Source organism: Photobacterium sp. NCIMB 13483 (assembly GCF_003025475.1).
Taxonomy (GTDB): Bacteria; Pseudomonadota; Gammaproteobacteria; order Enterobacterales; family Vibrionaceae; genus Photobacterium; species Photobacterium piscicola.
In genome coordinates this window covers 1-57,671 of record NZ_PYLV01000024.1, presented here as the reverse complement: position 1 = coordinate 57,671, position 57,671 = coordinate 1, and the positions used below count along the sequence as shown (strand labels likewise).

Below are 57,671 nucleotides of genomic sequence, written 5' to 3'. Positions count from 1 at the left end.
GGCCGCATTAGAGCGCAGTGTACCCGACGTATTAGTGTCTGATATTAAAATGCCTGGCACTGATGGATTTACATTACTAAAACAACTTCAGCAAGATTACGTCACTCTCCCAGTGATTATTATGACGGCACATTCTGATCTTGATGCCGCAGTTAATGCTTATCAACGCGGTGCGTTTGAGTACCTGCCCAAACCATTTGATATTGATGAAGCCGTCACCTTAGTTGAGCGCGCCCTCAGCCATAGCCAAGAGCAAAAACGTCAGCAACAACCAACGATAGAACCAAAACAGGTTCCCGAAATCATTGGTGAAGCACCAGCGATGCAAGAGGTGTTTCGTGCGATAGGACGCTTATCTCGCTCATCCATTTCAGTGCTCATTAATGGCGAATCTGGCACAGGTAAAGAATTAGTTGCCCATGCATTGCATCGTCACAGCCCACGCAGTAATAACGCATTTATTGCGCTCAATATGGCTGCGATACCTAAAGACTTAATCGAATCAGAACTGTTTGGTCACGAAAAAGGGGCTTTTACCGGCGCCAATAGTGTTCGCCAAGGTCGGTTTGAACAAGCCAATGACGGCACTTTGTTTCTCGATGAAATTGGTGATATGCCATTGGACATTCAAACACGATTACTCCGTGTATTAGCTGATGGGCAATTTTATCGCGTTGGTGGACATGCACCAGTTAAGGTCAATGTACGTATTATTGCGGCCACACACCAACATCTAGAACAACTGGTTGCCGCTGGTGATTTTCGTGAAGACCTCTTTCACCGTCTAAATGTGATTCGAGTTCATTTGCCATCACTCAAAGATCGTCGCCAAGATATTCCTCAACTGGCACACCACTTTTTACAACGTGCCGCTGATGAACTCAGCGTCGAAGTAAAATCACTGCACCCACAAACCGCAGAAAAGCTAACCCAACTACCGTGGCCGGGTAATGTGCGTCAATTAGAAAATATCTGTCGTTGGCTCACTGTCATGGCCAGTGGTAATGAAATATTGCCATCAGATTTACCGCTAGAAATCACCGAGACAACAGTTACCACCAGTGCCGATACAGAACCTCAACACTGGCATCAAGGCTTAGAACGATGGGCGCAACATGCTTTGCAGCAAGGCGAAACTGACTTATTAGCAGAAGCACTGCCACAGTTTGAAAAAATTCTGCTGGAAACAGCTTTACAGCACACTCATGGTCATAAACAAGAAGCGGCAAAATTACTCGGTTGGGGCCGAAATACCCTCACCCGCAAACTGAAAGAATTACACATTCATGATTAAAATTTATGATAACAGTACGATCTGACGGTGGTATCAATTTGCACCAATGCACATTTATCTGCAACAGTGGTGAATGTCATTTAGTGATTGCGTATACTTAGGTCACCATTATCTTTGGAAAGTATAATAATCATGATAAACAAAGATCTTCCACTAACGGATATTCACCGCCACCTTGATGGCAATATTCGTCCCCAAACTATCTTAGAACTTGGTCAGCAATTTAATATTGCCCTGCCAGCAACAGAAATTGAAGCCTTGCGCCCACACGTGCAAATTGTTGAAGCGGAACCAAGTTTAGTTGCCTTCTTAAGTAAATTAGATTGGGGTGTAGCGGTATTAGGTGATTTAGAGGCATGTCGTCGTGTTGCTTACGAGAACGTTGAAGACGCACTTAATGCTCAAATTGATTACGCTGAATTACGTTTCTCACCGTACTATATGGCGATGAAACACAACCTGCCGATTGCTGGTGTTGTAGCAGCTGTTGCGGATGGTGTTGCCGCAGGTTGCCGTGACTTTGGTATTAAAGCGAACCTGATTGGTATCATGAGCCGTACTTTTGGTACTCAAGCTTGCCAACAAGAACTTGATGCTCTGCTTAGCCACAAAGACCAATTAGTTGCGATTGACCTTGCAGGTGATGAACTTGGCCAACCCGGCACTCAGTTTATCTCGCACTTTAAACAAGTACGTGATGCAGGATTACAAATCACGGTGCATGCGGGTGAAGCAGCTGGGCCTGAAAGTATGTGGCAAGCAATCAATGAGCTTGGCGCTGTCCGTATTGGTCACGGTGTCAAAGCGGTTAACGATCCTAAATTAATGGATTACCTTGCTGAACATCGCATTGGTATTGAATCTTGCATTACTTCTAATATTCAAACCAGTACTGTAGCAGACATTACTCAACACCCTGTTAAAGCTTTCCTTGAGCACGGCATTTTAGCTTGCTTAAATACCGATGATCCTGCGGTTGAAGGCATTGAATTACCATATGAATATGAAGTTGCTGCGCCAAAAGTTGGCTTAAGCGGCGCTCAAATTCGTCAAGCGCAAATCAATGGACTAGAACTAGCATTCTTATCTGCGACAGAAAAGCAGGCGCTACGTGATATTGCCAGTAAACGTGGCTAATCATAACAAGTGATAATAATACTGCGCTAACGACCAATGATACACATAACAAAACGCCTCGGTTTCACGTGAAACCGAGGCGTTTTTTATAGCACATGAGTAAGGCTTAAATCACACGTGAGAATTGCTGTTGACGAGCGCGAACACGTAAATATTTATCAAAACACATACAAATGTTACGAATCAATAAACGGCCTTTTAACTCAACATAAATAATATTGTCACCCACAGTCACTAATTCATCATTAATGAATGTCTGCAATAATTGTAAGTCTTCGCTAAAGTAGCTATCAAAATCAATATTGAATTCAGTTTCAATCGCTCGTTTATCTAACTGGAAATTACAAATGAGTGCTTTGATGACTTCACGACGTAACAAGTCATCCGCGTCTAAGGTTACCCCTTTCCACAATGCCGTTTGCTGCTCTGCCATTTGACTATAATACAACTTCAACTCTTTTTGGTTCTGCGCATAACAATCACCAATCATTGAAATAGCAGAAACCCCCATACCCAACAAGTCACAATCACCTTGAGTGGTGTAGCCTTGGAAGTTACGGTGCAAAATACCATCACGCTGCGCAACAGCTAACTCATCATTTGGTAGTGCAAAGTGATCCATGCCAATGAACTGATACCCGGCCCCCGTTAACGTTGCAATCGTATCTTGTAAAATCGCTAATTTTTCTGTCGCTGACGGTAACTGATCTTCATGAATTTTACGTTGGGCTGCAAACAAAGTCGGCATATGGGCATAGTTAAACACCGATAATCGCCCAGGCTTCATGGTTAATACTTGCTGCAATGTCTCAGCAAATAATGCTTGAGTTTGTAATGGTAAGCCATAAATTAAATCGAGGTTAGTTGAGCGATAACCTAATTCACGTGCACGCTCTACCATCGCAAAAATAAAATCTTCATCCTGCTCACGGTTAACTAACTTCTGTACATCTTTGTTAAAATCTTGCACTCCGATACTTAAACGGTTGAAGCCTTCACTGCGAAGGTGATCAAGAATACTCAATTCAATTTCACGAGGGTCAACTTCAATACTGATTTCAGCATCAGCATCAAAATTAAATGCACTGCGTAGTGCTGTCATTAACCGAGTAATTTGAGTTGCTGTTAAAAATGTGGGCGTACCACCACCAAAATGTAACTGGCTAACATGACGATCGCCAAGCAAAGTCGCACGTTGCTTAATTTCTTGCTCAAGCACATCTAAATATTGATCGGCTTTGTGCTGATGGCGAGTAATGATTTTATTACAGCCACAGTAATAACAAAGCTTATGACAAAAGGGAATATGGATATAAAGCGATAGTTTACGATCAGGATATTGCTGACATGCCATCTCAAATTCAGTAGAAGTAAATGCTTGATTAAATTCTAGTGCGGTCGGGTAAGAAGTATAACGCGGGCCTGAATAATTATATTTTTCAATCAGGGCCTGATCCCAAATAATCTGCTCATTTGACATGACATTGTTCCAATGTGTGAATGTAGAATAACTAGAGTGTGTCACCATTTGGTGAAAAGTAAAACCCATCCCTTCCCTGCTGCTCAATTTACACTCTGAACAAAAACAAACACCGCCAATAAATGGCGGTGTTAATAATAACGATGACGAGTTAAACCTTAGTTGACAGGATGGCATCCAATTCAAGTTTAATCTCAGCTTGTAGACGGGACTCCGCTTTCATGCGTTCAAGATCGAGTCGCATTCGGCTTTGTTTTTCTATTAGCTGGCGCGCATCGCCTCGCGGCATATCTTTAACCACTTGGTACAAGTCGGTTAAGGCCGGATACGTTGCGGCAAAATCAACTTGTTTATCTGCTTGCAACACTTCCATTAATTTATATAACCGAATCGCGGCTTCAGACATATCACATTGTTCTTGTTTACATGCCATTGCGATAATAAAGACGCTTTCTAATATATTGTCGTTTCTAGCTTTGATTGCTTCAGCTTGTTGCTCAGCAGCACGTGCCAAAAACAATTTATGCCGTTGTTGCTGTTTATAAAGCTTAGCTAATAACAATCCAGCGTAAAGTGCTAATCCAGCAACAATGACGCCACCAATAACAAATAGAAGTGTGATTCCCTGCAACGGTTACTCCTTATCGAAATTATCAAAATCCATATTTTCAAATTGCGCTAATAAATCATCATCTGAACGAGGTTTAGATTTAGCACTTTTTGCAACAGGCGCTGATGCTTCTTCTTCAACATCATCTAATAAACCAAGTTGCTTCATTAGACGTTCAATACGGTCTAACTTAAGATCAACTTGTTTTTGTAGGCCAGAACCTAATTTTTCACCAGCATCAATTCGATCGAGTAATACCATCAATTGTGCATCATTTTCTAGCATCGCAAGTTCTTGCTCAGCAGATAAACGACGTTGCTGTTTTGTTTGGGGCTTTTTAGGCTCAACAATTAGCGGAACTAATTTTTTACTACCTAAACGTGGATCTTTTTTCTGACCACCATGCTGTTTATTATCTTCAACAGCAGAATGACGACTTCCTGATTTTAAGCCTTTACGTTTTTTCGCTTTTTGGCGTTCACGTGTCTCAACATCAACTTTACTATTTGATTTCTCACGGTATACAGCAGGGCCTTCTGAACCTACGGTGCGCGCTCTTTTCTTACGGGTCATTACTGGGGTTTCCTCAGCAAAATCACATCATTTCCAACAAACTCAACTTCAAGACCATCTCGTTGCGCTAAAAAGCAAAACGTATCATGACTAAAAAAGCTAACATGGGTTGGGTCGTTCTTATAGTACCAATGCCCAAAGGCATCAGTGTCGGTTACTAGTTTGGTCATGATCCCAAGCCAACCGCCGGGTTTGACTAAACGTAGCAACAGCCCCCATTCCTTCGCAGGCTGATAAAAATGCTCGATTGCTTCTGTGCAAGTAACAAAATCATACTGACCGTCTAATGCCGCGGGTTGTGCCGCAAAATAGGGATCGTAGATTGTCATAGTATACCCCATTTCAGCCAACATCACTGACAAGGTCGGCCCTGGACCGCTACCAAAATCCAACCCCAATAACGGTGGTGATGGTAATCGAGTCACAAGTGGCGTTGCTAATCGCCCTAAAAATTGTCGATAACTTGCATCATCAGGGTTATTCCGATGTTGATCATAAACAGATTTTTCTTGGAACGACGTTAAATGAGTTGTTGGATCGGCATAAATTAATGCACAGTGTAAACAACGAAAATAATCACGTTTAGTGTCTGCCACCAACCAGCGATTATCTTTACTCTTACAAAGTGGACATCTATCCATTGTCTTCTCCACAACGACTGAATGTTGACGAACAGCAGCAGCGGTGCAAAATCGAGCGGGCTATTCTATACCCAATTGCGGTTAAGATGTAGTTCTGCTGACAAATTGTTCAATTTATTCGGCTATTTTATCGAAACTAAAAGTAAAATATCACATCCAAATCATAATAATAACCATCACTTACCACGAAATTTGGACGAAAAAAAAAGCGACAGGTCTGCACCTATCGCTCTATGGGGTAAGCTATGAGCTTATAATTCTGTCTAGTCTTTCCGTAACCAGCAAGCAACGTCCCGGTTTAACAAATATCCATTTATTATAATTGCTATCCATGCCAATATCGTTCGTCACTATCCTAGTGATTTTTCGCGTCCATTTATACCCATCCATGGCTTCACAACTCATCCTAAGTTGGCGATCCCTATCGCAATGTTACGCTCCAATAACTATACCACCATCCTTATGCGATACATCATCCTGATGTACCTGAGCTATATTATAATAGCTACGCTCTTTCCTTGAGTGTCTACCTTGACAATCCTTACGCATCCCGCGTCTACCCTGGTCTCCTGACCAGACTTCCTGTGATTCCTTTAAGCGTCACTGCTTAAGCTATCCTAGCGCTTCCTTCCTGTGTCACACTCCTTGTCGACAGGGAGTAATTTACCTGAAGCCATCATTAAAACAATGTATCAAGATCACACTTTTTAATCTGCAATTGTCGTCAGTAAACAAGTCTCTGTTCTATAAAACAAAAAAATAATCGACTACAAATCAAATCATTATAACCTCCCTTTGCAATGGTCGATCTCTTACAACCCTACAGGCGAATCCACCGTTACTAAAATATTAATAAACAGTAATATTAAGCAACGTTTGTCATCATAAGGATCATTTTACTTCTAATGTAAACCACCAACGTAAGCGGAGAGTGCTGAAATCTCATCATCACTGAGCTTAACAGCCACCAAGCGCATCATGGCATTGAGGTCGTTATTACGTGCACTGGAGCGAAATGCTTGTAACTGTAATTGAGTATATTGTGCATTTTGGCCCGAAATTTTGGGAAAACCCGATAAACTGGTGCCATTACCGCGTGGGCCATGACAACTGATACACGCGGCAATACCCCGCTCAGGATCACCAAAACGGTATAAAGGCTCAGCTATCGCAATGACATTTTTAGGGGTGGTATTGCCAGAAAGAGGTAGAGAGGAAAAATAAGCACTAAGATCAGCCATATCGGTAGCGGAGAGTGCAGCAGCCATACCCGCCATAACCGCATTACTACGACCTTGAGCGCCACTGCTGGTCACTGCTAATTTATAATCAGCAAGTTGCTTCGCTAAATAATCAGCATGTTGACCTGCTAACTTCGGGTATTGACCTATTGTTGCATTACCGTCACTACCATGGCATGCAACACAGGTGGTAGCTTTTAATTTACCCGCATCGACATCGCCTTGTGCCCAAGCAGAATAACTTGCCACAAGGGTAAATATTAAAACTAATTTTTTCATGACATTCCATTTATAATTATAGAGCTTCCGTACCACAAGTAATGCTCAGTGACATGGTATACAATACGACCATAAACCAAACACGGTTTAATATATCTTAGACAATTTCACAAAAAAGCGCTTTTTTTACAACATAAGCGCTTGACGGAGTTAACAGTGAATCAACCTCTCAACTATAGAAATACCAGTTTTATCACAAGTGCACCGGATATTCGTCACTTGCCACAAGATGCCGGCGTTGAGATCGCATTTGCTGGTCGCTCCAATGCGGGTAAATCAAGTGCACTAAATCGCCTAACCGATCAAAAAGGTTTGGCTCGTACTTCCAAAACCCCTGGCCGTACTCAATTAATCAACATGTTTGAAGTCATTGGCGGCTGTAACTTGATTGACTTACCTGGCTACGGTTTTGCTCAAGTACCACTTGAACTCAAACTGAAATGGCAAAAAGCATTAGGTGAATACCTACAACGCCGTGAATGTTTACAAGGTTTAGTGGTTCTGATGGATATTCGTCACCCAATGAAAGATCTTGATCAGCAAATGATTAATTGGGCGATTGAAAGCAGTTTGCCAGTCTTAGTATTGCTAACTAAAGCTGACAAATTAAAAAGCGGTGCGCGTAAAGCACAAGTATTAAAAATCCGTGAAATGTCGAAAGAATTTGGCGGTAACGTTCAGGTTGAAGCTTTCTCTTCATTGAAAGGGATTGGCGTTGATCAAGTTCGTCGTAAACTTGATGAATGGTATGCACCAGAACTAGAACGTCAACGTGTACTGGCCGCTGACGATAGTGATGTTTTTAATCTACCCTCTGCAGAATAAAACCATTACACAATGCAATAAATAACATCTAGCCCCATCATTTTTGGTGGGGTTAATGGTGAACATTTCACTCGATAAAACTCATGATCACCGCTTGCAGTACATCATCTTAAAAGACATCTATCGTCGTACTCCTAACACTCCCCCGATTAAATTCTGCTAATCCAATTGATGACAACACATTATTTTAGACAAAAAACAAGTTTGCTAATTGTTAATAATTTAATCTTTTTGTGGAATAAAATTACATCATTGGTTGTTTAAAAAAAAACCAAAAAAAAAGCCATTCTCAATGTCGAGAATGGCTATTCCATGTCTTTGTTTGTCGGCTAGTGATCATCACTAACCCACAAAACCAAATATGAACAAGAAGCTGTGACTATTATAGCCTGCCCATTTTAAATTTAAAGTATTTGCTCTAAAAAATGCGCTAACAAATACAAATCAGCCTCAAAGATAGATCAACCAACCAAAAATAAGTGAGGCTTATCATAAAAAACCAGCAATCTTGTCACTTTAGTGTAAAAAACAAACACAAATAAGCCGCGATAAACATCGAGATAGAAATAATAAAACAGGAAATTAATGCGAGAATATCGCTATAGCGCAGATAAATTTGATGTTGGCACCATAAAAAACGCCCCAGTCCAATAAATAGACTGGGGCAGCTGAATCAGCCAAATCCAATAACGTGAAACAAAAGGTCTGAAAGATAGAACATCTTACCTCTGTACCCTACGTCATCAACTGTATATCAATTGCTCAGTTTTTGGAAGTCTTTGTTGTAGTTTTTTTTCATAATATTGTAAGTAATTTTTACATAAGTGTTGTTAATTTTAACAAAAAAATAGCCAATCTTACGATCAGCTATAATTTTATAATCAAGATACAACCTGATTAATTAGTGAGCTTGATCCCAGTTATCGCCACAACCTGCATCGGCAATTAATGGTACGGCTAAGGTTGCCGCTTGCTCCATTAACTCGCGTACTTTAGCGGTAACGCTGTCTAATACTGAGGCTTCTACTTCAAACACCAATTCATCGTGTACTTGCATTAACAAACTAACTTGCTCTTGTGGTTGCTGTTGTACCCATTCATCAACCGCAATCATGGCTAATTTAATAATATCAGCCGCAGTACCTTGCATTGGGGCGTTAATCGCTGCGCGTTCAGCAGCTTTACGACGTAAGCCATTACGCGCTTTAATATCAGGAAGATACAAACGACGACCAAATAGAGTTTCAACATAACCTAACTCAGCCGCACTATTACGGGTACTTTCCATGTATTCTAAAACGCCAGGGTAGCGTTCAAAATACACATTCATATAATCTTGTGCTTCATTACGACCCATATCAAGTTGCTTGGCTAAACCAAATGCACTCATGCCGTAAATCAGTCCGAAGTTGATCGCTTTTGCACGTCGACGTTGTTCGGTACTCACATCATCAATCGCTAATCCTAAAATTTCCGCCGCCGTTGCTGCGTGAATATCTTTACCATGACGGAATGCATCCAATAATGCTGGATCACCAGAAAGATGCGCCATAATACGCAATTCAATTTGAGAGTAGTCGACAGCAAGAATTTTATAGCCCGGTTTGGCAACAAACGCTTGACGAATACGACGTCCTTCTTGATTACGAACCGGAATATTTTGCAGGTTCGGCTCACTTGAAGACAAGCGTCCCGTTACGGTTCCAGATTGGTGATAAGACGTGTGAACTCGACCTGTTGCTACATTCACCATTTTGGGCAATTTATCAGTATAAGTGGATTTTAGTTTTGCTAAGCCACGGTATTCTAATAATAATTTTGGTAATGGGTAATCTAAAGCAAGTTCTTGTAGCACTTCTTCATTGGTCGATGGTGTGCCTGATGGAGTTTTTTTAATAACTGGTAAAGCCATTTTCTCAAACAAGATTGCTTGTAATTGCTTAGGAGAACTTAAATTAAATTCTTCACCTGCTAATTCGTAAGCCAGTTTTTCAATTTCATCTAACCTTTGTGCCAACTCGATAGATTGCGCGCCTAACAAAGCACTATCAATATAAACACCAGTACGTTCCATACGAGATAAAACAGGGACTAACGGCATTTCAATCGTTTCAAACACTTTATTCAGCTTTTCATCAGCGGCAACTTTTGGATATAACGCATGGTGAAGGCGTAACGTAATATCAGCATCTTCAGCAGCATAAGGACCCGCCTGCTCAAGATCGATTTGGTTAAAGGTCAATTGCTTTTTACCTTTACCCGCAATCTCTTCAAAACTGATATTTTTATGCTCAAGATAACGCAGCGCAAGACTGTCCATATCATGGCGACCGACAACGCTGTTATAAACATAAGATTCAAGCATGGTATCAAATTTAATACCCTGCATATCAATGCCATATCGCGCAACAATGCTGGCATCAAATTTTAAATTCTGACCGACTTTAGCTAAAGTCTTATCTTCTAATAATGGTTTTAATTGTGCTAACACCCAATCACGATCAAGTTGCGCTGGCGCATCTAAATAATCGTGAGCCACAGGGACATAAGCCGCTTTACCTTCTTCTACCGCAAATGAAACCCCAATTAAATTGGCTGTCATGTAATCAAGACCATCGGTTTCAGTATCAAACGCAAATACGTCGGCATTTTTTAACTGGGCTACCCAGTTATTAAAACTTACTTCATCAAGTACGGTTTCATAACCACTACGATCAATGGTTGGTGCAACAACTTTTGGCTCAGTTGTGGTGGTTGCGGCACTTTCATCAGCAACAATACGACCATCACTGCCATCCAACATTTCAGTTAGCCAGCGACGGAACTGTAATTTACCAAATAATTCAGTCAGTGCGTCAGTGTCTGGTACGCCTTTGCATAATTGTTCAGGGGCAAGTTCTAATTCAACATCCAGCTTAATAGTCGCTAATTTATACGACATGTAAGCCGCTTCTTTATTATCAAGCAGCTTTTTAGCCATGGTTTTTGAGCCACGAAAGCCTAGCGGCGCAATATCATCAAGATTGGCATACAAAGTATCTAAGCCACCAAGACCTTGCAATAATGCTGTCGCCGTTTTTTCACCGACACCAGGAACGCCAGGAATATTATCAACCTTATCCCCCATTAACGCTAAGTAATCGATAATCAGCTCAGGGCCAATACCAAATTTGTCCTTAACGCCAGCGGCATCCATCACTACATCCGTCATGGTATTGATCAAAGTAACATGTTGATCAACCAGTTGCGCCATGTCTTTATCACCAGTACTGATCAATACCGGCATTCCTTGTTTAGAAGCCTGAGTTGCCAACGTACCGATCACATCATCCGCTTCAACGCCAGAGATCGCGATCAACGGCAATCCCATCGCCTTGATCACTGCATGTAATGGTTCAATCTGACCGCGAAGATCATCCGGCATCGGTGGGCGATTAGCTTTATATTCAGGGTATATATCATCACGGAATGTCTTACCTTTAGCATCAAAGATAACCGCAATACGATCAGTTGAAAACTGACGTAACATGCTGCGTAACATATTAACCACACCATAAATTGCACCTGTTGGCTCACCGTCTGAATTAGTGAAATTGGGTGCGGCATGGTAAGCGCGATAAAGGTAAGAGGATCCATCAATAAGGATCAATGGATTTTCAGGAATCGTAGCCATAGGGTTATTCTTATATCCGAGCGAAAGTAGTTCAGGTTAGGTCTATTATCGACCAATTTTATCCCTACACCACAGAAAAAATGCAATATTTACTAGAATGCCATGCTCAACCGCAACTGTTAACTGCTGTTTTGTGTTATTCGTCCATTTTCTGTGGATAACTTTGTTAGTATTTAATTTACTCCAGTTGATCGTTTTTTATCTGAAAATAAAAATTACTCATGATTGTATTTATTTTCATATACTTAATAAGAAAGCTTAAATTAGATCCTCGATCCCATATTGATCATTGATTGTGGACAACCTTAGCTAGATAATCTTAACCAAGCCAATAATAACAACAATATAAGTCTATTTGATTAGTTAGGATGCCATTATGAAGAAAATTGCGGTAATTTTAAGCGGTTCTGGTGTATTTGATGGAACCGAGATCCATGAAGCGGTATTAGCTTTATTGGCGATTGAGCAACAAGGAGCAAGCTGGCACTGCTTTGCTCCTAACATCGATCAACACCAAGTCATTAATCACCTTAACGGTCAGGTGAGTCATGAAACTCGTAATGTTTTAATCGAATCAGCACGAATTGCACGTGGCAATATTTCAAATGTCACTCAATTAAACATTAATGACTACGATGCACTACTGGTTCCTGGCGGATTTGGTGTTGCTAACAATTTATCTGATTTTGCCCTTCATGGCAGTGCATGTCAGATCAATGAAGACGTTAAACTGGCCTGCCAAGCTTTTGCTCAAGCCAATAAGCCTGCAGGCTATTTATGTATTGCACCAACATTGATCCCACAGATCTATGGCCCAGGCGCAAAGGCTACGATCGGTGATGATCCTGACACCGCAGCCGCATTTAACGCCATGGGGGGTGAGCATATTCAGTGCCCTGTTGATGATTTTGTATTGGATCAGAAACGACGTCTATTAACTACGCCGGCTTATATGTTGGCAACCAATATCAGTGAAGCGGCAACAGGGATTAATAAACTGGTACGAGAGTTAATAAAATTAGCCTAAGCGACATAATAAAAACTAACCACTTAAAAAAGAAAAAGCGACGCACTGTGTGATGCGTCGCTCAGCAGAAGTAGTAATCGGTTTTTAGCCCTACACTAAGCACCATTACCAAGCTGAAGTACACTGGAAGCAATGTGAGCAATGTCGTGCCCAAGCAACAGAAAAAGGGGTTTCTCTGTTGTTTGAAAGCCCGTTAATAATAACCATTCTCAACTAAGTTGCAATACTTAATTGAGAATAATTTTCATTTGGAATAAAAACTGTTAGTTAACCTTCTTGGTAAAACATAATCGATAATCACATAATTGCCCTTTCTTTTCCATATTTTCAATAGCATAGCCATTTCTAAACAATAGCCGTAACATCGCTGGAAAACAGTTACGTGATTTAACGTTAATCACCGTATATTGTGATTGTGCCACTACCCATGCTTCTTGGGCTTCTAATAATTTTTGAGCAATACCCAGTCCACGTCCACAGGCTAATACTCCCCCAAGCCAGCTATAAAAAACGTAAAAAAAATCGGCCGCAGCCGATTTATTCTTTATTCTACAAATCAATCATCGCTATTTAATCACGCTTGCCGTATTCGGCAGTGATGATTGTTTTAATGTGGTTAGCTTATTAATTAAATAATTAAGCAGTACCCCATATAAAGGTACAAATAACCCCAAACTAATAATTAATTTAAAGCTGTAATCCACCAGCGCAATTTCAGTCCAATTTTGAGCCATAAATGCATCTGGGCTGTGATAAAACGCAATACTGAAAAAAGCGAGTGTATCAAGCGCATTACCTATAATGGTCGACGCTGTCGGTGCGATCCACCATTGTTTCATTTGGCGCAGGCGATTAAACACCGACACATCCAATATTTGCCCTAATAGGTACGCCATAAAACTCGCGATCGCAATACGGGCAACAAAAAGATTGAATTCGGCCAAATGAGCAAAGCCTTGATATTGGCCTTGAAAAAAAAGCACAGATAACACATACGACACAATTAGTGCTGGCGCCATTACCCGCCAAATAATTTTTCGTGCCATACCAGCACCAAAAATGCGTACCGTCAGGTCAGTCGCGAGAAAAATAAACGGAAAGGTAAACGCACCCCAAGTGGTGTGATAACCAAAAATAGTAAACGGTAATTGGACTAAATAATTACTGGAGGCGATCACTAACAAATGAAACGCAACCAAATATGATAATGCCTTGTGCTGTTGGGCTGCAGAAAAAACAGTTGTTGTTACATTAGATGTTGTTGCGTTGGATTTGGATAAAGCAGTCATGAAAGACCTTTTTGTCATTGGGGGGAGGGAACCCAAACATTTTCATTGCCAGTGGTAACCACTAGCAACACCAGGGCGGCGATTATACAGCACAGCATTTATTTGCCTAGTAGTGAGACAATAACTGTTGAATAAAAATTAAATGCTCAATGTCATTTAAGGTCAGTAACTCCAACCACATCGATGCACTGTAATATTCAGCTTTAAGTAATAACTGGCAGCCTTCAACATCAATTAGCCATTGTTGAAGGTCGGCACTTGGCTCTTGCTCTATTAATATTGCATCTAGGCGCTGCAACAATACCTTAGCGACCGCTGGAAAATTATCAAACTCAAACAAAGGAAGCGTTATCGCTAACGTGCCTTGCTCAATATTTATTTCCGTTTGACTAAAATCATAATCCATTATTAGCTTCCATTAGTTATGTTCATCGACCGCCATTAAATGATCACCAATCAATTGTAAAAATACGATGCCAAATTTTTCTAACTTACGCTGGCCAACCCCATTAATAGCTAAAAATTCACCTTTTGAACTGGGTAATCGTTCTGCCATTTCCATTAAACTGGCATCATTAAAGACCACATAAGGTGGAATATCTTCCTCATCAGCAATGGCTTTGCGTAACTTACGTAACTTGGCAAATAATTTTTTGTCATACTGACGATTGGCCATTCGATCTACTTTACTGCTACGAACCGCAGTATCAAGCCGTGGCACCGCCAATGATAACGCCATTTCAGCACGTAATAATGGTCGCGCTTGCTCGGTGAGTTGTAACACCGAATTGCGGCTAATATTTTGAGTTAAAAACCCGCGATGAATTAATTGGCGTAAAATACTCACCCAATATTCATGGCTATAGTCACGTCCAATACCATAAGTGGTTAATTTATCATGGCCATATTCACGAATACGTTGATTTTGCATACCTCGTAAAACATCAATAACATAGGTAATACCAAAATTCTGATTCACACGGTATACACAGGATAAGGCTTTTTGAGCGGCTTCAACGGCATCAAATTGTTGCGGGGGATCAAGGCACACATCGCAGTTCCCACAAGGTTGACGTTGATCTTCGCCAAAATAATGTAATAACACTTGGCGACGACAACTTTGCGCTTGAGCAAAAGCTCCCATCGCATGTAATTTATGTAATTCCACCTCACGCTGTGCATCATGAGGTTTTTCATCAACACAACGGCGTAACCACGCTAAATCGGCTGGATCATAAAGCAGCAGCGCTTCAGCAGGTAAACCATCGCGTCCTGCTCGTCCTGTTTCTTGATAATACGATTCAATGTTGCGCGGAATATCAAAATGGACCACAAACCGCACATTGGGTTTATTAATTCCCATCCCAAATGCGACCGTCGCCACAACCACGTGAATATCATCTCGCTGAAAAGCCTCTTGAACAGCGCTGCGTTGTTGATACTCCATGCCCGCATGATACGCCGCGGCACGAATGCCACTTTCACACAATTTTTCGCTAATCTGTTCCACTTTCTTGCGGCTATTACAATAAATAATCCCGCACTGACCGCGCACCGTCGCCAAATAGCGGCTTAATTGCGTTAACGGTTTATGTTTTTCCCAGAGGGTATAGCGAATATTAGGTCGATCAAAACTGCCTAAATAACAATGAGGATCGGTTAACCCCAAGCGACTAATAATGTCTTGTCGTGTTGCGTCATCAGCCGTCGCCGTTAACGCCATCACAGGCAACGGTGAAAATTGCTGTTTTAGTAGCCCTAATGCTGCATATTCTGGTCGAAAATCATGTCCCCATTGAGAAACACAGTGGGCCTCATCCACTGCCACCATCGTTAAATCCAGTTGCTGCAACCGTTCAATAAAATCCCGCATTAACACCCGTTCAGGTGAAGCATAAACTAATTGCAACTCGCCATTTTGCATCGCATCAAACGTCGCTTGAATCTCTTCACGCGACATTGCTGAGTGAATACAACCAGCACTGACACCATTGGCATTCAATTGGTCGACTTGATCTTTCATTAACGAAATTAGCGGTGAGATCACCAAGGTTAATCCCGACAGCATTAACGCCGGAATTTGATAGCACAGAGATTTACCGCCACCAGTGGGCATAATCACCAAACAGTCATTACCCGCAGTGATCGCTTCAATCACTGCTTGTTGGCCTTGCCTAAATTCTTGATAGCCAAACACATCCTGCAAAATTTCTTGGCTAGATAATAATGATGGCGTCACGGGCAAAGGAACAACAACAGACATGGTAAGACTCTTCGCTAAACAGGGCTGCCATTCTATACCTAAATGAGTAGTAGATGCGAGTTAGCCCCTCGCTTTGCTGATCACACTCTCATACTAAAAACACATATTCAGCGAGAGCCCAGCTATATAACCACACCGAAAACAGCAGCACACTAACCGTTATCAATACCCTTTTCGGCCTCAATCCTTAGTTGCTGCTAATTTTATCCATTTTAGCGTATTCTCTTGTTCTACTTTTTCGACTACCGCTATCAATATATTAATTAACTAGATAATTAATAAGAAAATAAAACCATCACTATTTACTCATTTACTTATTTGTCATCGGTCAGTTATTCAACAACGGTTACATTAACCTCAACATTTAACGGTTTATTACTTAAGTTATCTTGGGTATTTATTTAGTTACAGTCATAACAACGGCTGTAATTCATTAAAACCGACATCTTTAATTAAAATATCACTAATAATTTTTAAAAATAATGAGATATACGGGGGTTTTTCTGCCATCATTAATCACATTAAAAGACTACATAGCGTCCCCCCTCTTTTGCGTTGCTGATTACAAGGATCTGTTATGCTCAAAATCACGTCAACACTATTACGTTTTGCCACCATGTGCAGTTGCGCAGTTCCGATCTTTACCGTTTCTGCGCAACAGCTGAGTGATAACATCATTCCTGAAACCAGCGTCGCTCAACAGCCATCACAATTAGTCCAAGGTAAACAATGGATGATTGCTAGTGCGAATCACTATGCCAGTGAAGCTGGAGCGGCAATGTTGCGTCGAGGAGGAAATGCCATTGATGCGATGGTTGCCACCCAATTAGTTTTAGGCTTGGTTGAACCACAATCATCCGGTATTGGTGGCGGTGGTTTTTTAGTGTATTGGGATAACGACAACCACCAAATGACGACCTTTGATGGTCGTGAAACCGCACCGTTTGCGGTCACGCCACGCTTATTTCAGGACAAAAATGGGCAGCCCTTAGCATTTTATGACGCGGTTGTCGGGGGCCGATCTGTCGGTACACCTGGTACGATAAAATTATTGTGGAATAGTCATCACCAATACGGAAAATTAAAGTGGAAACAACTGTTTCAACCGGCCATCAAACTGGCTAAAAATGGCTTTATTGTTAGCCCTCGTTTAGCTGCATTAGTCGCGAAAGATGCCACACACTTGCAACGCTGGCCTGTCACTAAAAATTATTTTTTTGATCCCCAAGGTCAACCGATTCAAGCGGGCCAAAAATTAATTAATCAACCTTATGCCGATACCCTGCGTAAAATTGCTGATTATGGCCCAAAAGCATTTTATCAAGGCGACATTGCACGCGAAATTGTTAATACCGTCCAAAATGCCGTTGGTAATCCCGGTGTCCTCAGTAGCATTGATTTAGCCAGTTATAAGGTTAAACAACGGGCACCAATCTGCGCGCCTTATCACCAATATCAAATTTGTGGTATGGGACCACCCAGTTCTGGCGCATTAACGCTTGGCCAAATAATGGCGATGCTCAATCATTACCCATTAGCTAAAATGGGCGCTAAGGATATTAATAGTTGGCGCTTAATTGGTGATGCATCTCGATTAGCGTTTGCTGATCGCGGCCGTTATATGGCCGACAGTGATTATGTACCGATGCCAACCAAAGGCTTACTTGATGCGGCTTACATTCATCAGCGGGCACAATTGTTAGCCACTAATAAAAAATTAACCACCGTCGATGCAGGATCACCACCATGGGATCATGCCAACCTTCAAACGACCGATGAAGCCATTGAATTACCGTCAACCACCCATTTTGCGATAGTCGACCGCCAAGGAAATGTGGTCTCTATGACCTCTACCATTGAAAACAGTTTTGGTTCACGGTTAATGGTCGGTGGCTTCTTACTTAATAATGAATTAACCGACTTTTCATTTCGCAGCCACATTGATGGTCAACCGATAGCAAATCGAATTGAACCGGGCAAAAGACCACGCTCGTCAATGGCACCGACAATTGTGATGCATAATAATCAACCGGTGTTAGCCATTGGCTCACCTGGCGGCAGTCAAATTATTGGTTATATTGCTAAAACCTTAGTGGCTTACATTGATTGGGGAATGGATTTACAGCAAGCCATTAACTTACCTAACATCAATAATCGCTTTGGTCCCTTTGAGCTTGAGCAAAATACCTCAGCCGCAGCATGGGCGCCTAAGTTTGAACAATTAGGTTATAAAACCGCAGTCAAAGATCTTAACTCGGGTATTCAAGCGATCAGTATTGCGCCAAAACAGTTAATTGGTGCCGCTGATCCGCGTCGCGAAGGTAAGGTCATCGCTCAATAGCAACCTCAACACATAAAAAAGCCCGCCAATGATTAACCATATAGGTCATCACTGGCGGGCTTATTTATTCTAAAGATATTATAGGGCGGTTAACTTCGCGTATTGGGTCACTAGCCACTTAATCCCTTCACCATTAAAGGCGACTTGAACTCGACTTTGGGCGCCACTACCTTCAAAGTTAATGATTGTGCCTTCACCAAATTTAGCATGCTGCACCCGCTGTCCTAGACTAAAACCGGTCTCATTGAAATTATTATTCACTTGAGTTTGGCTAAAACGGCCACTGCTAACCGGACGTGATACCTGCGCCTTCATTCGTACTTCCTCAACATATTGCTCAGGAATTTCACGAATAAAACGCGACGGTTTATGGAAGTTATCTTTACCATATAAGCGGCGCATTTCAGCATAAGTGATATACAGTTTCTTCATTGCTCGTGTCATGCCGACATAACACAAGCGACGTTCTTCTTCTAACCGATCCGCTTCTTCAATGGTACGTGAGCTTGGGAACATCCCTTCTTCAACCCCCACCATAAAGACAATCGGAAATTCTAGACCTTTAGCACTGTGCATGGTCATCAATTGCACCGCATCTTCAAAGGCATCCGCTTGACCGTCACCCGCCTCTAAAGCCGCATGGGCTAAGAAAGCAGATAATGGACTCATTTCAGCGGCTTCTTCTGGAATTTCAAACTGACGGGTTGCAGTGACTAATTCTTCTAAGTTCTCAATTCGTGCTTGCGCTTTTTCGCCTTTTTCTTGCTCATACATTGCCCGCAAACCAGAGTGACGAATGACATCATCCGTCTGTTGGTACATTGGCAATTCAGCGGTATCGTCTTCTAAGGCATTAATTAATTCGATAAAACGCTGTAATGCATTCGCCGCGCGTCCCGCTAGCACTTTTTCATCTAATAGCGCTAGACTTGATTGCCACATGGTTAAACCGCGATCACGTGCTGCTAAACGAATCGTCTCTAAAGTGCGATCACCCAAACCACGCGTCGGTGTATTAACCACCCGCTCAAACGAAGCATCATCATTACGGTTAGCAATTAAACGCAAATAAGACAACGCATCTTTAATTTCTTGGCGTTCAAAGAAGCGCATGCCGCCATAAATACGGTATGGCATGCCCGCTTGAATTAAGGCTTCTTCTAATACTCGCGATTGCGCATTACTGCGGTATAAGAAGGCGGTATCACTGAGGCTTCCCCCTTGTTCACGCCACTCTTTAATTTTACCAACAGCAAAGCGGGCTTCATCGAGTTCATTAAAAGCAGAATACAAAGAAATTGGCTCGCCATCGCCATCTTCAGTCCATAAATTCTTACCCATACGAGCAGTATTATTGGCAATTAATTCATTGGCAGCATTAAGAATATTGGCAGTCGAGCGGTAGTTCTGTTCTAAAAATATTGAGGATGCGTTATTAAAATCATTTAAAAAACGCTGAATATTTTCAACTTGTGCGCCACGCCAACCATAAATAGATTGGTCATCATCACCGACGATCATCACATGACAATCAGGACCCGCCATTAACCGTAGCCATGCAAATTGAATATTGTTGGTGTCTTGAAACTCATCCACCAAAATATGTTTAAAGCGTGCTTGGTAATGTTCACGAATATGTTTGTTATCGCGTAATAACTCAAACGAGCGCAGTAATAACTCGGCAAAATCAACCATCCCCGCACGATCACAGGCTTCTTGGTAAGCGGTATAGATGCGTAACCACGTTTGCTCAACTGGATCATTATAGGTTTCAACGTGCTGCGGGCGTAAACCTTCATCTTTCTTGCCGTTGATATACCACGCACCTTGACGGGCAGGCCAATGCTTTTCATCTAAATTCTGCGCTTTAATCAAGCGGCGTAATAACCGCATCTGATCATCAGAATCAAGAATATTAAAATCTTCAGGTAGGCGCGCATCCAAATAGTGGGCGCGTAACATGCGATGACATAAACCATGGAAGGTGCCATTCCACATGCCTGCACTTGAGCCGTGCATTAATTCATTAATTCGACCCCGCATTTCTGCGGCCGCTTTATTAGTAAACGTGACCGACATAATCGAGTACGGTGATGCTTGTTCAACCGCCAACAACCAAGCAATGCGATGCACTAGCACACGGGTTTTACCGCTACCTGCTCCCGCCAATACTAGGTGATTACCCAACGGCGCAGCCACCGCCTCGCGTTGTTTGTCATTGAGGCCATCTAATAGAAGTGAAACGTCCATCGCTATCTACTGGTTATTTATACAATGGTGACGATTATACCAGCCCCGATAAAGATTGCTTCGATATCTTTGTATCGATTTTCGCAAAAACCAGAAACATAAAAACAACATCAACACTAAAATAATTAACATTCCAGTGTAATAAATATCGTGGTTACCCTGTCTATTATTCTGAAGGCGCATTAACGCCATTAAAAAAATACCAACGCGTAGCAAACCAACACTCAATCATAATCAAGGAACTATCATGAAAAAGACCAATATAGCCTTAGCATCAGCAATGACTGGATTAATTGCGTTAGCAGGAACATTAGCTTCAACAACCGCCGTCGCTGACGAAATGGGCAAAAAAATGGCTAAAGAAAAATGTTATGGCGTCAGTAAAGCGGGTAAAAATGACTGCGCTACTAAAACCAGCTCTTGCGCAGGCTCGGCTAAAGAAGATGCTCAGAAAGATGCGTTTGTGGTCGTTCCAAAAGGGTTATGTGATCGCCTCCATGGCGGATCAACTGAGGAAGCATAACTTGGTGGACTTTTCATCCCAGCAATCAATTGGGGTGGGCTTACGCTCACCTCATATTATTGAAATGATCACTCAACGGCCACAACTGGGCTGGCTGGAAATCCACAGTGAAAACTATTTCAACCCCCATTCATTAGCACGCCAACAACTACGCCAATTACAGCCTCATTATCCGATTAGCTGTCATGGTATTGGGCTGTCATTAGGATCCGCCGATCCACTTAATGTTCATCATTTACAACAACTCAAACAATTAGTTACTGAAACAGAGCCGTTCTTAATTTCAGATCATCTCAGTTGGAGTTCAGTTGATGGTCACTATTTTAATGATCTCTTACCATTACCTTATACCGAAGAAGCCCTCAATAATTTTTGCGATAAAGTGATTCAAGTTCAAGATGTACTTCAACGGCCAATGTTAATTGAAAACCCATCAAGCTATTTACAGTTTCAACACTCAACCATTCCAGAGTGGGAATTTTTAATGGCCGTGCAACAACGAACAGACTGTGGGTTGTTATTAGATTTAAACAATATTTATGTCAGCAGTTTTAACCATGGTTTTGATTGCCAAACTTATTTAGCGGCTATTAATCCTGCAGTAGTGCAAGAGATACATCTTGCGGGCTTTATTCGTAAACAACTGCCTCAAGGTGAAATCTGGATTGATACGCATAGCCAACCCATCAGTGATGAAGTGTGGCTCTTATATCAACAGTGGGTTCACTGTCATGGTAGTGAGACGCCAACATTAATTGAATGGGATGCAGATATTCCACCCTTGGCAATATTATTGGCTGAAGCCGATAAGGCTCAAGCCATTATCGATAAGGAGTTAGCCAATGCCATCATCTGCAACCACGCCTAATTTGCAGCAATTACAACATCAGTTTGCGGCGGCATTGCATTATCAACCGCATGATTTAACCACCACTATCGTCAATGACCATTTCAGTGCAGAGCAACGACTACAACTGTACTGTAATAATTTTATTATTGGCTTAACCGATGTTCTGGCAGCTGTCTATGCTACCGTTAGCGCCATGGTTGGTGATGATTGTTTCAACCACCTCGCGCGACAGCACATACTTAATCATCCGTTATCACAAGGGGATGTCACTATTTATGGTGCTCACTTTAGCGATACTATCGCCGCTCAACCAACATTGGTTTCCACTCTGCCTTATTTAGTTGATCTCGCACGGCTAGAATGGCAACGCGATTGTGTCAGCCGTTTAGCTTGCCACGCTGGCAACTTACCACTGCAAAAATTACGTCAACTTGAACATCAAGCCAATTCTATTACTTCACAGCAATATTATTTTCATATTCCAACCTCAACCGACACCTTTAGCAGCCAATATGCGGTGGTGTCACTGTGGGAAATCGTTAACCATCCGCATTCAGATCAACACCAATTATTAGCAACGCTGGATATTAATCAGCCGCAAACCGCCCTGATACAACATTACCAATGGCAAATTTGGCAGCAGCATGTCACGCCAGAATTAGTCACTTTAGTCACTGATTGTCAGCAGCAACGTCCAATTGCTGCGTTAACAACAACGCAATTAGATCTACTACCACAGTTATTACACCACCACTTAATTGACGATATTCGTAAGGTTAATAGTGATGATTAATTTTATTCGTACCATCGACACTTTTTTTCAACAACTCGTACAACCGCTGCAACCATTACTGTTACTTTTTAGTCGCGTTTGGGTTGCCATTGCGTTCTTTAAATCAGGACTGATCAAATATGGTAGTTGGGATAGCACCCTGTATTTATTTGAATACGAATATCAGGTGCCTGTCTTACCTTGGCAATGGGCGGCCTATAGTGGAACAGCGATTGAATTAATAGTGCCAATTTTTTTAGTGCTTGGACTATTCGCACGGCCGATGGCCATACTATTATTTGGCTTTAATATTATTGCGGTAGTGTCATACCCTGCTTTATGGCCGCAAGGGTTTTATGATCACCAATTATGGGGAATGATGTTATTAGTTACTATATTCTGGGGCGCAGGTAAACTCTCAGTCGATCACTGGATAAGTCAGCATTATCGAAATAGCAATATCATACCGTAAACGGCTAAGCACCCAACAAGGCTAATCGCGCTGGGTGCTAAATCGTGGACATTTACTCTGTCGTTAAGCCGACTAATGGTAATAACTCAGCAAGCGCACTAATTTCAATATCAGGTAAACAATTACTCGGGGTCGACGTTAATACTCGCGACTGGTCGTTATACCAACAAGCTTGTAAACCCTGTTGTTTGGCACCAAAAACATCTGTATGCAAATGATCACCAACATGCAAAATTTGCTCAGCCGGAATATTTAAATGATTAATCGCACAGGTAAATAAATCAGCTTTCGGCTTAGCTAACCCATCGCGTCCTGCTTGGTAAATAGCACTAAAATAATCGGACAAACCAATCTGTTGCGGATCGACATTACCATTAGTGATCCCGACCAACGGAACTTTAGTACTCAACAATGCCAACACACGGTGAGTTTCAGCGGGAACATCAACTTTGTTGCGCTCAACTAGCACCAAATCTAACCCTTGGCGGGCCGCTAATTCAGCATCTTTAAGCCGCCATCCCAACTGCATAAAGTTAATTTTTAACGCTTCATAACGCCACGCACTGACATCATGACTCAAACTAGAATCAACCGCAGCAAGTTGTTGTTTTAAGCGTTGCCAATCATCACGGCTGATCACCATTGACGCGGGTAATAGCTGTGCTAACCAATCAAACATCGCTTGTTCTGCACGCACGATCACCGGATGGTTATCATACAAGGTGTCATCAAGATCAAAAGTAAGGGCGTTAATCTGGCCTAACTGACGATAAAACTGCATGGGAGTTCCTGAGAGTGAACACGCGATAAAACACTAACGGCGTTTCGCGCGTGGGTGAGCAGCATCATAGACTTTGGCTAAATGCTGAAAATCAAGATGGGTATAAATTTGAGTGGTGGTCAAGTTTGCATGACCCAATAACTCTTGTACAGCACGTAAATCACCACTAGATTCCAACATGTGGGTTGCAAAACTATGGCGTAATTTATGCGGATTAATATGACTGGATACGGCCTGTTTCTGGCCCCATTCTGCCATTCTTTTTTGTACATTACGGTTTGAAATGCGATGGCCGAGTTTAGACACAAATAACCCAGTTTCATCAGCGTGGGCAATATTGTCACGCAACTTGAGCCAATTCGCTACCCACTCACGCGCCAAACCTGAAAAAGGCACAACCCGTTCTTTATCGCCTTTACCAATAACCCGCAAATCACCTTTAGTTAAGCTAATATCACGGACATTCAAATTAACCAATTCCGATAAACGTAATCCGGCACCATACATTAATTCCATCATCGCGCGATCACGAATCGCTAATGGATCGTCATCCTTAACCTCAAGTAATTGATTCATTTCATCAACATCAAGGTTTTTGGGTAACGGACGTGCTTTGCGTGGTGCAGCCACGCCTTTAGCTGGGTTGGCCGGCAATAGTTGCTGATGCACCATATAATCAAAAAAACTGCGTAAAGCTGACAACCGCATTGCTAAACTACTGGCTTTAAGACCACTACGCATACCTTTACTGGCTATTTGGCGCACCCAGCCCGCATCAACTTGCTGCCAGTTTTCAACCCCTAGCTCTAGCAATTGTTCTGCAATACAAGTTAATTGACGTTTATAGTTCTGTTGCGTGTGCAAACTCAGTTCACGTTCACTACGCAAATATTCATAAAAACGAGCCAGAGGTTGTTCAAAACTTGGGGGAAGCGTATTCACATAAACCTCGATCATGAGTGTCATTGATAACAATGACCCTCGTTAAAGATCATTATTGAATAAATTGGCCATCAAACACATGGGCAACGGGACCGGTCATAAATAACGGTTTGCCTTCACCTGCCCAGCGAATATATAAATCACCACCCGGTAAGCAGACTTTAACATTTTCATCGAGTAAACCTTGGCTACGACCAACAGCAACAGCGGCACAAGCACCACTGCCACAAGCCTGAGTTTCACCCGCACCACGTTCATAAACACGTAATTTCACGGTGCCGCGATCAATCACTTCCATGAAACCTGCGTTCACTCGCTCAGGGAAACGTTCATGAGATTCCAGTAATGGCCCCAGCTTTTCAACCGCAGCTGTCGCCACACTATCGACAATCGTGACACAGTGTGGGTTACCCATGCTGACAGCACCACAAAATAACGTTTGTTCACCAACACGCAATAAATAGGTTTTTTCTGCCTGTTTCGCTCGCATCGGAATTTTAGCGGGTTCAAAATTAGGGGCGCCCATGTTAACCGTAACTTGGCCGTCACTTTCCAACTTCAATATCATTTTTCCTGCTTTAGTACTCACGGAAATATGGTATTTGTTGGTTAAACCTTTCATTGAAACAAAGCGAGCAAAACAACGGGCGCCATTGCCACATTGTTCGACTTCACTACCATCAGCATTAAAAATACGGTAATGAAAGTCCGTTTCAGGATCATAAGGCGGTTCAACCACCAATAATTGGTCAAAACCGATCCCACGATGACGATCCGCTAAACGGCGAATCGCATCCGGTGAAAAAAATACATTTTGTGTTACACAATCTACAACAACAAAGTCATTGCCGAGCCCATGCATTTTGGAGAAGTTAATCTGCATGATGTTCCTTAATTATTAAGCATCAGTTGCGACGACAATCATTCAACGAGATATTCATGCTGCCAAAGTTGGTCTAACGTTTCACGAGCACGCACTAAATGTACTTGCTCACCATCAACCATCACTTCAGCAACACGAGGGCGAGAATTATAATTAGATGCCATCACGAAACCATAAGCACCCGCAGACCTTACCGCAAGTAAGTCATTTGGCGCTAAGCATAAATGACGATCTTTACCAATAAAATCACCGGTTTCACAAATAGGCCCCACTAAATCATAACACTGACGCTCACCCTGACGTGGGATCACTGGCACAATATCTTGCCAAGCGGAATATAATGTCGGCCGAATTAAATCATTCATCGCCGCATCAACAATGGCAAAGTTTTTATATTCAGTATGCTTTAAAAATTCCACTTTGGTCAGCAATACACCCGCATTTGCAGCAATCGCTCGTCCTGGCTCAAAAATTAATTCAAGTTCAGGATAAGCCGCCAAACGAGATAACAATGCGGTCGCATACTCTGCGGGTAATGGGGGTTGTTCATCGTTATATGTCACCCCTAAGCCACCACCGAGATCCAAATGTTTAATCTCAATTCCAGCTAATTTTAACTCATCAACTAATGCTAACAACCGTTCAGTTGCATCAATAAAAGGTTTCACTTCCGTCAACTGAGAGCCTATATGGCAATCCATACCGACCACATTAAGATACGGTAATTGGTGCGCTAATTGGTAAACGTCCAGTGCACGTTCACGCGCAATACCAAATTTATTATCGCGCAAACCCGTTGAAATATAAGGATGAGTATTAGCATCAACATCTGGGTTAATGCGTAATGAGATCGGGGCAATTTTCCCTAATTGACCCGCCACATAGTTTAACCTATCTAATTCAGGCTCAGATTCAACATTAAAACATTTAATTCCCAGCTCAAGTGCACGTTGCATTTCTTGCGCTGTTTTACCCACGCCAGAAAAAACCACTTTAGCCGGATCGCCGCCCGCTGCTAAAACACGTTCTAACTCACCCAAAGACACGATATCAAACCCAGAACCTAACTGTGCAAGGACATTTAATACCCCAAGGTTAGAGTTTGCTTTTACCGCATAACAAATCAAATGTGGATGGGTCGCAACCGCTTGATCAAAGGCATGCCAATGGCGTTCTAACGTTGCTCGTGAGTACACATACAGCGGAGTGCCATATTGTGTTGCTAACTTGGCCAATGCGACGTCTTCCGCCCATAATTGCCCATCTGACTGGTAATTAAAATAATCCAATGTTGTCCTTCCCTGTCTGGTTGACGATTAAACTGCGACGCAATCACCATCGCAGCTAACTTATTATTGTGGCTGATGTTGTTGTGGTGCGTCTTTTGGCATGTAAAGTGGGCCACTTTGGCCACAGCCAGCTAAAATTAACGATCCTAAGACCAAAATTGCTAATAAACCTTTATGCATAATTCAAAGCCAGTGATTATCCGTCCAATGACCTCTATAATCGCACCAAGAACAAGAAAAGCAATAGGACGCAATAGGATGAATGATACTGAATTCCACCAACTGGCCGATCTCGCTCTAATGCAGATCGAAGAAGGCATCGATGAATCCGGTGTTGATATTGAACCAGAAACCACTGGCAACGTGCTTACACTTGAATTTGCCAACCGTAGTCAAATTGTGATTAACCGCCAAGAACCATTACACGAACTATGGTTAGCTTCAAAATCAGGTGGTTACCACTTTAAATACACCGGTAATGAATGGCGTTGTACTCGTAGCAATACCGAATTATTTGCGCTATTAAAACAAGAATGCAGCTTACATGCAGGTGAGACTGTCACTTGGTAATACGCTTTTGTTGCATTACAGCCATAAAAAAAGCCTTCAATAATGAAGGCTTTTTTTTCGATACAGTACAAACAATAAGATTAATTAAAGCTAATGCCATTATTTGTCGATTCAGTATTATCCTGACGGCGAGACACTTGGCCACTCTTAAACGGCAATACTTGTAGCTCACCTTTGTCGTTATGTGCGATATCGTAAAACTGAGGTAAATTAAAGTTAATAAAATTAGCACTATAACTAAAACGATCTTGCGATGAGGTATAAAAACGGTTTACACCATGCACCATCTCATCTTTATTGCCATTGCATTGGCGATACACTTCCATTTGATTGGTTTCATCTAAAATGTAGATATTAAAACCTTGCTCACAATCTTCAAAAAAGAACTGAATCAACCCTTCACTGGCATAAGCATCAACAATTTCCGGTGGATGCGGCTCATCGGTTTTACCCATCACCACTTTAGGAATATCACTGACTTTATTCGATGAAATACAGCTATAAAAATCGACTGAATTTTCCAATCGCTGTACAGAAACACCACGGCGTTCAAAGAACAAACCATAGGTTTCATCAGCCATATGCACCGCTTTAAAACGACGTCGTTTTTCTTCTTCAACGGGTTTTAAGCGCATTTCAATACACTCAGCCACCAATTGATAGACCACGTTACGAATTAACCCCCGCATATGTTTGCTATAGCAGAACACATCAATCGCTTCTGGTGGAATCGCATCGTGGTGCATTTTACCGAGCATGGTTTTCAACGCATCCAGCATCGCATAATTACCACTGAAATTTAGGGTTCGTACTTCATTCCACGAATTACGGTAGACCAAATCAACACTGCCAACTAAACATTTCTGTTCTGGTCCATAACTAAAAATATCAGTGGTTTTAAAATCAAACCGTACCGATCGATTTTTCAGTTCCGTCGTTGGGTCATTTTCTAAATTAACAAACAACCCTAATTGACGAATCTCACACGGGCTTGATAATGCTTGTAAACCTGGATGTGGACGACGAATTGGAAAGGTATTTCGAATATCACTCACCAATTGATACAACTTGTCCAAATCCATATCAGCATTACGTGCCACGGTGTGCAAATGGGTCGATTCTGTTAACAAACCATTAAAATAGCTCCACGCGACTAATTTCGATAAGTAGCGGTTATGCTCTAATGATGGCTGGCCTAAAATATATTTCGCTTCTATCGGCTGCTTATATAAATACCAACCCGCAGTATTGGTTCGCCCTTCAGGAACTTGAATAAAACTCAGATCAGGCTCATGTAAATCCGGTGATATTTGTGGATTTAATAAGGTCACTTTTCCAGGCAGAACCTCAAACGCAGCATATAATTTACGCGCCAGAATACTGATATCTTCAGGGCTAATCGCCGAAGTAATATCATTGCGCCGAGCAAAACGAATCAGATTTCGATAACTGAGCATCAATGCATCAAGTAATTCATTATGCGCTTGCTTAACTTGGGTGACTTTCCAATTACGGCGATTATCAAGCGCCGCAACAACCTCTGTCGACCACTGCCATTGCTCGGTTAAATGCTGTAATGCCTGTCGACGCCACTCCACAGAACCTGACGTCGGTTTACGGGTTAATTTCTCATGGGTTTTAAGATAGAAACAGCGACGAACTAAATCGAGTCGACGATGATCATCAATACGCTCTAAATAACGGGTCACTTTTTCAAGCATCAAATAATAAGCATCCATACAGTATTCACTGCGATCTTCGGCAAAGAAACGGCGCTTACCATCAAGGCTTAATAATTGTGTATGCGGGTATTCCCATGAATAGGCTTCAAGCAAAATCGCTTTTAATACCGATTTATAGGGCGAGTCGATACTTTTGTAGAGCTGCCATAAACTAGAACCAAAATATTCTTCGGCAGGAATACGCATCAAGCCACCAAAATCAATCCATTGGTCACGCTCAATATAGCCTTTCGCAACTAGATCATCGATATATTGGTCATAGCACTCTTCCATCTCTGGTGGCACCATAAACCATAATAAAGGTAAACCTGCTAGACATACTGCAGAACGGTAGAATTCATCAAGAAGTAATAAATGCTGACTTGAGCCACAGTTTTCACCTGTCATGGCTTCAGAAAAATTGTCGCGGAAACGGTTTTCGTCGATCAAAAAGAAGTTAGCTTCAACCCCTTGTTCCATCGCCCATTTAGAAACCAAGCTACATTTACTGTCGAGTGCTTCTCGGCTTTGACAGTTTAATGAGGTGGGAATGCACACCCAAATGTCAAGATCGCTGGTGAGACTTTGCCCCATAGAAGAAGTACTACCCATGGCATAAAGGCCGGTAATTGGGCAGTCAGCATCAGCAACCACGATCGGATCCACGGGCATCAGTGTCGCGCGTGCACAATCATTAATAAATTGCTGTTGCACGTCAGTGGCGACAAAATGCGCAATTCCCTGCGGTACTTGTTGATCAAGATACCCGGGCAAGGCTGGGTGGTTATAATGTAATAAGACAGGCAACAGATCAAAAATCTGTACCGACGGTTCACTCATGGCCAACCGCGCACGTTCAATGCGAAGCTCAGTCAGTGAGTCCAGTCTACCTTTTAGCGTCTTGATATAATTTTGCAAATTACTCTTCCAAGAGCTAGCAGTGTTAGTGCGGCCCGCAGTTTGACATTAATAGCGTAAATTTTATTCAAAATGAGAAAAAAACGTGATCAATGTATCATTTTTAATACCTACGGTAAAGATAATGCCATGCATGGCCAATAACAACTGTCTATGATTCATCCATAATAGTAAGACGTTAAATCGTCTCAGTAACGAACAACCAATACTGAAGCTGTAATTAGTAACTGAGCAACGACTTATTGCGATAAATATCACATTTTCTCGTCCCATTAGCTACACAATAACGCTTGGAATCAGGAACCGCAATACACGAATTATCATCCATGCTTAGGTAGTGGTACGATACTCGACAGAAAAAATAATAACCTTGGTTAACGGACCCTCTTTACTATGATGACAACTCAACCGATTCGCATTGCGACACGTAAAAGCCCATTAGCTATGTGGCAAGCAGAATTTGTCAAAGCTGAACTAGAACAAGCTCATCCTGGGCTCGTTGTTGAGCTATTACCAATGGTAACAAAAGGCGACATTATTTTAGATACGCCTTTAGCAAAAGTGGGGGGTAAAGGCCTCTTTGTCAAAGAACTTGAAATCGCAATGCTAGAAGGTCGCGCGGATATCGCGGTGCACTCAATGAAAGATGTACCCGTGGAGTTCCCCGAAGGTCTTGGCTTAGTGACTATCTGTAAGCGCGAAGATCCACGTGATGCTTTTGTATCAAACAACTACGATTCAATTGATGATTTACCCCAAGGTGCGATTGTTGGTACCTCCAGCTTACGCCGCCAGTGTCAGCTTCGATCTCAACGTCCCGATTTAATCGTTAACGATTTGCGCGGTAACGTGAATACTCGTTTACGTAAGCTTGATGAAGGCCAATATGACGCCATCATTTTAGCAACTGCTGGCCTAAAACGCCTGAAAATGAATGATCGTATTCGCTGTGAAATTGCCCCTGAAACTAGCCTCCCTGCAGTCGGTCAAGGCGCAGTAGGTATTGAGTGTCGCTTGGATGACCAACGCGTACGCCAACTGCTTGCACCACTCAATCATCAACCAACAGCAACGCGCGTTTTATGTGAGCGAGCGATGAATAATCGCCTTCAAGGTGGTTGCCAAGTGCCTATTGGTAGCTATGCCGAATTACAAGACGACACAATTTGGTTACGTGCACTTGTCGGAGAACCTGATGGTAGCGTCATTGTTCGTGCTGAAATTAGCGGCCCAATTGAAAATGCAGAACAATTAGGTCTAACCTTAGCGAATGAATTGTTAGCTAACGGTGCTAAAGAGATCCTCGATCGCTTATACGGTAACGCCTAATGACCGTGCTGATCACCCGTCCTGCACCAGAATGCGATCAATTGGCCGCACAACTTAATCAAGTGGCGATCAGCGCTATTGCTCAACCTTTGCTTGAGGTTCAGCAAGGAAAATATATAAATAAATTAATAGAACAAATTCAACAACTGCAACCAGGTGACTACATCATCGCAGTTAGCTATCATGCGGTGCGCTTTGCGACTGATTACTTGACATCACAAGGTGCAGAATGGCCAAAAAACATGCATTATATAGCCGTTGGCGATAAGACCGCGGCAGCGTTAGCACAAGCCTGCCAGCAACCCGTGAGTTCACCACAAGGTCAGCATGATAGTGAAGCACTATTAGCCTTACCTGAACTTGCGAATATTCGTCAACGCCGAGTCTTAATCTTACGAGGCAATGGTGGCCGCGAATTAATCTATCAAGCATTAACCGCTCGTCAGGCCCAAGTCAGTTATTGCGAAACTTATCAACGCAACTGGCTGACTCTCGATGCAACACGATTAGCTCAACAGTGGCAACAACAGCAAATTCACGCTCTAGTTGTCACAAGCAGTGAACAATTAATATACTTAACGGGATTAATTCCAACTGAAGATTTGGCTTGGCTTTATAATTGCCACCTTTTCGTACCAAGTCGACGAATCGCAGACCAAGCATCGACGCTTGGCTACAAACATATTTCCACCGTGGGAAGCGCCGCTAATCAGGCGTTATTCACGTTCCTAAAAAGCAACGTAAGCTAATGGAATAATTAGGATGACAGACAAAAAAATCAACACAAACCAAACAGCAGCGCCAGTAACTAAAGACAAGCCTGCTGTTAATGCCTCAAAAAATAGTACTTCAAACTCGACCAAAGCAGCGCCTACGGCCGCTAAACAAAAAAAATCAGGCAGTAAAACGGGTTGGGTTGCTATCGCATTAGTATTAGCACTAGGCGGTGGTCTTTACTACCACGGCCACCAGCAAGGTTTACAACAACAGCAGCAAGTTGCCGCCTTACAACAACAAATTGCGACCATGAAAGCTGCAATGCAAGCTGACCAACAGCAAACTATTTCAATGGTCAATAACGAGCTTAGCACTGCCCAGCAGAAAGTTGAGCAAGGTATTAGCCAACAGCAAAAATCGATTGATTCAATTCAAACAGCCATTGCAGATTTAAAAGGCCAAGAGCCTAACGATTGGCTATTAGCTGAAGCCGATTATTTAGTTAAAATGGCAGGCCGTAAACTATGGCTAGAGCATGACGTTACCAGCGCTACACTATTACTTGAAGCCGCTGATCACCGCATTGCAGAACTCAATGATCCAAGCCTTAAAAATCTGCGCCAAGCAATGAGTAATGATATTACTGCGTTAAAATCAATCACGGTGGTTGATCGTGATGGCATCGTATTGCGTCTTAACAGCCTTGAAAATAGCATTGATAGCTTACCGTTAGCCAATGCCGTATTAGCTAAAGCAGAACCACAGCAAAATCCAACCGTTAGCCAATCGGTTAATGATTGGAAAAACAATTTAATGACCTCACTTAAAAACTTTAGTGAAAATTTCATTACTTACCGTAAGCGTGATGGCAGTGTTGTACCGTTACTATCACCGCAACAAGATTTCTACCTGCAACAAAATATCACCAACAAACTTGAGACAGCTATCGCCGCAGTATATCGCGACCAAGGCCAAGTTTACCGTGATTCAATTGCAACGGCGATCAAGTGGTCACAACAGTACTACGACTTGTCATCACCAAAAACACAAAGCTTCATTGCTGGTCTACAACAACTAGAACAACAAAATGTTGCCGTTGATTACCCAGCTAAATTGCAATCACAAGCTTTGATCACCCAACTCGTGAATAAAGTGTTACGCAATAAAATGACCGCCCTTAGCGAACCTGTTGCCGCAAAAGCAGCACCAGCGGCAGTTAAAAATGCTGCACCTGCGGTGAAGAAAGTGGTTGAGAAACAAATCCAACAAGCAACCGCAGCTGAAAACACAGCAACCGATAACAAAGCGGTAGTGACTTACACCACTAAAGAGGAGACTAAATAATGGTTAAATTGTTGTTATTGGTCATCGCTCTGATTGCCGGTATCATTGTCAGCCCTGATCTTGCAGGCCACCAAGGTTATGTATTGATCTCGTTTGCCAATCAAACCATTGAAATGAGTTTAACAACACTGATTATCGTTGCGATTGCCATCGTTGCGATTTTCTTTGTACTTGAATTTATTTTACGTCGCTTGTTTTCTTTTGGTAGCTCAACCCGTGGTTGGTTCAGCGGTCGCCAAGTTCGCAATGCACGTCGCAATACCGCAGAAGGCCTATTGAAAGTTGCCGAAGGTGATTGGAAAGCCGCTGAAAAAATGCTGTCTAAATCAGCAAAATTTAGCGATGCGCCAATTCTAAACTACTTAGCTGCTGCAGAAGCTGCACAAGGACTGGGTAAAACTCAACAGCGAGATCAATACTTACAACTCGCAGCTGAGCAAGATACTGAAAGCCTTGCTGTCGCACTGACTCGTGCTAAGCTTCAAATTCGTCAACAACAATTTGAACAGGCCCTTGCAACATTGCAAGATGTACAGCCAACTAGCCCGCGTAATCCAATGATACTAAGCCTACTAAAGCAGTGTTACTTGCAATTAGAAGATTGGAAAGCACTGCAAGTATTGCTACCCCAATTGACTAAAGCAGATGTCATCACTGCCGCAGAAGCTGCTCAACTCGACGTGCAAGCGCAATGTGGTCAAATGCACCATCTTAGCCAACAAAATGGCAGTGATGGTTTAATGGGTTACTGGAACAGCCTCAGCCGTAAAGACAAACACAATCCAGCGCTAGTCGCGTGCTTTGTTAAACAGATGATGGTTCGCCATGCTGATGCAGATGCCTTCCCTATCTTGCGTGATGCTGTTAAGAAAAACCCTGAGCAGGCGCTAATTAGCTTAATGCCACAATTAACACTGCCAGATCGTCACCCAGCCATTGTGAGCCTACAAGATTTATTAGCCAACAACGGTAATAATCCAACCCTACAAAGTGCATTGGGACAGATGTTAATGGCTGATCAACAATGGCAACCGGCTAAAGAGCACCTAGAAAAAGCGATCGCGTTACGTCCAGACGTCACCGATTATGCTCATCTGGTAGCGACGCTTGAGCAACTTGGCGATAAACAAGCTGCCGCTGAAGTTTCTCGTCAAGCACTACAATTAGCAAAACCTGATCAAGCTTAAATTTTAAGTCTGAAAAAAGCGCCTTAGTGGCGCTTTTTTTTCGTCTGGATAACAGTTTTAGCATTAACATGTTTCTATATGTAAACAGCCATTACAAGGTATATCTACCCCATTGCTCCCAACCAACAAACACGATTCAATAGCCGCTCTACCCTTTTTATTTAACATTTGGATAACTGTTATGGATATGCTTCCTTGGATCATTGTTTCAGGTATTGTTGTGTCTGTGATTGTTGGCGTTATGATGGCTGTATTAATTAAACACGCTGATTAATAAACAAATACTAATAAAAAAGCCTCCCTAGGGAGGCTTTTTTATTGGTGATCATAATGCAGTGAACGCTAAATCAGGATGTTAACCCAAGCGTTTGCTTTGTTTTACGTAATTGCTTATCAAACTTCTTCACCGCTTTAGCCGCTTTTTTTAAGAGTTTATTTTTTTTCTTAGCTAATTTTTTCAATTTTTCCGTTTGTTCTAACAACCTATCTGGCTGTTCAAGCACCTCAGCTTGTTCAACAATGGTTACCATCTCAATTCGACTTTGCCCCACCGCAGTTGGCATCGGTAATTGGTGTACGTTGATCGTATCAGAAGTCGGCGCAGTTGAGGCCGCCAACGTCATCATCGGCGCGGGTGTTGGCATTGGTGTCAATGTCGCGGCTGTTGCTGATACCGTATTGGTTAAACGGCTCGGTTTACATAAATAGTTTTTATCACTCGCCACACGGGTGCAACTCGCGCAAATAAATGTTGGTTCACTGACTATCTTAGTGATCGTCGCAAATTGATCGGCAATTTCAGCACGACGATACTTACATAAAGATTTAACCATCAACAGACCCTCACTCAAATAACCAGTTCCACAAACATTAAACGATAATGATTCGTAATTCCAGCATTGAGTGTGCGTTTGAAGCTTAAATTTGTAAATTTTTATTTTGGCTCGTCATTATTCTTCATGCTCGCTTTCACATAAATATCAAAGCGGTTTTTCTTGGTTTCAATCGCCATCGATGGCTTCGCATTTGCTAAAAATTCAGCATAGTCAGGACGTTTAACCACAATCCGTTTAGTGGCTAATGCATACGCTGGCGCAAATAACTCATCAGCATCTAAATCTGCACCCACCAAGGTTTGAAAAACGCGCATTTCTTTTTTCACCAATGCCGATTTCTTTTTATGCGGGTACATCGGATCTAAATAAATCACCTCAGGAGCAACAAAATCTTTATCCGCCGCCAATTGCAACAATGCATCTTGGCTTGATGCATGTAATAACTGCATCCGCTCACTGACCCAATGACCAATTTCAGGATCCGCTTTCGCACGGGCTAAGCCATCATCAAGTAAAGCTGCGACCACCGGATGACGCTCCACTAATTGCACCTTACAACCCAACGACGCGAGCACAAACGCATCGCGGCCTAAACCGGCAGTAGCATCTAATACCGTTGGGGTTAACCCATTTTTTAGTCCCACCGCTTTCGCAATAGCTTGCCCACGACCACCACCGAATTTACGACGGTGTGCTACCGCGCCACTGGCTAAATCGACAAATACAGCACCAAGTTTAGGTTCATCTAACTTACGCAGCTCTAATTGGTTAGCGGTTAACACTAACGCAAAACAGCTGTGCTCATCATGCGTCAATCCCCAGCGGGCGGCGAGTTGATCTAATTCAGACTGACGTTGAGGAACTTCACAAAGTAAGGCTAGTTGCACTGCATTCTCCGATATCAAACAATATCTATCTCACCCATTATTGGAGATAGAAGCTTTAGGCGGCGAATTATAGCACTACAAATCACGCTTGGCTCTGGTATCACAACCTAACATAAGGATAAGATAGACCATGGTCTTAAGTAGCGAATAACTTACCTCGCTGAAAAGGAATTGTGATGAATATAGCTGTTCGCATCGATGATTTAGATCGCGACATTCTTAACGCGTTAATGACGGATGCGCGAGTGCCTTATGCTGAAATGGCGAAACGTTTTAACGTCAGCCCTGCAACTGTCCATGTGCGGGTTGAAAAAATGCGGGCCTCCAACATTATTACCGGGACCGAGGTAATCGTTAACCCAAAATTATTAGGTTATGACGTATGCTGCTTTATTGGTATCAACCTTTATGCTGCGCGTGATTACCACTCAGCGCTTGAAAAACTCAATCAGCTCGATGAGGTTGTCGAAGCGTATTACACCACAGGCGCTTACAATATTTTTGTTAAATTGATGTGTCACTCAATTGAAGAACTGCAGCATGTATTGATCAATAAGTTGCAAGCCATTGAAGAAGTACAATCAACAGAAACCTTAATTTCACTGCAAAATCCGATCAATCGAAATGTAAAGCCATGATATTTTTCGAGATGTTAATATATGGAGTTATTTAAAGAGTATGCTTTTCCTGCTTTACTCTCTTTTTTCTCTGCGTTTTTGGCAACTAAACTAGCATTTAGTAAGTATAAAAGTGAAAAACGCTGGGATGAGAAGAAAGAAAAATATGCTTTAGTAATCGAATCTGTGGAATATGTTGTAGCTTTCTATAATTCACAACATTTAAATACGACAAGTATTGCCAAATTTAATAACAACGATGAAGAGTTAAATAGCTCTATGAGAGCTATCCAAAAATATGCAGCAATAGGTAAACTCTATTTCTCAAAAGAGTTTGCCAAGGTCTTATATTCTTTTCATACAGAGTTAGAGAATAAATTGTATAACTTACAGGAGCGCTATGAGTGTGCTAATGGTAACAAAGAAGAAGAGTTTAGAATTGAGCTACAATATCACGCTTCTGTTAGTAACCATGCTTTAACCACATTACATAAATTACTAAAAATTGCAGACAAAGATTTAATAAAATAAAAAAAGCGAGCCCAAGCTCGCTTTTTTATCAACATCTAATCGATTATTTTTTTAAACGTTCAGCACGCTCAGCACCTTCTGCCGCCAACCATTCTGCTACTGTTTTCGCAAAATAGGTCAACACGCCATCAGCACCAGCACGTTTAAAGCACATTAGTGATTCCATCACAGTTTCACGCTCTTTAAGCCAACCATTTTGGAAGGCAGCCATGTGCATCGCATATTCGCCAGACACTTGGTAAGCATACGTTGGCACTTGTAGCTCTGATTTCACACGACGTACCACATCTAAATACGGCATTCCCGGCTTCACCATCACCATATCAGCACCTTCGCTGATATCCATTGCCACTTCATGCAACGCTTCATCACTGTTAGCAGGATCCATCTGGTAGGTTTTTTTATCCCCCCCTTTAAGATTGCTGCTTGATCCTACTGCATCACGAAACGGGCCATAGTAATTTGACGCATATTTAGCTGAGTAAGCCATAATTTGCGTATTAATATGACCCGCTTGTTCCAATGCTTCACGGATTGCACCAATACGACCATCCATCATATCAGAAGGAGCAACAACATCAGCCCCGGCTTCAGCATGAGATAACGCTTGTTTGATCAAAATCTCAGTGGTGATGTCATTAAGCACATAACCTTCATCATCAATGATGCCATCTTGACCATGAACCGTGAACGGATCTAAAGCGACATCGGTAATCACACCCAGCTCTGGTACATGCGCTTTTAATGCACGAACCGCAGTTTGCACTAAACCGTCAACGTTATATGCTTCTTCAGCTAATTCAGATTTAAACGGTTGTGATACCACTGGAAATAACGCAATTGCAGGCACACCAAGACTGGCGATATACGCTGCTTCTTCTAACAATAAATCAATTGATAAACGCTCAATACCCGGCATTGAAGCGACACTTTCACGACGATTAGTGCCTTCAAGTACAAACATTGGGTAAATAAGATCATTAACTGATAACTGGTTTTCCGCCATCAAACGACGACTAAAATCATGCTTACGGACTCGACGCATACGACGTCCGGGAAACGCACCTTGAATAGATACTGACACGGTAAACTCCTTACAGATTAATGAATATTGATAATATCACTCACACCACCAAGGTGGGATTAAATTGCAAAAAAAGCTTGGCTAACTTGGTAAGAATTATTGACAACATCTATGGCTGATTCACCACGACACTCACCAATAACGGCAGCAATATGGGGTAAATACAACGGTTCATTACGGCTCGATTTAGGCTTAGGACGATAATCACGCGGTAATAAATAAGGACTATCAGTTTCAATCATTAACCGTTGGCTTGGAATATGTTTCACAATTTGGCGCAGCTCAGTGCCTCGGCGTTCATCACAGATCCAACCGGTAATACCAATATGTAAATCAAGTGCTAAACAATCAGTGAGTTCTTGCTGTGAGCCGGTAAAACAATGCACAACTGCTGCGGGTAATTTATCGCGCCATGGTTTTAAAATAGCTAAAAAACGCTCATGAGCATCACGACAATGCATAAACACGGGTAAGTTAAGCTCTGCAGCTAACGCCAGTTGGGCTTCAAACACCGCTTCTTGCTGCGGACGAGGTGAAAAATCACGATTAAAATCCAACCCACACTCACCAATGGCAACCACCTGTGACAGTTGTGCTAAAGCACGAATCTGAGGTAAAGCGAAATCTGTTACCGATTTTGCATCATGAGGATGAACGCCTGCAGTGCTATAACAATAATCAGGCCACTGCTGAGCCAGTTGCTGAGCGGCAATACTTTCTTCAATGCTGGTACCGGTAATAACCAGTCCTTTTACTCCAACTGCTTGCGCGCGAGTAATAACATCGGCGCGATCTTTATCAAAGCGGCTGTTGGTCAGATTAATACCAATATCTATCATTTTTTTCCATTCTTTGATGAACTCGTCTTTACCTCAGTATATCGAGCCTCGAATTGACTGACTATGTGATAATCACATTATTATAGACATAAAAAAACCGACACCAAGGTCGGTTTTTTTCATCATCACAGGGGGATAAACCCTATTCTTTGCTGATGCTCTTTATGTCTTGCGGCTCATCTTCATCGCCATATTCGTCTTCATCATCTTTACGAATGTAAAAACGTGAGAAGAATAAGCCGACTTCAAATAGCAAGCACATCGGCACCGCTAACAAGGTCTGAGATAAAATATCAGGCGGTGTTAACAACATACCGACCACAAACGCTGCCACGATAATATATGGGCGTTTACTGCGTAACGTTTCAGGATCGGTAGCACCGGTCCAACACAACAGAATAATCGCGACAGGGATCTCAAATGCAATACCGAACGCCATAAATAGCGACAATACGAAATCGAGATAACTTGAAATATCTGTTGCAACTTCAACTCCTTGCGGAGCGACGCTGGTAAAGAACTTAAACACCAATGGAAACACAACAAAATAAGCAAACGCAACACCGGCATAAAACAGCAATGAGCTGGAAACCAGTAATGGCATAATAAGCTTACGTTCATGCTTGTATAAACCAGGAGCTACAAACGCCCACAGTTGATACAAAATCATTGGTACAGCAATAAACACAGCGGTAACTAAAGTGAGTTTTATCGGTGTAAAGAACGGTGACGCAACATCTGTTGCAATCATAGTGGCACCGATTGGCATACGTTCAACCAAAGGTGCTGCTACAAACGCGTAAATGTCTTTCGAAAACCAAACTATACAGACAAAAACTACTAGCACGCTGATGAGAGAGCGCAGGATCCGTGTACGCAGCTCAAGTAAATGGCTGAATAACGGCTGCGAATCTTCGACAGTCGACATAGTGATGTAATTTATTCCTGCTTATTAGAAGTCGTTGCTGAGGGTTGCTCGCTTTTATCAGCATAGGGACGTTGCACATCAGAGGCGACTTTTTTAAGTTCATCAACCGACTCTTGCAATTCAGGCGCGATGTCCTTCATTCCCATTTGCTCAGCTTTTTTTAAATTGGCTTGCAGTTCCTGAATTTTCAGTTCCTGAGACAATTCATCTTTGACTGAGTTTGCCATATTACGGGCTGCACCTATCCACTGCGATACAGTACGTATCGCAACGGGTAGACGTTCCGGCCCCAGTACTACCAATCCCACCACGGAGATCAGCACTAACTCCCAGAACCCGATATCAAACACGTCTTAAACCTGCTCTTTGTCTTTTTGACTCGTTGTTGTCTGATCAGCTGCTTGCTGTTCATCCGTAATTTTCTTTTGTTCAAAATCTGCATCTGTTGTTTCTTTTTTAGCTGCAGGTGCTGAATCATCATCACCAATCGCTTTTTTGAAACCCTTAACAGCAGAACCTAAGTCGCCACCTAATGTGCGTAACTTCTTAGTTCCGAACAACAGAACAATGATCAGTGCAATAATTAATAATTGCCAGATACTGATACCACCCATGCTTATTTTACCTCAGCTTTATGTGGTTAATAACGGAGTGCGTTGTTACACGCAACTATAAGTATAGGCGAAACCTACAGCGACTACTGTCGACAGGCTCGCCATCCCAGCAACCAAAATACCGCTCCTGCTCCAGCTGCAATAGCAGGATAGGTGGTAACATGATCACCGAAAAGTATGGCAGCACACACCATCATGGTGGCACCAATACCAAAATAAAATCTTGCCTTACCTTGGTTACGCCGACTATCCATGAAATTATCATAGAGTGTATCGAGTCGTTGATTCATAACCTTGCCTTGGCGCAAACTGTCGTAAAGTAATTCAGGTAATTCTGGTAACTTTTCAGCCCAAAATGGCGCTTTACTCTTTACTGCATCAATAATGGCTTGTGGGCCAACTTGACGTGACATCCAATCTTCTAAAAATGGTTTTGCTGTCGCCCATAAATCAAGTTGTGGGTACAGCTGGCGTCCAAGACCTTCAACATAAAGCAATGTCTTTTGTAACAACACTAATTGCGGCTGCACTTCCATATTAAATCGACGTGCAGTATTGAATAAATTCAACAATACATGCCCAAATGATATTTCACATAACGGCTTTTCAAATATGGGTTCACACACGGTACGAATAGCAACTTCAAACGCGTCAATATTGGTATCTGCGGGTACCCAACCTGAATCAACATGCAATTCGGCCACTTTTCGGTAATCTCGATTAAAGAAAGCCAGTAAGTTTTCAGCCAAATAACGTTTGTCTTCACGATTAAGCGTGCCGACAATACCACAATCTAATGCTATCCATTGTGGATCATGTGGGTGCTCATAGGAAACAAAAATATTCCCTGGGTGCATGTCAGCATGAAAGAAACTATCACGGAACACTTGGGTAAAAAATATATTTACCGCATTTTCTGATAATAATTTCAGATCAGTACCGTTAGCTTTTAAGGCATCAAGGTCAGAAACCTGAATCCCGTAGATTCGCTCCATCACCAGTAAATTCACACTGCTGTAATCAGTAAAGACCTCAGGCACATACAGGGTGTCATCACCTTCAAAGTTACGTCGAAGTTGAATGCCATTCGCTGCTTCACGCATTAAATCCAGTTCATCAAGTAAGGTTTTTTCGTATTCCCTTACCACTTCAACTGGACGTAATCGCCGTGCTTGTGGTTGAAGCCGAGAAACTATCTCGGCCATCCTGTACATCAGCTTAATATCTGCTTCAATAATAGGACGAATATCAGGACGAATGACTTTAAATACAATTTCACGGCCATTTTCTTTCATGGTCGCAGTATGAACTTGTGCAATCGAAGCTGAAGCTAACGCTACCTCATCAAAATCATCAAACCATTGCTCAATCGGGCCACCTAATGATGCTTCAATCGTACGTCTCGCTAATTGACCATCAAACGGGGCCACTTGATCTTGCAATAACGCTAATTGATCGGCGATATGGGGAGGGAACAAATCACGTCGAGTCGACATCATCTGCCCAAACTTGATCCACACCGGACCTAATTCTTGTAACGCTAACCGTAATCGCTCACCTAACGGTTTATCTGGATATTCATTTTTAATCCAGAATAACGATTTACGTAATTTTTTTGGCAATACTGTTCGTGGGTCTTGCGGAATAAAATCATCCAAACCGTAACGTAATTGCACTTCAATAATACGGTAAAGACGTTTAAATTCACGAATAGTCATCATGGCTATTATCGCTCAAGTAGCTGATTTAATCGGGCCTCAAAACAGGCAACATCTGATTTCAAGTCATCAACTTGATCAGCAAAATACGCGATCTCTAATGGCTGTGGTAATAATTTCCACTCTTCCGTTAGTGTTTGAGCTACATTTCGCTGGCGTTTTAGTAATCGCTGCTGAATAAACTGTCCACTTGATTTGATGCCGCTAACCACCGTATGCGCCACAACATCCCCACTGTAATAAGCGAGCTTTTCTTCGATATCTGGCTTTAATCCACCTAATAAACTAGAAAAATGCTGGGCGAGTTGTAAGTCACCATCAAGAGATAACTTATCAGCTTTAATTAACTGAGTGAGATTGGCTTGCTGGCGTAATTCAGGCAGCGCCGTTAAATTAAGGGCCAATTGACAATCGACCTCACCCTCATAAGCCGCTAATACATCAATTTGCTGACTAAAAACAAAATATAGCGTTTTGCCAAATTCATTCAGAACCACGCTAATCACTTTTCCGCGTAAGCGTGACAAACGACGCTGACTATCAGCATCGTCTTTTACTAATTGATTAAGCGCTGTTTCTACCGCGCCAGTAACAAATGCATCTATTGGCATAGGGGCCTCAGAACTTATAACCACGGTGCAAAGCAACAATACCGCCAGTTAAGTTGTAATAGGTTGTCTGATCAAACCCAGCATCGTCCATCATTCCTTTCAATGTTTCTTGATCAGGATGCATACGAATAGACTCAGCTAAATAGCGATAACTTTCGCTATCATGAGCAATGATTTCACCGATTTTCGGTAATAAATGAAATGAGTAAGCGTCATATATTTTTGATAAAGGCTCTAAAATCGGCTTAGAAAACTCTAGCACTAATAAACGACCACCGGGTTTTAATACACGGTACATCGAACGTAATGCTTGTTCTTTATCGGTAACGTTACGCAAGCAGAAGCTGATCGTAATACAATCAAAATAATTATCAGGAAAAGGCAGTTCTTCGGCATTTGCTTGAACATAACCAACGTTACCAATCACGCCGCTATCACGTAGCTTACTGCGGCCAACTTTTAGCATTGAGTTATTAATATCGGCTAAAATAACTTGTCCACTGTCACCCACAATACGAGAAAATTTAGCGGTTAAATCACCAGTACCACCGCCTAAATCAAGCACGCGTTGACCACGGCGCACACCACTGCAGTCAATCGTGAAACGCTTCCAAACGCGATGAATACCCATCGACATTAAATCATTCATAATGTCGTACTTTGCCGCTACTGAATGGAATACTTCAGCAACCATGGTTGCTTTTTCCTCTTTGGCCACGGTACGAAAGCCAAAGTGGGTCGTGTCTTGTGTGGTGTCCGTCATGCTCAATCCATTATGTGTCCTCGCGCTCATTCCATTATCACAATAAAATAGCTGACGAGGATTAAATTCATTTATTCAACTGGCTTAGTGTACTTGATGGTTGTCGTTTGCTCAAAGTGGTTTACTCTTTAAGCACTACAAATCAGACTCAGTCGCTGAAGTGATATGTGAAAAACCTCTCGCATCATGCAACTGTGACTGCGATTTTTCAACTAATTGCGAGCTAATATCACGCTTCACTTCTACCCCCAATAACTTAAAACTTTCAGCTTGACGAATAACATTCCCTCGCCCACTGACTAATTTATTCATGGCGCTATGATAACTTTGACTGGCCTTATCTAATGACGTACCTAATCCTTCCATATCGGTAACAAATAAGCGTAATTTGTCGTATAACTTACTTGCTCGATCAGCAATTTCTTTGGCATTTTGATTTTGACGTTCATTACGCCATAAATTATTAATGGTTCTCAGTGCCACCAGCAAAGTCGTTGGGCTAACCAACATAATATTGAGATCCATTGCATCACGAATCAGTTTAGGATCAGCAGCAATCGCGGCTTGAAAAGCAGGTTCAACCGGAATAAACATCAATACATAATCCAAACTTTGAACGCCATGCAACTGATGATAATCTTTGCGGCTTAAACCTCGCATGTGTGCTCGCATTGAAGCAATATGCTCACTCATTGCCAGTTCTCGCGCCGCCACAGTGTCGGCATTAAAGAACCGTTCATAAGCCACTAATGACATTTTAGCATCAACCACCACATCTTTTTGCTGAGGTAAATGCACCACCACATCTGGCTGATAGCGTTTGCCATCTTCATTTTCTAGGCTGACTTGGGTTTGATATTCATGCCCTTCACGCAGTCCTGATTCGGTTAATACCCGCGCGAGTACCACTTCTCCCCAATTACCTTGAGCCTTATTATCACCTTTAAGCGCTTGAGTTAGATTCACCGCTTCCTGCGCCATTTGCTCATTGAGTTGTTTAAGATGATTAATTTGATGGACCAGAGTATGACGTTCGCGGGATTCTTGTGTGAAGTTATCGTTAACTTGTTTTTTAAAACCTTCCAGCTGCTCTTTCAATGGCATTAATAAACGCTGAAGACTGATTTTATTCTGCTCATCGACACTCCGAGTTTTGTGTTCAAACAATTTATTAGCAAGGCTTTCAAATTGCACCCGTAATCGCTCTTCGGCATTTTCTAATAATTGAATTTTTTCTTCGGCCGATTTTTGTTCTTCAAAATGACGGGCATCTTGTTCACGTAAATCCGCTTCAAGACCAGCATTAATGATTCGTGCGTTATCTAATTGTTCTGATAAATACAGTTTTTCATTTTGAAGCGCTTCAAAATGACGCATTTTTTCAACCGCAGCCGATAAATTACCATGCAGTTGTCGAATTTCATGGGTTAGGCGATCACGCTCGTCATCCATCTGCTCGAGTTCTTGATTACGCTCATTTAACTGCTGCTGTAATTGTTGCTCACGTAATTGCAATAACCGACTATCAGCCTCTGCTTGCTGCTGATGTAATTGTAATGTTTGCTCAAAACGTCCCTTTAACCATAGTGTGGTAATAACACTCGCCACTGTCGCGCCAGAGATCGCTGCCAACAGGGAAATCATGCCACCACTCAACCATTCCGTCATATCAAATACTCTACAAAAAACACGCTTCCATTTCTGTTGTAAGGCTAAGTCGATACTGGATAAATGTCCAGTTCAGTGATTTTTATTGATAGTACTATCACTGTTTATTGTTGCCACTCAACGCGTTAAACGCATCATAAACACCCCCTTCATCATTTGCCCCATAAAAATAAAGCCTGTCACAATGACAGGCTTAATCATAACGTCTACTCAAGCAACCTTTGGCCGCAATCACTCACACCTTATCGGTTGTGAGTACCGTTTGATGCCAGCTTTTACCCCATTTTGACCACAACACAAATAAACCAGGAATCAGTAACCACATCTGTAGGGTCATCAACATTGGCGTTGCTAAATCTAAACGCTGAGTCAAACTTACCATCACGCCAGCACCACTCATCTGAAATAGGCCTAACAATGCCGCAGCAGTACCTGCACGATCACCAAAAGGCGCTAATGCTTTACCTGCCGCAGAGCCTAAGACAAAAGCAAACCCAAATGAGCAGATAAAAATAGGCACCATAAATGCCCATGCTTGATTGATTGTACTCAGAGCCAACATTAAACCACCAGCGGCAGCTAAAATAATCAATCCGGTTTGCAATGTTGCTCGCGTACCAAAACGATCCATAAATTTAGGCGCAACCATGCATGCTGTAATATTTAATGCCGCATTAATGCCAAACCATAACGTAAATTGGTTCATGTCTGCCCCAAGATGGCTCATTAACCATACCGGAGCCGACGTCACATACGCTAAAATAACCGCCATTGATAACATGCACAGACTCGCATGGTATAAAAAAGTAGGTTCACGTAATACCGACCAATAACGACTCAGACTTAACGTTGAACCACTCACATGAGTATTCGTAGGACGGGTTTCTTTAAACATCGTCATAATGAACAGCCCAGCAACGAGTGCAAAGCCTGCCATAAAACTAAAATTTGAACGCCAACCAAACTCATGGGTTAACCAGGTTCCTAATAACGGTGCTAAAGCGGGAATAAAACAGATTGCACCATTTAAGTAACTGATCATACGACCACTTTTTTCAGCACCAAAACTATCACGCACCGCAGAGAATGCCGCAACAGAAGTCGCACAAGCACCAAACCCTTGTAATAAACGCGCCGTTAAAAGCATGTCTAAATTGGTGGCTAAATACGCCATTAAGGCACTAAAACCATAAATAACAATCCCAGCTAACGCAATCGGGCGGCGTCCAAAACGATCCGCTAATGGTCCTGCCAATAATTGCCCCAAACCAAGGCTGAACATAAACCATGTCACGGTATCTTGTACACGCACAGCATTAACCCCAAAACTATCGGCAATAGCTGGGAAAGCGGGTAAATAAATATCAATAGCCAACGGGCTAAATAGCACCAAAACCACCATTAAAGTGACTAATTTGGTATCGGTAGTAGGGGGTGTCGACGAGGTCATATGTTGTTCCTAAAAGATGATCGCGCCAAGTTTACGGCTTTAGAGATATGAATAGAAATGGTATATATTCAATAGCACTTTTCCTTTGGGGAATATCAGCAATGATAGCTATTGCTCCTATGCTCGCCGAAATAACACCGCCCTATCGAAAATATAATAAATGCCAATCAATTACTGATTCGCTAATTGAAGCCAACCGCCAAACACGCTAACGTAACTATATTAACTTACTTACTCAGCTGAATGTTTGCTGGTGTTATGTAAGTTCACCGTTTATGTCATCGCCTCGATGATGCTTTAATTAAAGGACGAAAACATGCAAGCTGCAATTTCGCAACGTGTTGAACAAATCCGCCACTGGCTCACTGAAAATCAGTTAGATGCATTATTGATCCCTCACGAAGATGAGTTTTTAGGTGAATACATTCCTGATCATAATGAACGCCTACACTGGTTAACTGGATTTACTGGCTCTGCAGGTGCTGCCATTATTACTCGTGATGATGCTGCTGTTTTTGTTGATGGTCGTTATGTAGTACAAGTACGTAAACAAGTCCCGAGTGATGTTTTTCAATACTGCCATCTTATCGAACAGCCACCAGTGCAATGGGCACTTGATAATTTAGCCACTGGTAGCAAAATTGCGATTGATGCTCGCCTTCATAGTGCAGCATGGCTTAAAAATGCCACCACCACTATTGATGGTGAATTAGCCTTAGTGTGTATTGATGAAAACCCCATTGATCAACTATGGCTAGACCGCCCAGCGCCTGTATTGTCTGACGCCCAATTAATGGGGCTTGAATTTGTTGGCCAAGCAAGTACAGATAAGCGCCAACAAATTGCTGCTTTACTAACAACACAAAAAGCCAATGCTGCCTTTTTAAGTCAGCTCGATAGTATTGCATGGTTACTCAATATTCGTGGTGATGACGTCCATTGCCTACCTGTATTACTTTCAGCTGCAATTATTCACAGCGATGCTTCAGTTGATTTTTATATCGACCATCACCGCTTACCAGAAGGCTTTGCCGCCCATGTAGGTGCTGGCGTGACCATCTGTAAACCGGAGCAACTAGCAACTGGGCTAGCCGCTCTTGCAGGTAAACGAGTACTATTTGATTCAACAAATAGTAACGCATGGGCAGCGCAACAATTAACAGAGGCAGGAGCCCTATTAATTGAAGCAGCAACCCCAACCTTACTGCCAAAATCGACTAAAAACGCCACCGAGATGGCGGGTATGAAAGCGTGTCATATTCGTGATGGCGTCGCGATCAGTAAATTCTTAGCCTGGATTGATGCGCAAGTTGCGACAGGTCATTTACTGGATGAAGCCCAATTATCAGATCAACTGTGGCAATTCCGTCAGTTAGATCCAAGTTGCAGTGATGTGAGCTTTGATACCATTTCAGCGGCAGCAGGCAATGCGGCAATGTGCCACTACAATCACCTTAACCAACCGCAGCCAAGTAAACTGCAAATGGATACCGTGTACTTAGTCGATTCAGGTGGTCAATATCCAGACGGTACTACCGATATTACTCGTACTATTGCCATTGGTCAGCCGGGTGATGAGGTGAAGCAAGCCTTTACTTTAGTCTTAAAAGGTCACATTGCATTAGCATCTGCACGTTTCCCTAAAGGCACCACAGGTAGCCAACTTGATGCGTTAGCACGCCAACATTTATGGGCGTATGGGTTTGATTATGATCATGGTACTGGTCACGGTGTTGGTCACTTTCTAAGTGTCCATGAAGGACCGCAACGGATTGCCAAAGCCTATAATCCAACGGCATTATTGCCAGGTATGGTGTTGTCTAATGAACCTGGATATTATCGCGCAGATGCATTTGGTATTCGTATTGAAAACCTTGAAGCGGTAGTAGAAGTGGCAACCCAAGGTGATATGTCGGTAATGGGATTTGAATCGCTAACTCGCGCCCCGATTGATAAGCGTTTAATTGATTTAAGCTTATTAACAGATATCGAACTCGCGTGGCTTAACCATTACCACCACACCGTGTTTGAGGTTATTAGTCCAGCCTTAGACGGTGATGATTTAGCATGGTTAACTCAAGCAACAGCACCATTACAACGCTAATAATAACGTCGCATTAATAATAAAAAAGCCAGTGCATCACCTTTTGCACTGGCTTATTGTGACCTTCAAATGTGGTTACCCCGAGTAAACCGCATCCCAGTCTTTCCACACCACCTCAAATCCTCGCCGCTTCACCGCTATAGCAACCTCTGCCACACTGCGATCATCACTGATTGCAAATTGCTCTAACTCTGGCGTGTCATCAGCATAACCGCCCGGCTGGGTTTTTGAACCCGCTGATAGGCTAGTTACCCCTAGTGGTAATACATTATCGCGAAAATAGGCTGATTCACGAGTGGATAACGATAACTCAACGTCATGATTAAATAACCGATAAGCACAGATTAATTGCACTAACTGGCGATCAGTCATTATTGATTTAGGCTCAATACCACCAGTACACGGCCGCAAACGTGGAAATGAAATCGAATAACGACTTTGCCAATACTGGCGCTCAAGATAGGCCAAATGGCTCGCAACAAAAAAACTGTCCGTGCGCCAATCATCCATTCCTAATAGCGCTCCAATCCCTATTTTATCAATACCAGCTTGTGCCAATCGATCCGGTGTTTCAAGTCGATAATCAAAGTTGGTTTTATTACCGCGTAAATGGTGCTCGGCATAAGTTCGAGCATGATAGGTTTCTTGATACACCATCACCGCATCTAAACCTAAACTTTTCAGCTCTCGATATTGCTGTTGTTCAAGCGGCTGAACTTCCATCGCAATATGATTAAAGTGGGATTTAATTTGAGGCAATGTATGCCTGAAATAGTCCATACCAACTTTAGTTTGATGCTCACCGGTTACCAACAACACACTATCAAACAGAAGTGCTTTGATCGCTTTACATTCTCGCTCAATATCAGCGGTAGTTAATGTGCGTCGCTTAATTCGATTTTCCATTGAAAAACCACAATAAGTACACGCATTAGCACACAAATTAGAGAGATATAATGGCACATAAAAATGTATCGCATAACCAAACCGCTGCCGCGTTAATAATGCTGCTTGTTGTGCCATTGATTCTAAATAAGGCTCCGCGGCGGGTGAGATTAACGCTTTAAAATCATCAAGATCACGATCCGGTTTAGCCAGTGCACGTTCAACATCTGCAGCCGTTTTAGCGTAAATCGATAGGCGAATATCATTCCAATCCAATTGCCGCCATACATCAACAAAACTCATTCTCGCTCCTTAGCATTCACTATCGAGAAAAGCCGTTAATGGACTGGATGCAACAGCATGACTCACTGTACCCGCTAATCCCGCTTTATAAGCCATACGACCACTAATAACCGCCCATTTAAATGCTTCTCCCATCGCAACCGGATCAATAGCAGTCGCAATAGCGGTGTTAACTAAGACAGCATCTGCTCCCATTTCCATTGCCGCGGCAGCATCAGACGGAGCACCAATTCCTGCATCTATAATCACTGGCACCTGCGCTTGATCGATAATAATTTGCAAAAAATCACGTGATACTAAGCCTTTATTTGAACCTATCGGTGCCCCTAATGGCATCACTGCTGCACAACCCACCTCTTCTAATCGTTTACACAATACCGGATCAGCATGACAATAAGGCAAAACCACAAAGCCTTGTTTCACCAACGCTTCTGCAGCTAACAAGGTTTCAATCGGATCGGGCATTAAGTATTTGGGATCAGGGTGTATCTCTAATTTAAGCCAGTTAGTACCTAACGCTTCACGGGCTAATTGCGCAGCAAATATGGCTTCTTTAGCATTTTTAGCACCCGAGGTATTGGGTAAAAGATTGACTCCAGCAGCCATTAAAGGCGCTAAAATATCATCCGCTTGATGAGCTAAGTCGACCCGTTTCAGAGCCATGGTAACCAATTGAGACTCCGAGGCTAATAACGATGCGGTCATTACATCACGATGAGAATATTTTCCAGTTCCAGTAAACAACCGTGAATCAAATATTTTATCGGCAATAGTGAGCATGTTAGCCTCCTGCTATAACTTGAAAGAGCGTGATCTGATCGTTATGGTTCAACACTGTTGTTGACCATTCACTACGCGTAACAATGGCTTGATTTATCGCAATTGCAGCGCCCACCGTTGGTAGGGTTAATTGCTCAACTAACTCGGTTAGACATTGTTGTGAATGACACTCCACAGCTTGATTATTTAACCAGACGGTTATCATTGTCATTACACTGTACCTCCATTAACAAGGTGGTGATCACCACAGACGGGACACTGTTGATCAATATTGATTCCAAATTGACGCCACTGCCCTTGTGAACCATCAAATTGAGAAAGGTGATTTACATCAACCATATTCGTCTCAACAATCGCTTTTATGACTGCAAGCGCCTGCATGGTGCCAATAATTCCTACTACAGGCCCCACAATGCCACCACTACGACAATTACGCACTTTGTCCGTATTTGGTACAGCTTGAGGCAATAAACATTGATAACAAGGTCCAATCCCAGTTCTAAAGTCAAACGTCATTAACTGTCCTTGCCAGCCTATCGCAGCCCCTGAAACTAAGCGCTTTCTCGCTGTAAAACAGACATCATTAATCGCATAGCGGGTCGAAAAATTATCACTGCAATCAACCACAATATCAGCTTGATCAACTTCCAACGCTAACTGCAAACCAGCTAATCTCGTTGTGACCGCGCGGTAACGATTAAGTGGATTTAACGCCCGCATTTGAGCACACGCAGCCTGCGCTTTATTACACCCAACATCTGCTTCACGATACAAAACTTGGCGCTGTAAATTCGACACTTCAACTACGTCATCATCAGCAATGACAATCGTACCCACGCCAGCCGCCGCTAAATAAAGCCCAACAGCAGAACCTAAACCACCACCGCCAACAATTAACACCTGAGTATTTTTCAGTTGTTGTTGCCCTAATTCGGCAATATCAGCCACCATCAACTGGCGGCTATAACGCATAAATTCAGCGTCAGAGAGCGCAGTATTTATCATTCCGCCCTCCTACAGCCACATCTTCAGCGTTGGGCACCAATATCTTGTGCAAGGCAGTGATCGCAAGTGCAGGATTCGTCGCTTGAGTAATAGCACTCACAACAGCCACGCCAGAAACTCCGGTACGCCACACTTTTGCGACACGCTCAATGGTAATGCCACCAATCGCGACAGTTGGTACTCGAGCACCAATCAATTTTTGATAAAGCGCTAATCGGCTCACGCCTTGAGGTAATGACGGCATATCTTTAGTTGATGTCGCAAAAATATGCCCCAAAGCGATATAACTGGGCTGATATTCAAGCGCACGTAAGATTTCATAATAACCATGGGTAGAAATGCCAAGCCGTAATCCCGCTTGTTGAATCGCAACTAAATCAGCGCTATCAAGATCCTCCTGACCAAGATGAACACCATAAGCATGATGCTTAATTGCCAGCAGCCAATAATCATTAATGAACACCTGAGCTTGAGCTAACTCACCAGCAACAATGGCTTGTTGGATTTGGTGTTCCAGATCGGATACTTGGGAGTTTTTGATCCGTAATTGGGTAGTTTTAACACCGAGCTGTAATACCCGCTCAACCCAATCAGCGCTCTCTAGCACAGGATATAATCCAAGCTTACTCGCCCCTAAAGCCGCAAATGGAGCTACCTCTTGACCATCAATTAACCATCCAAGTTGTTTTATTTGAGGATGATTTATCGTTAAAGCACGAGGAAATACTTTGGCATCTGTAGGCCAAACAAGCTCACCTTGTGTACGATAATTATGATCTTGATAACTGTGTTCGTGATAACTCCGCGCATAAGCACGTGCCAATACCACTACATCTTCCAATGGATAATCAAGCGCAAGTGCCACCAATAACATTGCCCGTTGTGCCTCACTGGCACCACTATGACGACAATACACTGCTCGAGCCTGCCCTTGATGATGCCAAATATCCACACAACCATCATTCACGGGAAATCCACAGACCACTAAGCTAGGATCTGCAGCGACTTTTTGTTGCAACTGAGCTAATTCAGTAAAAGGGGCGAGCCACTGATCCCAAATTTGATACGTTGGAGGGGCACAATCTTCATCTGCAGCAACAAAATTAAACGCTAATGAGCATGCCTTAGTCATAGTTTTGATATCAATTAATGGTTCGTTGCTATGCACCGTTACTGTCACTGTATCGCCTAGTAGGTATAACTCAGCAGGTACTAACAGTGGTTCGATGTGCATTAATAATGGCATTAGATGAGGGGGAAGCGATAACGTGTTCATTGATTAATCCTCTTTAGCAGGGTGATACAACTCACTGCCACGAGCTCGAAATTCCGCCGCTTTTTGTTCCATACCTACACGAGGGTTATTACTCAACGTAATATCTATTGGTGATAGCGTTTTCGCGTAATCTCGAACTTCTTGAGAGATTTTCATTGAACAAAATTTAGGGCCACACATTGAACAAAAGTGAGCCACTTTGCCAGATTCTTGCGGTAAGGTTTGATCGTGATAATCTCGAGCAGTTTGTGGGTCAAGGCCTAGATTAAATTGATCTTCCCAACGAAACTCAAACCGTGCTTTTGATAATGCATTATCACGAACTTGTGCTCCAGGGTGGCCTTTGGCTAAGTCTGCCGCATGCGCACACAGCTTGTACGTGATCAAACCGACTTTTACATCATCTTTATTAGGTAATCCTAAATGCTCTTTTGGTGTCACGTAACACAGCATTGCACAGCCATACCAACCAATCATGGCCGCTCCAATACCAGAAGTAATATGATCATAACCCGGCGCAATATCTGTTGTCAGAGGTCCAAGTGTATAAAATGGCGCTTCATGACAATGTTTAAGTTGCTCATCCATATTAGCTTTAATCATATGCATCGGCACATGACCTGGACCTTCAATCATCACCTGAACATCATATTCCCATGCAATTTTGGTTAACTCTCCTAGCGTGCGTAATTCACTAAACTGCGCTTCATCGTTGGCATCAGCAATAGAACCAGGACGCAAACCGTCCCCCAATGAGAGCGAGATATCATACTGAGCACAAATCTCACAAATACTGCGGAAATTTTCATACAAAAAACTTTCTTGATGATGCGCCAAACACCACTTAGCCATAATTGAGCCGCCACGAGAAACAATCCCTGTCACCCGTTTAGCCGTCATAGGTACATACCGTAATAAAACACCAGCATGAATAGTGAAGTAATCGACACCTTGCTCAGCTTGCTCTAATAACGTATCTCGAAAAACATCCCAATTTAGATTTTCCGCAACGCCCTTTACTTTTTCTAATGCTTGATACATCGGTACGGTTCCAATTGGTACCGGACTATTACGAATGATCCATTCTCGTGTTTCATGAATATTACGTCCCGTCGAGAGATCCATCACAGTATCTCCTCCCCAGCGGGTCGACCATACTAATTTCTCAACTTCTTCTTCAATGGATGAACTGACGGCGGAATTACCAATGTTAGCATTAACCTTTACTAAAAAATTTCGCCCAATAATCATTGGTTCGACTTCTGGGTGATTGATATTTGCAGGAATAATCGCGCGCCCAGCCGCAACCTCTTGGCGCACAAATTCAGGCGTGATTTGTAAAGGAAGATTAGCACCAAAATTAACGCCAGGATGTTGTTGATTTAGCGTTTCATCATTAGAGGGCACTCGCCCCATATTTTCGCGAATCGCAATATATTCCATTTCAGGCGTAACAATACCTTGGCGGGCGTAATGCAGTTGAGTAACACACTTACCGTTATAAGCACGTCGCGTTGGAGCGCGCTGATTAAAACGCAATGAATCCAAACTCTGATTATGTAAGCGTTCATTGGCGTAGTCAGAACTTAATTCAGATAATAATTCAGTATCATTACGCTCAATGATCCACCCTTCGCGCACAGGGGACAAACCACGATAAATATCTATAGAGTGGTCGGGATCGGTATAAAATCCAGAAGTATCATAAACATGAATCGGTTGGTTCGGTTCAAAAATAGGGCTTTGTTTAGGACCACTAATAAGGCTATCAGCTAAAGCGATCTCTCTCATCGGTACTGAAATATCAGCACGACTACCAGTAATATAGACTTTTCGTGAATTAGGATAGGGTTGAGCCGTTAATGACTCGATAAATTGTTTCGCTTCCAATCTCGCTTGCTTGCGATTCGACACAGCAATTTCCTTTCAATGTTATAGGGAAAAATGCTTATCAGATGGGCGTAAACAAGAGCAATGCATACAGTTATGCATCATCAAATACATACAGTGATCCTCAATAAGGATATGCAGTAAAGATAACCTCTTGTTCCCTTCGCAGGTATTAGCCTGATCAGGTTCAACGGATCCCGCAATGCGGTCTCAGCCATATGGCACTCCGACAAGTAAGTGAATTAGTATAAGTACTTTGGTTGTAATCGCAACAGTTTATTAACAATGAACAACACACAGTGACAGATAGCAAAAAGCCGTGCAATTTTCCACGGCTTTTAATTTCATGGTAATCACTACAATGTTTATTGTGAGATAAGTACATCACACTTAAGGTGCTGAGCTAATGTTTCACTTACATCACCAAAAAGATGAATAGTAGATTTGTGATAACCCGTAATAACCAACTTAGCTTCAACTTTTTCAGCTAATTCTTCGATATGCTTAGTAATATCACCATTAGCAATATGTAATCCCGAAACAGGGTAAGATGAAGCTGCCGCTAACTCTGATAATTGTGACATCCGCTGTTTAGCAATTGCATCGTGCTCTTCTTGCAGTTCAATCTCAACATCAATAAAACTCACATTACCAACACCAGGCTCAACATAAGCAACATGCAGTTCAGCATTATTTTGGTCCGCAATGATTCCAGCTTTTACCATTAATTTATGCGCAAATTTATCTTCAGGATTAACAGCAAGTAATATTGTTTGATATAGCGACATAGCCTATCTCCATGAGCCAACGCCCAGTAGTTAATTTCTTAGTTGTGATTATGATGCTATAAATGTAGCTATACAACCAACTATGTGCCGACATTTTAATTTACGCTTAAATCAATGATTGCAGTTATCGAGAGTATTAACCAACTCAACAAGCGATTATTATGACGGTTTTTAATTATCACTTTTAACTGAAACGAGATACCAATGAGCCAATATATATTACTAGGATTCATCGCAATTGGTGGTGCATTCGGCGCCTGCTCACGATACTTAATTTCGGAGCTTTGCGTTATTTTATTTGGCCGTGGCTTCCCATACGGAACATTAACCGTCAATATTATTGGTTCGCTAATTATGGGGCTATTAATGTCGGGATTAAATCAAGGAATGATTGAGGCAGCACCATGGCGCCCAATGATTGGCTTAGGCTTTCTTGGAGCATTAACTACCTTCTCAACCTTTTCAATGGATAACATTGTAATGATGCAGCAAGGTGAGTTTATTAAGGCTGGCTTAAACATCGTACTTAACGTAACCGTCAGTTTGTTTGCTTGTTATATTGGCTATCAACTAATGATGAAAAGCTAATAATCATTCAAACATATAACCGCCGCAAGGCGGTTTTTTTTCGTCAAGATAAAGAGAATAGTGGAAACGCAGGAAACGATATATCAAACTGAATATCTGTCATTACTTTTTTCGTTATAAACGAAAAAAGGCCATCCTTACGGATGGCCTTTTAAAATTTGAAGCCTGGCGATGTCCTACTCTCACATGGGGAGACCCCACACTACCATCGGCGCTATTACGTTTCACTACTGAGTTCGGCATGGGATCAGGTGGGTCCATAACGCTATGGTCGCCAAGCAAATT

54 protein-coding genes, 1 rRNA gene and 1 riboswitch (1 of these 56 running past the window's edge) are annotated in these 57,671 nt (G+C 42.3%); of the genes, 18 read left to right on the top strand and 37 right to left on the bottom strand.

Going from position 1 to position 57,671, the window contains the following annotated elements:
* A protein-coding gene (glnG, locus tag C9I86_RS16245; RefSeq protein WP_107276931.1) for a nitrogen regulation protein NR(I) crosses the window boundary here: on the top strand, positions 1–1,294 show its 3' portion. Its footprint begins 119 nt before the window's first position; 1,294 of the gene's 1,413 nt are visible here — the last part of the coding sequence; its start codon lies off the left edge, out of view; its stop codon occupies positions 1,292–1,294.
* A 132-nt stretch (positions 1,295–1,426) separates the two neighbouring features.
* Positions 1,427–2,431 carry an adenosine deaminase gene (add, locus tag C9I86_RS16240; protein WP_080158857.1) on the top strand — a complete coding sequence of 335 codons (1,005 nt, stop codon included), beginning with the start codon at positions 1,427–1,429 and terminating at the stop codon, positions 2,429–2,431.
* 106 nt (positions 2,432–2,537) lie between these two features.
* On the opposite strand, the gene hemN is transcribed toward add, so the two are convergent.
* The 5 genes from hemN to C9I86_RS16215 all read right to left on the bottom strand — a co-directional run bounded on the left by hemN (position 2,538) and on the right by C9I86_RS16215 (position 7,255).
* Positions 2,538–3,911, bottom strand: a complete 1,374-nt coding sequence (hemN, locus tag C9I86_RS16235; RefSeq protein WP_080158856.1) for an oxygen-independent coproporphyrinogen III oxidase — start codon at positions 3,909–3,911, stop codon at positions 2,538–2,540.
* Between the two features lie 151 nt (positions 3,912–4,062).
* A complete protein-coding gene (locus tag C9I86_RS16230; protein ID WP_080158855.1) occupies positions 4,063–4,542 on the bottom strand; it encodes a DUF2489 domain-containing protein in 480 nt (159 codons plus the stop codon).
* Between the two features lie 3 nt (positions 4,543–4,545).
* Complete coding sequence (gene yihI, locus C9I86_RS16225; RefSeq protein WP_107276930.1) at positions 4,546–5,094, bottom strand: Der GTPase-activating protein YihI; 549 nt, start codon at positions 5,092–5,094, stop codon at positions 4,546–4,548.
* Positions 5,094–5,735: a class I SAM-dependent methyltransferase gene (locus tag C9I86_RS16220; protein ID WP_080158853.1), complete on the bottom strand. Its 642-nt coding sequence runs from the start codon at positions 5,733–5,735 to the stop codon at positions 5,094–5,096. Before C9I86_RS16220 ends, yihI begins: the two co-directional genes overlap by 1 nt.
* 902 nt (positions 5,736–6,637) lie before the next feature.
* Entirely contained in the window at positions 6,638–7,255 is a 618-nt protein-coding gene (locus C9I86_RS16215) for a cytochrome c (protein WP_107276929.1), read from the bottom strand.
* Between the two features lie 156 nt (positions 7,256–7,411).
* Here C9I86_RS16215 and yihA point away from each other — a divergent pair, with 156 nt between their 5' ends.
* Entirely contained in the window at positions 7,412–8,080 is a 669-nt protein-coding gene (gene yihA, locus C9I86_RS16210; RefSeq protein ID WP_080158851.1) for a ribosome biogenesis GTP-binding protein YihA/YsxC, read from the top strand.
* Positions 8,081–8,981: 901 nt separating this feature from the next.
* Here yihA and polA read toward each other — a convergent pair.
* Positions 8,982–11,753 (bottom strand): DNA polymerase I, encoded by a 2,772-nt coding sequence (gene polA / locus C9I86_RS16205; RefSeq protein ID WP_107276928.1) that lies wholly within the window; start codon positions 11,751–11,753, stop codon positions 8,982–8,984.
* A 376-nt stretch (positions 11,754–12,129) separates the two neighbouring features.
* Between polA and elbB the strand changes: the two genes are divergently transcribed.
* Positions 12,130–12,780, top strand: a complete 651-nt coding sequence (elbB, locus tag C9I86_RS16200) for an isoprenoid biosynthesis glyoxalase ElbB (RefSeq protein WP_080158849.1) — start codon at positions 12,130–12,132, stop codon at positions 12,778–12,780.
* A 263-nt stretch (positions 12,781–13,043) separates the two neighbouring features.
* Here elbB and C9I86_RS16195 read toward each other — a convergent pair whose 3' ends face one another.
* From C9I86_RS16195 to recQ, 4 genes are all read right to left on the bottom strand, one after another.
* Positions 13,044–13,340, bottom strand: coding sequence for a hypothetical protein (locus C9I86_RS16195; protein WP_107276927.1), 297 nt, complete (start codon positions 13,338–13,340; stop codon positions 13,044–13,046).
* A gap of 6 nt (positions 13,341–13,346) precedes the next feature.
* On the bottom strand, positions 13,347–14,069 hold the full coding sequence (locus C9I86_RS16190; RefSeq protein ID WP_080158847.1) for a 7-cyano-7-deazaguanine/7-aminomethyl-7-deazaguanine transporter: 723 nt from the start codon (positions 14,067–14,069) through the stop codon (positions 13,347–13,349).
* A gap of 106 nt (positions 14,070–14,175) precedes the next feature.
* The gene (locus C9I86_RS16185; protein WP_080158846.1) at positions 14,176–14,475 is read right to left on the bottom strand and encodes a DUF3630 family protein; all 300 of its coding nucleotides are present in this window, start codon (positions 14,473–14,475) and stop codon (positions 14,176–14,178) included.
* A 12-nt stretch (positions 14,476–14,487) separates the two neighbouring features.
* Complete coding sequence (recQ, locus tag C9I86_RS16180; RefSeq protein WP_080158845.1) at positions 14,488–16,332, bottom strand: ATP-dependent DNA helicase RecQ; 1,845 nt, start codon at positions 16,330–16,332, stop codon at positions 14,488–14,490.
* A gap of 616 nt (positions 16,333–16,948) precedes the next feature.
* On the opposite strand from recQ, the gene ggt reads away from it, so the two are divergent.
* On the top strand, positions 16,949–18,673 hold the full coding sequence (gene ggt / locus C9I86_RS16175) for a gamma-glutamyltransferase (protein WP_158258958.1): 1,725 nt from the start codon (positions 16,949–16,951) through the stop codon (positions 18,671–18,673).
* 78 nt (positions 18,674–18,751) lie between these two features.
* On the opposite strand, the gene uvrD is transcribed toward ggt, so the two are convergent.
* On the bottom strand, positions 18,752–20,923 hold the full coding sequence (gene uvrD, locus C9I86_RS16170; protein WP_080158843.1) for a DNA helicase II: 2,172 nt from the start codon (positions 20,921–20,923) through the stop codon (positions 18,752–18,754).
* A gap of 247 nt (positions 20,924–21,170) precedes the next feature.
* On the opposite strand from uvrD, the gene C9I86_RS16165 reads away from it, so the two are divergent.
* Genes C9I86_RS16165 through C9I86_RS16150 form a run of 4 tightly spaced genes read left to right on the top strand, consistent with a single transcriptional unit; the run spans position 21,171 to position 23,540 of the window.
* Positions 21,171–21,446: a DUF2282 domain-containing protein gene (locus tag C9I86_RS16165; protein WP_080158842.1), complete on the top strand. Its 276-nt coding sequence runs from the start codon at positions 21,171–21,173 to the stop codon at positions 21,444–21,446.
* Complete coding sequence (locus C9I86_RS16160; protein ID WP_107276926.1) at positions 21,421–22,314, top strand: DUF692 domain-containing protein; 894 nt, start codon at positions 21,421–21,423, stop codon at positions 22,312–22,314. The genes C9I86_RS16165 and C9I86_RS16160 overlap by 26 nt, the downstream gene beginning before the upstream one ends.
* The gene (locus C9I86_RS16155) at positions 22,289–23,089 is read left to right on the top strand and encodes a DNA-binding domain-containing protein (RefSeq protein ID WP_107276925.1); all 801 of its coding nucleotides are present in this window, start codon (positions 22,289–22,291) and stop codon (positions 23,087–23,089) included. Before C9I86_RS16160 ends, C9I86_RS16155 begins: the two co-directional genes overlap by 26 nt.
* On the top strand, positions 23,082–23,540 hold the full coding sequence (locus C9I86_RS16150; protein WP_080158839.1) for a DoxX family protein: 459 nt from the start codon (positions 23,082–23,084) through the stop codon (positions 23,538–23,540). Before C9I86_RS16155 ends, C9I86_RS16150 begins: the two co-directional genes overlap by 8 nt.
* A gap of 52 nt (positions 23,541–23,592) precedes the next feature.
* On the opposite strand, the gene yigB is transcribed toward C9I86_RS16150, so the two are convergent.
* The 5 genes from yigB to C9I86_RS16125 all read right to left on the bottom strand — a co-directional run bounded on the left by yigB (position 23,593) and on the right by C9I86_RS16125 (position 27,615).
* Positions 23,593–24,321, bottom strand: coding sequence for a 5-amino-6-(5-phospho-D-ribitylamino)uracil phosphatase YigB (gene yigB / locus C9I86_RS16145; RefSeq protein ID WP_107276924.1), 729 nt, complete (start codon positions 24,319–24,321; stop codon positions 23,593–23,595).
* 33 nt (positions 24,322–24,354) lie between these two features.
* Positions 24,355–25,263, bottom strand: coding sequence for a tyrosine recombinase XerC (gene xerC / locus C9I86_RS16140; RefSeq protein WP_369926031.1), 909 nt, complete (start codon positions 25,261–25,263; stop codon positions 24,355–24,357).
* 52 nt (positions 25,264–25,315) lie between these two features.
* Positions 25,316–26,146: a diaminopimelate epimerase gene (dapF, locus tag C9I86_RS16135; protein ID WP_080158836.1), complete on the bottom strand. Its 831-nt coding sequence runs from the start codon at positions 26,144–26,146 to the stop codon at positions 25,316–25,318.
* 38 nt (positions 26,147–26,184) lie between these two features.
* The gene (lysA, locus tag C9I86_RS16130; RefSeq protein ID WP_080158835.1) at positions 26,185–27,435 is read right to left on the bottom strand and encodes a diaminopimelate decarboxylase; all 1,251 of its coding nucleotides are present in this window, start codon (positions 27,433–27,435) and stop codon (positions 26,185–26,187) included.
* A 63-nt stretch (positions 27,436–27,498) separates the two neighbouring features.
* Entirely contained in the window at positions 27,499–27,615 is a 117-nt protein-coding gene (locus C9I86_RS16125; protein WP_080158834.1) for a lipoprotein, read from the bottom strand.
* A 78-nt stretch (positions 27,616–27,693) separates the two neighbouring features.
* Between C9I86_RS16125 and cyaY the strand changes: the two genes are divergently transcribed.
* The gene (cyaY, locus tag C9I86_RS16120) at positions 27,694–28,005 is read left to right on the top strand and encodes an iron donor protein CyaY (RefSeq protein ID WP_080158833.1); all 312 of its coding nucleotides are present in this window, start codon (positions 27,694–27,696) and stop codon (positions 28,003–28,005) included.
* Positions 28,006–28,085: 80 nt separating this feature from the next.
* Here the strand turns inward: cyaY and C9I86_RS16115 are convergent, their stop codons facing one another.
* Complete coding sequence (locus C9I86_RS16115) at positions 28,086–30,644, bottom strand: class I adenylate cyclase (protein WP_080158832.1); 2,559 nt, start codon at positions 30,642–30,644, stop codon at positions 28,086–28,088.
* A 396-nt stretch (positions 30,645–31,040) separates the two neighbouring features.
* Here C9I86_RS16115 and hemC point away from each other — a divergent pair, with 396 nt between their 5' ends.
* From hemC to C9I86_RS16095, 4 genes are read left to right on the top strand one after another with little or no spacing between them, the layout of a single operon-like run.
* Positions 31,041–31,973 carry a hydroxymethylbilane synthase gene (gene hemC, locus C9I86_RS16110; RefSeq protein WP_107276937.1) on the top strand — a complete coding sequence of 311 codons (933 nt, stop codon included), beginning with the start codon at positions 31,041–31,043 and terminating at the stop codon, positions 31,971–31,973.
* Complete coding sequence (locus C9I86_RS16105; protein WP_080158831.1) at positions 31,973–32,722, top strand: uroporphyrinogen-III synthase; 750 nt, start codon at positions 31,973–31,975, stop codon at positions 32,720–32,722. Before hemC ends, C9I86_RS16105 begins: the two co-directional genes overlap by 1 nt.
* A gap of 13 nt (positions 32,723–32,735) precedes the next feature.
* Positions 32,736–34,034 (top strand): uroporphyrinogen-III C-methyltransferase, encoded by a 1,299-nt coding sequence (hemX, locus tag C9I86_RS16100; RefSeq protein ID WP_080158830.1) that lies wholly within the window; start codon positions 32,736–32,738, stop codon positions 34,032–34,034.
* Positions 34,034–35,221 carry a heme biosynthesis HemY N-terminal domain-containing protein gene (locus C9I86_RS16095; RefSeq protein WP_107276922.1) on the top strand — a complete coding sequence of 396 codons (1,188 nt, stop codon included), beginning with the start codon at positions 34,034–34,036 and terminating at the stop codon, positions 35,219–35,221. The genes hemX and C9I86_RS16095 overlap by 1 nt, the downstream gene beginning before the upstream one ends.
* A gap of 347 nt (positions 35,222–35,568) precedes the next feature.
* Here C9I86_RS16095 and C9I86_RS16090 read toward each other — a convergent pair whose 3' ends face one another.
* Complete coding sequence (locus tag C9I86_RS16090; protein ID WP_107276921.1) at positions 35,569–36,054, bottom strand: hypothetical protein; 486 nt, start codon at positions 36,052–36,054, stop codon at positions 35,569–35,571.
* A 101-nt stretch (positions 36,055–36,155) separates the two neighbouring features.
* A complete protein-coding gene (locus C9I86_RS16085) occupies positions 36,156–36,944 on the bottom strand; it encodes a class I SAM-dependent methyltransferase (RefSeq protein ID WP_080158827.1) in 789 nt (262 codons plus the stop codon).
* A gap of 176 nt (positions 36,945–37,120) precedes the next feature.
* On the opposite strand from C9I86_RS16085, the gene asnC reads away from it, so the two are divergent.
* Positions 37,121–37,582: a transcriptional regulator AsnC gene (gene asnC / locus C9I86_RS16080; protein WP_080158826.1), complete on the top strand. Its 462-nt coding sequence runs from the start codon at positions 37,121–37,123 to the stop codon at positions 37,580–37,582.
* 21 nt (positions 37,583–37,603) lie between these two features.
* A complete protein-coding gene (locus C9I86_RS16075) occupies positions 37,604–38,092 on the top strand; it encodes a hypothetical protein (protein ID WP_107276920.1) in 489 nt (162 codons plus the stop codon).
* A gap of 43 nt (positions 38,093–38,135) precedes the next feature.
* On the opposite strand, the gene hemB is transcribed toward C9I86_RS16075, so the two are convergent.
* The 10 genes from hemB to C9I86_RS16025 form a co-directional block, all read right to left on the bottom strand.
* Positions 38,136–39,176 carry a porphobilinogen synthase gene (hemB, locus tag C9I86_RS16070; RefSeq protein ID WP_107276919.1) on the bottom strand — a complete coding sequence of 347 codons (1,041 nt, stop codon included), beginning with the start codon at positions 39,174–39,176 and terminating at the stop codon, positions 38,136–38,138.
* 59 nt (positions 39,177–39,235) lie between these two features.
* Positions 39,236–40,015 carry a TatD family hydrolase gene (locus tag C9I86_RS16065; protein ID WP_080158824.1) on the bottom strand — a complete coding sequence of 260 codons (780 nt, stop codon included), beginning with the start codon at positions 40,013–40,015 and terminating at the stop codon, positions 39,236–39,238.
* A 142-nt stretch (positions 40,016–40,157) separates the two neighbouring features.
* The gene (gene tatC, locus C9I86_RS16060) at positions 40,158–40,943 is read right to left on the bottom strand and encodes a twin-arginine translocase subunit TatC (protein WP_080158823.1); all 786 of its coding nucleotides are present in this window, start codon (positions 40,941–40,943) and stop codon (positions 40,158–40,160) included.
* A gap of 11 nt (positions 40,944–40,954) precedes the next feature.
* Positions 40,955–41,293: a Sec-independent protein translocase protein TatB gene (gene tatB / locus C9I86_RS16055; protein ID WP_065168413.1), complete on the bottom strand. Its 339-nt coding sequence runs from the start codon at positions 41,291–41,293 to the stop codon at positions 40,955–40,957.
* Positions 41,294–41,296: 3 nt separating this feature from the next.
* On the bottom strand, positions 41,297–41,557 hold the full coding sequence (gene tatA, locus C9I86_RS16050; protein ID WP_080158822.1) for a Sec-independent protein translocase subunit TatA: 261 nt from the start codon (positions 41,555–41,557) through the stop codon (positions 41,297–41,299).
* 83 nt (positions 41,558–41,640) lie between these two features.
* A complete protein-coding gene (gene ubiB, locus C9I86_RS16045; RefSeq protein WP_199190812.1) occupies positions 41,641–43,278 on the bottom strand; it encodes a ubiquinone biosynthesis regulatory protein kinase UbiB in 1,638 nt (545 codons plus the stop codon).
* 5 nt (positions 43,279–43,283) lie between these two features.
* Positions 43,284–43,886, bottom strand: coding sequence for an SCP2 domain-containing protein (locus tag C9I86_RS16040; protein ID WP_080158821.1), 603 nt, complete (start codon positions 43,884–43,886; stop codon positions 43,284–43,286).
* 7 nt (positions 43,887–43,893) lie between these two features.
* A complete protein-coding gene (ubiE, locus tag C9I86_RS16035) occupies positions 43,894–44,649 on the bottom strand; it encodes a bifunctional demethylmenaquinone methyltransferase/2-methoxy-6-polyprenyl-1,4-benzoquinol methylase UbiE (protein ID WP_080158820.1) in 756 nt (251 codons plus the stop codon).
* A 135-nt stretch (positions 44,650–44,784) separates the two neighbouring features.
* Entirely contained in the window at positions 44,785–46,317 is a 1,533-nt protein-coding gene (rmuC, locus tag C9I86_RS16030; protein WP_080158819.1) for a DNA recombination protein RmuC, read from the bottom strand.
* A 235-nt stretch (positions 46,318–46,552) separates the two neighbouring features.
* Positions 46,553–47,767, bottom strand: coding sequence for a multidrug effflux MFS transporter (locus C9I86_RS16025; protein WP_080158818.1), 1,215 nt, complete (start codon positions 47,765–47,767; stop codon positions 46,553–46,555).
* Between the two features lie 316 nt (positions 47,768–48,083).
* Here C9I86_RS16025 and C9I86_RS16020 point away from each other — a divergent pair, with 316 nt between their 5' ends.
* Positions 48,084–49,871: an aminopeptidase P family protein gene (locus tag C9I86_RS16020; protein WP_107276918.1), complete on the top strand. Its 1,788-nt coding sequence runs from the start codon at positions 48,084–48,086 to the stop codon at positions 49,869–49,871.
* A gap of 75 nt (positions 49,872–49,946) precedes the next feature.
* Here the strand turns inward: C9I86_RS16020 and thiH are convergent, their stop codons facing one another.
* The 7 genes from thiH to C9I86_RS15985 form a co-directional block, all read right to left on the bottom strand.
* The gene (gene thiH / locus C9I86_RS16015; protein WP_107276917.1) at positions 49,947–51,059 is read right to left on the bottom strand and encodes a 2-iminoacetate synthase ThiH; all 1,113 of its coding nucleotides are present in this window, start codon (positions 51,057–51,059) and stop codon (positions 49,947–49,949) included.
* Between the two features lie 9 nt (positions 51,060–51,068).
* A complete protein-coding gene (locus tag C9I86_RS16010) occupies positions 51,069–51,839 on the bottom strand; it encodes a thiazole synthase (RefSeq protein WP_107276916.1) in 771 nt (256 codons plus the stop codon).
* Between the two features lies 1 nt (position 51,840).
* Positions 51,841–52,050 (bottom strand): sulfur carrier protein ThiS, encoded by a 210-nt coding sequence (thiS, locus tag C9I86_RS16005; protein WP_235865969.1) that lies wholly within the window; start codon positions 52,048–52,050, stop codon positions 51,841–51,843.
* Complete coding sequence (locus C9I86_RS16000; protein WP_107276915.1) at positions 52,050–52,844, bottom strand: HesA/MoeB/ThiF family protein; 795 nt, start codon at positions 52,842–52,844, stop codon at positions 52,050–52,052. The genes thiS and C9I86_RS16000 overlap by 1 nt, the downstream gene beginning before the upstream one ends.
* Complete coding sequence (thiE, locus tag C9I86_RS15995; RefSeq protein WP_107276914.1) at positions 52,822–54,120, bottom strand: thiamine phosphate synthase; 1,299 nt, start codon at positions 54,118–54,120, stop codon at positions 52,822–52,824. The genes C9I86_RS16000 and thiE overlap by 23 nt, the downstream gene beginning before the upstream one ends.
* Positions 54,121–54,123: 3 nt before the next feature.
* The gene (gene thiC / locus C9I86_RS15990) at positions 54,124–56,034 is read right to left on the bottom strand and encodes a phosphomethylpyrimidine synthase ThiC (protein WP_107276913.1); all 1,911 of its coding nucleotides are present in this window, start codon (positions 56,032–56,034) and stop codon (positions 54,124–54,126) included.
* Positions 56,035–56,151: 117 nt separating this feature from the next.
* Positions 56,152–56,249, bottom strand: a riboswitch (TPP riboswitch).
* Between the two features lie 126 nt (positions 56,250–56,375).
* A complete protein-coding gene (locus C9I86_RS15985) occupies positions 56,376–56,798 on the bottom strand; it encodes a universal stress protein (protein ID WP_080158811.1) in 423 nt (140 codons plus the stop codon).
* 204 nt (positions 56,799–57,002) lie between these two features.
* On the opposite strand from C9I86_RS15985, the gene crcB reads away from it, so the two are divergent.
* Positions 57,003–57,386 carry a fluoride efflux transporter CrcB gene (crcB, locus tag C9I86_RS15980; protein WP_045036888.1) on the top strand — a complete coding sequence of 128 codons (384 nt, stop codon included), beginning with the start codon at positions 57,003–57,005 and terminating at the stop codon, positions 57,384–57,386.
* Between the two features lie 163 nt (positions 57,387–57,549).
* Here the strand turns inward: crcB and rrf are convergent.
* Positions 57,550–57,665, bottom strand: a 5S ribosomal RNA gene (rrf, locus tag C9I86_RS15975).
* Between the last annotated feature and the right edge of the window lie 6 nt (positions 57,666–57,671).

Bases quoted from the DNA above. Each gene is read 5' to 3' on its own strand.
- C9I86_RS16075 (WP_107276920.1), top strand. From the start codon at position 37,604: ATGGAGTTATTTAAAGAGTATGCTTTTCCTGCTTTACTCTCTTTTTTC.
- C9I86_RS16095 (WP_107276922.1), top strand. From the start codon at position 34,034: ATGGTTAAATTGTTGTTATTGGTCATCGCTCTGATTGCCGGTATCATT.
- C9I86_RS16150 (WP_080158839.1), top strand. From the start codon at position 23,082: ATGATTAATTTTATTCGTACCATCGACACTTTTTTTCAACAACTCGTA.
- hemX (WP_080158830.1), top strand. From the start codon at position 32,736: ATGACAGACAAAAAAATCAACACAAACCAAACAGCAGCGCCAGTAACT.
- add (WP_080158857.1), top strand. From the start codon at position 1,427: ATGATAAACAAAGATCTTCCACTAACGGATATTCACCGCCACCTTGAT.
- hemC (WP_107276937.1), top strand. From the start codon at position 31,041: ATGACAACTCAACCGATTCGCATTGCGACACGTAAAAGCCCATTAGCT.
- C9I86_RS16190 (WP_080158847.1), bottom strand. From the start codon at position 14,069: ATGACTGCTTTATCCAAATCCAACGCAACAACATCTAATGTAACAACA.
- C9I86_RS16215 (WP_107276929.1), bottom strand. From the start codon at position 7,255: ATGAAAAAATTAGTTTTAATATTTACCCTTGTGGCAAGTTATTCTGCT.
- hemN (WP_080158856.1), bottom strand. From the start codon at position 3,911: ATGTCAAATGAGCAGATTATTTGGGATCAGGCCCTGATTGAAAAATAT.
- C9I86_RS16125 (WP_080158834.1), bottom strand. From the start codon at position 27,615: ATGCATAAAGGTTTATTAGCAATTTTGGTCTTAGGATCGTTAATTTTA.
- dapF (WP_080158836.1), bottom strand. From the start codon at position 26,146: ATGCAGATTAACTTCTCCAAAATGCATGGGCTCGGCAATGACTTTGTT.
- C9I86_RS16155 (WP_107276925.1), top strand. From the start codon at position 22,289: ATGCCATCATCTGCAACCACGCCTAATTTGCAGCAATTACAACATCAG.
- C9I86_RS16185 (WP_080158846.1), bottom strand. From the start codon at position 14,475: ATGGATTATGATTTTAGTCAAACGGAAATAAATATTGAGCAAGGCACG.
- tatC (WP_080158823.1), bottom strand. From the start codon at position 40,943: ATGTCGACTGTCGAAGATTCGCAGCCGTTATTCAGCCATTTACTTGAG.
- elbB (WP_080158849.1), top strand. From the start codon at position 12,130: ATGAAGAAAATTGCGGTAATTTTAAGCGGTTCTGGTGTATTTGATGGA.
- yihI (WP_107276930.1), bottom strand. From the start codon at position 5,094: ATGACCCGTAAGAAAAGAGCGCGCACCGTAGGTTCAGAAGGCCCTGCT.
- ubiE (WP_080158820.1), bottom strand. From the start codon at position 44,649: ATGACGGACACCACACAAGACACGACCCACTTTGGCTTTCGTACCGTG.
- crcB (WP_045036888.1), top strand. From the start codon at position 57,003: ATGAGCCAATATATATTACTAGGATTCATCGCAATTGGTGGTGCATTC.
- C9I86_RS16000 (WP_107276915.1), bottom strand. From the start codon at position 52,844: ATGATAAATACTGCGCTCTCTGACGCTGAATTTATGCGTTATAGCCGC.
- C9I86_RS16040 (WP_080158821.1), bottom strand. From the start codon at position 43,886: ATGCCAATAGATGCATTTGTTACTGGCGCGGTAGAAACAGCGCTTAAT.
- C9I86_RS16105 (WP_080158831.1), top strand. From the start codon at position 31,973: ATGACCGTGCTGATCACCCGTCCTGCACCAGAATGCGATCAATTGGCC.
- ggt (WP_158258958.1), top strand. From the start codon at position 16,949: ATGTGCAGTTGCGCAGTTCCGATCTTTACCGTTTCTGCGCAACAGCTG.
- C9I86_RS16025 (WP_080158818.1), bottom strand. From the start codon at position 47,767: ATGACCTCGTCGACACCCCCTACTACCGATACCAAATTAGTCACTTTA.
- thiH (WP_107276917.1), bottom strand. From the start codon at position 51,059: ATGAGTTTTGTTGATGTATGGCGGCAATTGGATTGGAATGATATTCGC.
- C9I86_RS15985 (WP_080158811.1), bottom strand. From the start codon at position 56,798: ATGTCGCTATATCAAACAATATTACTTGCTGTTAATCCTGAAGATAAA.
- C9I86_RS16020 (WP_107276918.1), top strand. From the start codon at position 48,084: ATGCAAGCTGCAATTTCGCAACGTGTTGAACAAATCCGCCACTGGCTC.
- polA (WP_107276928.1), bottom strand. From the start codon at position 11,753: ATGGCTACGATTCCTGAAAATCCATTGATCCTTATTGATGGATCCTCT.
- asnC (WP_080158826.1), top strand. From the start codon at position 37,121: ATGAATATAGCTGTTCGCATCGATGATTTAGATCGCGACATTCTTAAC.
- C9I86_RS16165 (WP_080158842.1), top strand. From the start codon at position 21,171: ATGAAAAAGACCAATATAGCCTTAGCATCAGCAATGACTGGATTAATT.
- tatA (WP_080158822.1), bottom strand. From the start codon at position 41,557: ATGGGTGGTATCAGTATCTGGCAATTATTAATTATTGCACTGATCATT.
- C9I86_RS16160 (WP_107276926.1), top strand. From the start codon at position 21,421: ATGGCGGATCAACTGAGGAAGCATAACTTGGTGGACTTTTCATCCCAG.
- rmuC (WP_080158819.1), bottom strand. From the start codon at position 46,317: ATGACGGAATGGTTGAGTGGTGGCATGATTTCCCTGTTGGCAGCGATC.
- ubiB (WP_199190812.1), bottom strand. From the start codon at position 43,278: ATGATGACTATTCGTGAATTTAAACGTCTTTACCGTATTATTGAAGTG.
- cyaY (WP_080158833.1), top strand. From the start codon at position 27,694: ATGAATGATACTGAATTCCACCAACTGGCCGATCTCGCTCTAATGCAG.
- uvrD (WP_080158843.1), bottom strand. From the start codon at position 20,923: ATGGACGTTTCACTTCTATTAGATGGCCTCAATGACAAACAACGCGAG.
- C9I86_RS16065 (WP_080158824.1), bottom strand. From the start codon at position 40,015: ATGATAGATATTGGTATTAATCTGACCAACAGCCGCTTTGATAAAGAT.
- C9I86_RS16220 (WP_080158853.1), bottom strand. From the start codon at position 5,735: ATGGATAGATGTCCACTTTGTAAGAGTAAAGATAATCGCTGGTTGGTG.
- thiS (WP_235865969.1), bottom strand. From the start codon at position 52,050: ATGACAATGATAACCGTCTGGTTAAATAATCAAGCTGTGGAGTGTCAT.
- recQ (WP_080158845.1), bottom strand. From the start codon at position 16,332: ATGTCTGTTGTTGTTCCTTTGCCCGTGACGCCATCATTATTATCTAGC.
- yigB (WP_107276924.1), bottom strand. From the start codon at position 24,321: ATGCAGTTTTATCGTCAGTTAGGCCAGATTAACGCCCTTACTTTTGAT.
- C9I86_RS16090 (WP_107276921.1), bottom strand. From the start codon at position 36,054: ATGGTTAAATCTTTATGTAAGTATCGTCGTGCTGAAATTGCCGATCAA.
- C9I86_RS16010 (WP_107276916.1), bottom strand. From the start codon at position 51,839: ATGCTCACTATTGCCGATAAAATATTTGATTCACGGTTGTTTACTGGA.
- thiE (WP_107276914.1), bottom strand. From the start codon at position 54,120: ATGAACACGTTATCGCTTCCCCCTCATCTAATGCCATTATTAATGCAC.